At 72.2% G+C, this 57,460-nt stretch carries 46 protein-coding genes and 9 tRNA genes (2 of these 55 running past the window's edge); 29 read left to right on the top strand and 26 right to left on the bottom strand.

Translation table 11 applies throughout. The features are described from left to right. The 4 genes from purD to WN71_RS15360 form a co-directional block, all read left to right on the top strand. Positions 1-231: the final stretch of a phosphoribosylamine--glycine ligase gene (gene purD / locus WN71_RS15375; protein ID WP_046581889.1), read on the top strand. 1,041 nt of this gene lie to the left of the window's left edge; the window shows 231 of its 1,272 coding nt (coding positions 1,042-1,272); its start codon lies off the left edge, out of view; it ends in the stop codon at positions 229-231. Between the two features lie 371 nt (positions 232-602). Beyond that, positions 603-3,155, top strand: coding sequence for a hypothetical protein (locus tag WN71_RS15370; RefSeq protein ID WP_079177879.1), 2,553 nt, complete (start codon positions 603-605; stop codon positions 3,153-3,155). A gap of 462 nt (positions 3,156-3,617) precedes the next feature. Then, complete coding sequence (locus WN71_RS15365; RefSeq protein ID WP_046581882.1) at positions 3,618-5,108, top strand: N,N-dimethylformamidase beta subunit family domain-containing protein; 1,491 nt, start codon at positions 3,618-3,620, stop codon at positions 5,106-5,108. Between the two features lie 84 nt (positions 5,109-5,192). Beyond that, positions 5,193-6,092, top strand: a complete 900-nt coding sequence (locus tag WN71_RS15360) for a phosphoribosylaminoimidazolesuccinocarboxamide synthase (protein ID WP_046581880.1) — start codon at positions 5,193-5,195, stop codon at positions 6,090-6,092. 131 nt (positions 6,093-6,223) lie between these two features. On the opposite strand, the gene WN71_RS15355 is transcribed toward WN71_RS15360, so the two are convergent. The 4 genes from WN71_RS15355 to WN71_RS15340 form a co-directional block, all read right to left on the bottom strand. Beyond that, positions 6,224-6,299, bottom strand: a tRNA-Gly gene (locus WN71_RS15355). A 136-nt stretch (positions 6,300-6,435) separates the two neighbouring features. Then, positions 6,436-6,511: transfer RNA gene (locus WN71_RS15350), tRNA-Gly, on the bottom strand. 80 nt (positions 6,512-6,591) lie between these two features. Beyond that, positions 6,592-6,663: transfer RNA gene (locus WN71_RS15345), tRNA-Gly, on the bottom strand. 318 nt (positions 6,664-6,981) lie between these two features. Further along, positions 6,982-7,299, bottom strand: coding sequence for a histone-like nucleoid-structuring protein Lsr2 (locus WN71_RS15340; RefSeq protein ID WP_046581878.1), 318 nt, complete (start codon positions 7,297-7,299; stop codon positions 6,982-6,984). Positions 7,300-7,680: 381 nt separating this feature from the next. Between WN71_RS15340 and purS the strand changes: the two genes are divergently transcribed. From purS to purL, 3 genes are read left to right on the top strand one after another with little or no spacing between them, the layout of a single operon-like run. After that, positions 7,681-7,947, top strand: a complete 267-nt coding sequence (gene purS, locus WN71_RS15335; protein ID WP_046581876.1) for a phosphoribosylformylglycinamidine synthase subunit PurS — start codon at positions 7,681-7,683, stop codon at positions 7,945-7,947. Further along, positions 7,944-8,624 (top strand): phosphoribosylformylglycinamidine synthase subunit PurQ, encoded by a 681-nt coding sequence (gene purQ / locus WN71_RS15330; RefSeq protein WP_046581874.1) that lies wholly within the window; start codon positions 7,944-7,946, stop codon positions 8,622-8,624. The genes purS and purQ overlap by 4 nt, the downstream gene beginning before the upstream one ends. Further along, positions 8,621-10,879, top strand: a complete 2,259-nt coding sequence (gene purL, locus WN71_RS15325; protein WP_046581872.1) for a phosphoribosylformylglycinamidine synthase subunit PurL — start codon at positions 8,621-8,623, stop codon at positions 10,877-10,879. Before purQ ends, purL begins: the two co-directional genes overlap by 4 nt. Before the next feature lie 65 nt (positions 10,880-10,944). Here the strand turns inward: purL and WN71_RS15320 are convergent, their stop codons facing one another. Next, positions 10,945-12,387, bottom strand: coding sequence for an MFS transporter (locus tag WN71_RS15320; RefSeq protein WP_046581869.1), 1,443 nt, complete (start codon positions 12,385-12,387; stop codon positions 10,945-10,947). Between the two features lie 146 nt (positions 12,388-12,533). Between WN71_RS15320 and WN71_RS15315 the strand changes: the two genes are divergently transcribed. From WN71_RS15315 to purM, 4 genes are all read left to right on the top strand, one after another. Then, a complete protein-coding gene (locus WN71_RS15315) occupies positions 12,534-13,172 on the top strand; it encodes a TetR/AcrR family transcriptional regulator (protein ID WP_046581867.1) in 639 nt (212 codons plus the stop codon). Positions 13,173-13,321: 149 nt separating this feature from the next. Then, complete coding sequence (locus WN71_RS15310) at positions 13,322-14,119, top strand: maleylpyruvate isomerase family mycothiol-dependent enzyme (RefSeq protein WP_046581866.1); 798 nt, start codon at positions 13,322-13,324, stop codon at positions 14,117-14,119. Positions 14,120-14,349: 230 nt separating this feature from the next. Beyond that, positions 14,350-15,879, top strand: a complete 1,530-nt coding sequence (purF, locus tag WN71_RS15305) for an amidophosphoribosyltransferase (RefSeq protein WP_046581864.1) — start codon at positions 14,350-14,352, stop codon at positions 15,877-15,879. A 33-nt stretch (positions 15,880-15,912) separates the two neighbouring features. After that, on the top strand, positions 15,913-16,977 hold the full coding sequence (gene purM / locus WN71_RS15300) for a phosphoribosylformylglycinamidine cyclo-ligase (protein WP_046581860.1): 1,065 nt from the start codon (positions 15,913-15,915) through the stop codon (positions 16,975-16,977). A gap of 135 nt (positions 16,978-17,112) precedes the next feature. Here the strand turns inward: purM and WN71_RS15295 are convergent, their stop codons facing one another. Both WN71_RS15295 and WN71_RS15290 read right to left on the bottom strand, forming a co-directional pair. After that, the gene (locus WN71_RS15295) at positions 17,113-17,367 is read right to left on the bottom strand and encodes a DUF3073 domain-containing protein (RefSeq protein WP_046581858.1); all 255 of its coding nucleotides are present in this window, start codon (positions 17,365-17,367) and stop codon (positions 17,113-17,115) included. 292 nt (positions 17,368-17,659) lie between these two features. After that, the gene (locus tag WN71_RS15290) at positions 17,660-18,754 is read right to left on the bottom strand and encodes a Leu/Phe/Val dehydrogenase (RefSeq protein ID WP_046581857.1); all 1,095 of its coding nucleotides are present in this window, start codon (positions 18,752-18,754) and stop codon (positions 17,660-17,662) included. A 264-nt stretch (positions 18,755-19,018) separates the two neighbouring features. Here WN71_RS15290 and WN71_RS15285 point away from each other — a divergent pair, with 264 nt between their 5' ends. Both WN71_RS15285 and bldC read left to right on the top strand, forming a co-directional pair. Further along, positions 19,019-19,861 (top strand): DUF8083 family protein, encoded by an 843-nt coding sequence (locus tag WN71_RS15285; RefSeq protein WP_046581855.1) that lies wholly within the window; start codon positions 19,019-19,021, stop codon positions 19,859-19,861. Between the two features lie 637 nt (positions 19,862-20,498). After that, positions 20,499-20,705: a developmental transcriptional regulator BldC gene (gene bldC / locus WN71_RS15280; RefSeq protein ID WP_003949541.1), complete on the top strand. Its 207-nt coding sequence runs from the start codon at positions 20,499-20,501 to the stop codon at positions 20,703-20,705. 515 nt (positions 20,706-21,220) lie between these two features. On the opposite strand, the gene WN71_RS15275 is transcribed toward bldC, so the two are convergent. From WN71_RS15275 to WN71_RS15240, 8 genes are all read right to left on the bottom strand, one after another. Next, positions 21,221-21,415, bottom strand: a complete 195-nt coding sequence (locus tag WN71_RS15275) for a DUF6274 family protein (RefSeq protein WP_046581851.1) — start codon at positions 21,413-21,415, stop codon at positions 21,221-21,223. A 239-nt stretch (positions 21,416-21,654) separates the two neighbouring features. Then, a tRNA-Asp gene (locus WN71_RS15270) sits at positions 21,655-21,729 on the bottom strand. Positions 21,730-21,822: 93 nt separating this feature from the next. Continuing rightward, positions 21,823-25,863 carry an ATP-dependent RNA helicase HrpA gene (gene hrpA, locus WN71_RS15265; RefSeq protein ID WP_046581849.1) on the bottom strand — a complete coding sequence of 1,347 codons (4,041 nt, stop codon included), beginning with the start codon at positions 25,861-25,863 and terminating at the stop codon, positions 21,823-21,825. 59 nt (positions 25,864-25,922) lie between these two features. After that, positions 25,923-26,321 (bottom strand): hypothetical protein, encoded by a 399-nt coding sequence (locus WN71_RS43455; RefSeq protein WP_240529665.1) that lies wholly within the window; start codon positions 26,319-26,321, stop codon positions 25,923-25,925. A gap of 176 nt (positions 26,322-26,497) precedes the next feature. Beyond that, positions 26,498-26,574 (bottom strand) — tRNA-Phe (locus WN71_RS15255). Between the two features lie 24 nt (positions 26,575-26,598). Then, a tRNA-Asp gene (locus WN71_RS15250) sits at positions 26,599-26,673 on the bottom strand. A 38-nt stretch (positions 26,674-26,711) separates the two neighbouring features. Beyond that, positions 26,712-26,784: transfer RNA gene (locus tag WN71_RS15245), tRNA-Glu, on the bottom strand. An 80-nt stretch (positions 26,785-26,864) separates the two neighbouring features. Beyond that, positions 26,865-28,472 (bottom strand): metallophosphoesterase family protein, encoded by a 1,608-nt coding sequence (locus tag WN71_RS15240; protein ID WP_046581847.1) that lies wholly within the window; start codon positions 28,470-28,472, stop codon positions 26,865-26,867. 105 nt (positions 28,473-28,577) lie between these two features. Between WN71_RS15240 and WN71_RS15235 the strand changes: the two genes are divergently transcribed. The 4 genes from WN71_RS15235 (at position 28,578) to WN71_RS15220 (ending at position 34,449) form a co-directional block, all read left to right on the top strand. Next, positions 28,578-28,928, top strand: a complete 351-nt coding sequence (locus WN71_RS15235; protein WP_046581845.1) for a metallopeptidase family protein — start codon at positions 28,578-28,580, stop codon at positions 28,926-28,928. A 233-nt stretch (positions 28,929-29,161) separates the two neighbouring features. Further along, positions 29,162-29,677, top strand: a complete 516-nt coding sequence (locus WN71_RS40915; protein WP_046581839.1) for a hypothetical protein — start codon at positions 29,162-29,164, stop codon at positions 29,675-29,677. Between the two features lie 609 nt (positions 29,678-30,286). Then, on the top strand, positions 30,287-32,563 hold the full coding sequence (locus tag WN71_RS15225; RefSeq protein WP_046581838.1) for a DEAD/DEAH box helicase: 2,277 nt from the start codon (positions 30,287-30,289) through the stop codon (positions 32,561-32,563). 341 nt (positions 32,564-32,904) lie between these two features. After that, a complete protein-coding gene (locus WN71_RS15220; protein WP_046581835.1) occupies positions 32,905-34,449 on the top strand; it encodes an amino acid permease in 1,545 nt (514 codons plus the stop codon). A 92-nt stretch (positions 34,450-34,541) separates the two neighbouring features. On the opposite strand, the gene WN71_RS15215 is transcribed toward WN71_RS15220, so the two are convergent. Then, a tRNA-Lys gene (locus WN71_RS15215) sits at positions 34,542-34,614 on the bottom strand. A gap of 113 nt (positions 34,615-34,727) precedes the next feature. Continuing rightward, positions 34,728-38,924, bottom strand: a complete 4,197-nt coding sequence (locus WN71_RS15210) for a S53 family peptidase (RefSeq protein ID WP_143074837.1) — start codon at positions 38,922-38,924, stop codon at positions 34,728-34,730. Positions 38,925-39,118: 194 nt separating this feature from the next. Here WN71_RS15210 and WN71_RS15205 point away from each other — a divergent pair, with 194 nt between their 5' ends. Then, entirely contained in the window at positions 39,119-40,096 is a 978-nt protein-coding gene (locus WN71_RS15205) for a helix-turn-helix domain-containing protein (protein WP_071369847.1), read from the top strand. Positions 40,097-40,154: 58 nt separating this feature from the next. Here the strand turns inward: WN71_RS15205 and WN71_RS15200 are convergent, their stop codons facing one another. Next, positions 40,155-40,787 carry a GTP cyclohydrolase II gene (locus WN71_RS15200; protein ID WP_046593000.1) on the bottom strand — a complete coding sequence of 211 codons (633 nt, stop codon included), beginning with the start codon at positions 40,785-40,787 and terminating at the stop codon, positions 40,155-40,157. Positions 40,788-40,975: 188 nt separating this feature from the next. Further along, positions 40,976-41,515 carry a MarR family winged helix-turn-helix transcriptional regulator gene (locus WN71_RS15195; protein ID WP_071369846.1) on the bottom strand — a complete coding sequence of 180 codons (540 nt, stop codon included), beginning with the start codon at positions 41,513-41,515 and terminating at the stop codon, positions 40,976-40,978. Between the two features lie 86 nt (positions 41,516-41,601). On the opposite strand from WN71_RS15195, the gene WN71_RS15190 reads away from it, so the two are divergent. Both WN71_RS15190 and WN71_RS15185 read left to right on the top strand, forming a co-directional pair. Further along, positions 41,602-42,732, top strand: coding sequence for a dihydrofolate reductase family protein (locus WN71_RS15190; protein WP_071369845.1), 1,131 nt, complete (start codon positions 41,602-41,604; stop codon positions 42,730-42,732). A gap of 80 nt (positions 42,733-42,812) precedes the next feature. Beyond that, positions 42,813-42,886, top strand: a tRNA-Met gene (locus tag WN71_RS15185). 91 nt (positions 42,887-42,977) lie between these two features. On the opposite strand, the gene WN71_RS15180 is transcribed toward WN71_RS15185, so the two are convergent. The 3 genes from WN71_RS15180 to hisN all read right to left on the bottom strand — a co-directional run bounded on the left by WN71_RS15180 (position 42,978) and on the right by hisN (position 44,884). Next, positions 42,978-43,397 (bottom strand): Fur family transcriptional regulator, encoded by a 420-nt coding sequence (locus WN71_RS15180; RefSeq protein WP_046586687.1) that lies wholly within the window; start codon positions 43,395-43,397, stop codon positions 42,978-42,980. A gap of 93 nt (positions 43,398-43,490) precedes the next feature. Beyond that, complete coding sequence (locus WN71_RS15175; protein ID WP_046586686.1) at positions 43,491-43,889, bottom strand: CBS domain-containing protein; 399 nt, start codon at positions 43,887-43,889, stop codon at positions 43,491-43,493. A 194-nt stretch (positions 43,890-44,083) separates the two neighbouring features. Continuing rightward, positions 44,084-44,884: a histidinol-phosphatase gene (hisN, locus tag WN71_RS15170; RefSeq protein ID WP_046586685.1), complete on the bottom strand. Its 801-nt coding sequence runs from the start codon at positions 44,882-44,884 to the stop codon at positions 44,084-44,086. A gap of 245 nt (positions 44,885-45,129) precedes the next feature. Between hisN and WN71_RS15165 the strand changes: the two genes are divergently transcribed. Then, positions 45,130-45,741 carry a TetR/AcrR family transcriptional regulator gene (locus WN71_RS15165; protein ID WP_046586684.1) on the top strand — a complete coding sequence of 204 codons (612 nt, stop codon included), beginning with the start codon at positions 45,130-45,132 and terminating at the stop codon, positions 45,739-45,741. A gap of 104 nt (positions 45,742-45,845) precedes the next feature. On the opposite strand, the gene WN71_RS15160 is transcribed toward WN71_RS15165, so the two are convergent. From WN71_RS15160 to WN71_RS15145, 4 genes are all read right to left on the bottom strand, one after another. Continuing rightward, the gene (locus tag WN71_RS15160) at positions 45,846-46,169 is read right to left on the bottom strand and encodes a DMT family transporter (RefSeq protein WP_046586682.1); all 324 of its coding nucleotides are present in this window, start codon (positions 46,167-46,169) and stop codon (positions 45,846-45,848) included. Positions 46,170-46,245: 76 nt separating this feature from the next. Then, positions 46,246-47,256 carry a ribosome small subunit-dependent GTPase A gene (rsgA, locus tag WN71_RS15155; RefSeq protein WP_046586681.1) on the bottom strand — a complete coding sequence of 337 codons (1,011 nt, stop codon included), beginning with the start codon at positions 47,254-47,256 and terminating at the stop codon, positions 46,246-46,248. A 10-nt stretch (positions 47,257-47,266) separates the two neighbouring features. Further along, the gene (gene aroA, locus WN71_RS15150; RefSeq protein WP_046586680.1) at positions 47,267-48,607 is read right to left on the bottom strand and encodes a 3-phosphoshikimate 1-carboxyvinyltransferase; all 1,341 of its coding nucleotides are present in this window, start codon (positions 48,605-48,607) and stop codon (positions 47,267-47,269) included. A gap of 331 nt (positions 48,608-48,938) precedes the next feature. Further along, on the bottom strand, positions 48,939-49,661 hold the full coding sequence (locus tag WN71_RS15145) for a M50 family metallopeptidase (RefSeq protein WP_046586678.1): 723 nt from the start codon (positions 49,659-49,661) through the stop codon (positions 48,939-48,941). Between the two features lie 107 nt (positions 49,662-49,768). Between WN71_RS15145 and WN71_RS15140 the strand changes: the two genes are divergently transcribed. The 8 genes from WN71_RS15140 to def all read left to right on the top strand — a co-directional run. Continuing rightward, positions 49,769-50,593 (top strand): SOS response-associated peptidase, encoded by an 825-nt coding sequence (locus WN71_RS15140; RefSeq protein WP_046586676.1) that lies wholly within the window; start codon positions 49,769-49,771, stop codon positions 50,591-50,593. Positions 50,594-50,603: 10 nt separating this feature from the next. Then, complete coding sequence (locus WN71_RS15135; RefSeq protein ID WP_046586699.1) at positions 50,604-51,278, top strand: alpha/beta hydrolase family protein; 675 nt, start codon at positions 50,604-50,606, stop codon at positions 51,276-51,278. A gap of 256 nt (positions 51,279-51,534) precedes the next feature. Beyond that, positions 51,535-52,218 carry an RNA polymerase sigma factor SigR gene (gene sigR / locus WN71_RS15130; RefSeq protein WP_046586674.1) on the top strand — a complete coding sequence of 228 codons (684 nt, stop codon included), beginning with the start codon at positions 51,535-51,537 and terminating at the stop codon, positions 52,216-52,218. Next, positions 52,215-52,550, top strand: a complete 336-nt coding sequence (gene rsrA / locus WN71_RS15125) for a mycothiol system anti-sigma-R factor (RefSeq protein WP_046586671.1) — start codon at positions 52,215-52,217, stop codon at positions 52,548-52,550. Before sigR ends, rsrA begins: the two co-directional genes overlap by 4 nt. A gap of 200 nt (positions 52,551-52,750) precedes the next feature. Further along, positions 52,751-54,058 (top strand): HD-GYP domain-containing protein, encoded by a 1,308-nt coding sequence (locus tag WN71_RS15120; protein WP_046586669.1) that lies wholly within the window; start codon positions 52,751-52,753, stop codon positions 54,056-54,058. Between the two features lie 356 nt (positions 54,059-54,414). Continuing rightward, positions 54,415-55,596: an HD-GYP domain-containing protein gene (locus tag WN71_RS15115; RefSeq protein ID WP_420856502.1), complete on the top strand. Its 1,182-nt coding sequence runs from the start codon at positions 54,415-54,417 to the stop codon at positions 55,594-55,596. Between the two features lie 111 nt (positions 55,597-55,707). After that, positions 55,708-56,688, top strand: a complete 981-nt coding sequence (locus WN71_RS15110) for a tetratricopeptide repeat protein (RefSeq protein ID WP_046586667.1) — start codon at positions 55,708-55,710, stop codon at positions 56,686-56,688. A 126-nt stretch (positions 56,689-56,814) separates the two neighbouring features. Then, a protein-coding gene (def, locus tag WN71_RS15105; RefSeq protein WP_046586665.1) for a peptide deformylase crosses the window boundary here: on the top strand, positions 56,815-57,460 show its 5' portion. 5 nt of this gene lie beyond the right edge of the window; the window shows 646 of its 651 coding nt (coding positions 1-646); its start codon is at positions 56,815-56,817; its stop codon lies off the right edge, out of view.

Genomic DNA, 57,460 nt, shown 5'->3' with positions numbered 1-57,460 from the left:
CACGACGGTCCCGACACCTACGTCCTGCACGCCGGGACCCGGCACGACGGCGGCTCCGTCGTCAGCGCGGGCGGCCGGGTGCTGTCCGTCACGGCCACCGGCTCGGACCTCACCGAGGCCCGGGAGCGCGCCTACACGGCCCTGGCCCGCATCGAGCTCGACGGCTCCCAGCACCGTACGGACATCGCGGCCCGGGCGGCCGCGGACGCCCGGGCGGCCGACGGCCGGTAGGCGCGCGGTCGCGTACGCCGGTCCGGCAACCGGTCCCGTTGGCCCATCCGGCAGCCGGTCCCGTACGCCGGTCCGGCAGGCGGTCCCGTAGGCCGGTCCGTACGGACGTTTTCCAGGCCCCGGTCCCTCGTGGAACCGGGGCCTGATCATTGCTTTCCGTCCCCCACCTCTGACCAAAGCCATTCCATCGAGTGACCGATGCCCCATACGGCTGACGAGCGCCGGGGCCCCAACTATGGTGCCGCGCAAGCATTCCGGCACTTGGCCCACCGGCATTGCGATGTCGGTGGGCGGTGCCACAGTGGGGGAGTGGGCAACACCGAGACAGCGGTCCGGACAGCAGGGAGGGGGGTCGTCCAGAGGTGACCGGTATGGGTGGTGTGGAGGCAGGCGCGAACGCCGCGCGTTCCCGGGCTCTTGCCGTGCTGCGGGTCCGCAGCCGGGCGCTGGCCGTCGCCCTGCTGCCCGCCGCGCTGGCCGTGATCCTGCTGGCCGGCGGTTCGAGCGGGCACCTCATGGGCGCGGGTTGGGACCTGGCCCGCTGGATCACGTCCGTGACGGGCGTCGTCGTGCTGCTGATCGCCACCGGGATCGCCCTGGTCGTGGCCCGCGCCCGGCCCGCCCTGAGTCCGACGGTGCCGATCGCCGAGCAGTCCGCGCCGGATCTCTACCGCATGGTGCGCGACCTGGCCGAGCGCCTCGACGTGCCGGCCCCCTCCGCGATAGCGCTCACCCCGGACTGCGACAGCTGGCTGGAGGACCGCACCCACCCGGCCCACGGCCCGCCGCCGCGCGCGCACCACGACGAGCTGGCGGGCGCCCGCGGCCCCGCCGCCGGGGGGCGCCGCGCGCCCGCGGCACCCGTGCTGGTCATCGGCTCGCCGTTCCTGTGGTGGATGCGCGTGGGCGAACTGCGCGCCGTCCTCGCCCCGGTCGTCGCCGGTACGGGGCCCTCCGCGCACCCCGACATAGCCGCGGCCCGGCGCTTCGTACGCGGGCTCGACGCCGCGGTGGCCGTGGCCGCCGCGCCCGGCCGCGGGCCCCTGACCCGCGCGGCGCTCGCGGGCGTCGGCTGGGTCGCCCGCTTCCTGCTGCGCGGCTGCCGGGACCACGCGGCCGAGATGGAGCGAGGCGTCGCGGCGGCCGCCGCCGAGCGCGCCCAGAGCGTGGACTACGGCCTGCGGATCGTCGCCCAGGAACAGGTGGGGCTGGCGTACGCGGGCTGGGACCGGCTGCTGACCCGGGTGGCGCTGCCCGCCTGGCGGATGGGCCGCTGGCCCTCCCGGCTGGACGCGGGTGTGGTCGCGGCGCTGACCGAGCTGTCCCGCCGCGACCGGCTGGCCGAGGGGTTCGCCTCCCGGCTGGGCGAGCGGCCCGCGTGCGATCTGCTGGAGGAGCCCGGAGTGGTCGACGAGGCCACCTCGCTGCTCGCCGCCCGGCTCTTCCACGGCGGCCCCGCGGAGCCCGGTCCGGGCTGGGCGCCGGTGGACTGGCAGGAGTACCCGGACGAGGTCGTCGACCGCAAGTGGCGCACCGACGCGGCCCGGTTGCACCGGGTCCTGGACGCGCTGGGCATCCACCGTCACCCCGCCGCGACCCCGGACCCGGAAGGCCCCACCCTGGCCCGCGTCCTGGACCACCTGTCGACCACCCCGCCCCCGGACGACGACACGGCCCCGGACGCCGGCACAGCCGCGGAGAACGGCACGGCCCCGGCCGACTACACGGCCCCGGCCGACTACACGGCCCCGGCCGACGGCACGGCGGCGGAGGACGGCACGGCCCCCGAGCCGGCGCCCCCGCACAGCTTCGCCCCGCCGACCGAACCATCCGATCTCGCGACCCCGCCCGGTCTCCCGCCCGAGCCCGCCGTCTCGGCCGCCATCGGCGACACCACCGGTACCGCTGGCTCCAGTGGCCGTAGCGCGGGCGCCGATCCGGCGGTCTCGGCCGGCCCGGCCGCTCCCGGCGATGCCACCGGCCCCGGTCCCGGGCGCGTCGAGCGCCCCGGTCCGCCGACGGCCGACCGCACGCCGAGCCGCGCCTCGGCCGCCATCGGCGACACCACCGGTGCCGACGGTTCCAGTGGCCGTAGTGCGGGCGCCGATCCGGCGGTCTCGGCCGACCCGGCCACCGGCGTCGGTTCCGCCGAGCCGTCCGGCCCCGGGAGCCCGGCCGACCCCGCCGCTGTCGTCGGCCCCGCCGACGCGTCGGACCCCGGCGACCCGGCCGCTCCCGCTGTGGGCGTGACCGCCGAGCCGTCCGACCCGGCCGACCTCACGGTCGAATCCGTCGGCCCCACCGACTCCTCGGCATCCGACGCCGCATCGGACGCCGCATCCGCGGCCGCCCGTGAAGCCGAACCGGGTCACTCCGAAGCCGACCCCGAGGGCCTCCACGAAGACCTTGAAGCGGACCCGGGTCACTCGGAAGCCGACCCCGACGGCCTCCACGAAGACCCCGAAGCCGACCCCGACGGCCTGCACGAAGATCCCGACTACGAACCCGCCGGTACCGAGCGCAGTGCCGCGCTTGCCGCCGGGCTCAGCGCCGAGTTGGCGCGGGAGGAGGCCGCCGCCCCCGTCGCGGGGGCGCAGCCGGCCGGGTCCGCCGGTGCGGCCCCCGACATCGCCCTCTGGGACGACCGTGCGCTGCCCCTCTTCCCGCTCCAGCCCCCGCGCAGCGGGCGGGAACTGGTCACCGACCACGTCACCGCGATGGTGTGCTGCGCCGCGGTCGACACGGCGGGCGCGGCCCCCGGCCTGGACTGGCTCGACGGTCCCTCCCTGCTGGTCGGCGGTGAGCGGGCGGCGGACCTCGGTTCCCGGGTCCGCATCCTCGTCGACGAGGGCGACGCGGCCCCGTTGCGCGCGTGGCTGACGGCCCTCGGCATACGCCCGGAGAAGCCGGTCCGGCTGGTCTGATCCCGGTCCGGCCCCCGGTCCGGCCCCGGTCTGACCAGGGGCCCGACCCCGCCCACACCTAGGCCGCACCCGCGCCCGCACCCCGCCCGTCCCACCGGCACAGCCGCCCGGCCGGATTCCCTTCTTCCACTTCCGGCCAATTCGCAACGAACAGTGACAACATGCGTGCGTGATGTGATGTGCTGGAAGCGGTCACGCCGATGGCAAGAGCGTGCGACATAAGACATTCGGCAGGCACGCGGCGGACCTGCGGCGGACTCGGGACGGGACGTCCGTCGGAGCCTGCCCGAGCGCGAGCAGCCTGCCCGCCGCGAGCCAGCCGCACACCGCGCCGCCCGGCACCACGCAAGCCCGCACACCGCAAGCAGCCCGCACACCGCAAGCACAGCGCAGCGCCACCCGCACAGCGCAGCGCCTACGCACCCGCAGACAAGCGCACAGGGGAACGAGGGAGGGGACGCCATGGGGTCGGAGCAGATCCGCCGCTGGGAGTCGGGAGCGCTCGCGCACGCGGTGACGGACCCCTTCGGCCAGGGCCCGGTGCCCTGGCTGCGCGGCAGCGAGACGTACTTCGACGACACCGGGCACGTGGTGCCCTGGTACGTCGACCCGGCCCCGGCGGGCGGCGACACCCGCCGCGTCCCCGCCCCGCGCACCGCCACCGTCGGCCCCCGCTCCGCCGACGACGTCCGCCGCCAGATCAAGGGCTTCACCTCGACCGGGGCCGTGGCGCCCGGCGAGGCGCTGGACTTCCGCGTCACCGTCGACCCCCCGCAGGAGTTCGCGGTCGACATCTACCGCATCGGGCACTACGGCGGCGACGGCGCCGCCAAGATCACCACCAGCCCCCGGCTCTCCGGCATCGTGCAGCCCCCGCCGCTGGCCGCCGACCGCACCGTCTCCTGCCACCACTGGTGGCTGTCCTGGCGGTTGCAGGTCCCGTCGTACTGGAGCCTCGGCGCGTATGTCGCCGTGCTCACCACCGCCGACGGCTACCGCTCCCACGTGCCGTTCACCGTCCGCGACGACCACCCGGCCGACCTGCTGCTCCTGCTGCCGGACATCACCTGGCAGGCGTACAACCTGTATCCGGAGGACGGCCGGACCGGCGCCAGCCTCTACCACGCGTGGGACGAGCGGGGCCGGCTGCTCGGCGAGGCCGACGCGGCGACCACCGTCTCCTTCGACCGCCCCTACGCGGGCGCGGGCCTGCCGCTGCACGTCGGGCACGCCTACGACTTCATCCGCTGGGCAGAGCGCTACGGCTACGACCTCGCCTACGCCGACGCCCGCGACCTGCACGCGGGCCGGGTCGACCCCACCCGCTACCGCGGCCTCGTCTTCCCCGGACACGACGAGTACTGGTCGACCGGAATGCGCCGCACGGTCGAACTCGCCCGCGAGCACGGCACCTCGCTGGTCTTCCTGTCCGCCAACACCATGTACTGGCAGGTGGAGCTGGGCCCCTCCCCGTCCGGCGCCGCGGACCGCCTGCTGACCTGCCGCAAACGCAAGGGCCCGGGAAAGCCGGTGCTCTGGCGCGAGATCGACCGCGCCGAGCAGCAGCTCGTCGGCATCCAGTACGCGGGCCGGGTCCCCGAGCCGCACCCGCTCATCGTGCGCAACGCCGACCACTGGCTGTGGGACGCGACCGGCGCCGAGGAGGGCGACGGCATCGAGGGCCTGGTCGCGGGCGAGGCCGACCGGTACTTCCCGCGCACCCCGCTGCCCGAGCACGAGGCGCGGGTGTTGCTCGCCCACTCCCCGTACACCGACGGCGACGGCGTGCCGCGTCATCAGGAGACGTCGTTGTACCGCGCACCGTCCGGAGCGCTCGTCTTCGCATCCGGAACGTTCGCCTGGTCCCCCGCCCTGGACCGCCCGGAGCACGTCGACCCGCGGATCCAGCGCGCGACCGCGAACCTCCTGGACCGCATCTGCAAACGCGATTGAGCGCGCCTTCCCGAGACCGCTGTCCCTGACCAATTCCGCATACGGGAGAATCGAGTCACTTGGACAGAACCACGGGGAGGAACCGTGTCCGGATTCGTCGAAAAGCCCGAGCCGATCCAGGTTCCGGGCCTGGTGCATCTGCACACCGGCAAGGTGCGCGAGCTGTACCAGAACGAGGCGGGCGACCTCGTGATGGTCGCCAGCGACCGTATGTCCGCTTATGACTGGGTACTGCCGACCGAGATCCCGGACAAGGGCCGGATTCTCACGCAGCTGTCCCTCTGGTGGTTCGACCGGCTGGCCGATCTGGTGCCGAATCACGTCCTGAGCACCGAGCTGCCCGAGGGCGCCCCCGCCGACTGGGCCGGCCGCACGCTGATCTGCAAGTCGCTGCGGATGGTCCCGGTGGAGTGCGTGGCTCGCGGCTATCTCACCGGCTCGGGTCTCGCCGAGTACCAGGAGTCCCGTACGGTCTGCGGACTCGCCCTGCCCGAGGGGCTCGTGGACGGCTCGGAGCTGCCCGGCCCGATCTTCACCCCGGCCACCAAGGCGGAGGTCGGCGAGCACGACGAGAACGTCTCCTACGAGGAGGTCGCCCGGCAGGTCGGCGCGGAGACCGCGGCGCATCTGCGCCAGGCGACGCTGGCGGTCTATTCCCGCGCCCGCAACATCGCCCACGGCCGTGGCATCGTCCTCGCGGACACGAAGTTCGAGTTCGGCTTCGAGGGCGACACGCTGGTCCTCGCGGACGAGGTGCTCACCCCGGACTCGTCCCGCTTCTGGCCGGCCGACCAGTGGCAGCCGGGGCGCGCGCAGCCGTCGTACGACAAGCAGTTCGTGCGGGACTGGCTGACCGGCCCGGAGTCGGGCTGGGACCGCCGGAGCGAGCAGCCTCCGCCGCCGCTGCCCGAGCACGTGGTGGAGGCGACCCGGGCGAAGTACGTGGAGGCGTACGAGCGCCTGACGGGCGGCGCCTGGCACTAGGGGGTCGTGAGGGCCGCGGCGAGGCCGCGGCCCGGCCGTCACGGGTACGGCGAAAGCCCGTCACGGGTGCGCCGAAAGCCCCGGCACGGATACGACGAAGGCCCCGGTCGGATCGACCGGGGCCTTCGGTGTGGAGCGGACGACGAGGCTCGAACTCGCGACCTCAACCTTGGCAAGGTTGCGCTCTACCAACTGAGCTACGTCCGCACTGCGCCGTGGCGCGAGAGCAACTATACCCAACCCCGGTGGCTACCGGGACACACCCGCGGCAAGCGCGCCAACTCAGCGAAAAAACCCCGGTCTCAACGAAAAACCCCCGGTCCAGGAGACCGGGGGTTCTTTCTGGAGCGGACGACGAGGCTCGAACTCGCGACCTCAACCTTGGCAAGGTTGCGCTCTACCAACTGAGCTACGTCCGCATTGCCTCCGACCGGCTTTCACCGATCGGCGCGAGCACCAGCCTACCTGATCCAGAAGGATGCTCGAGACCGTGCTGCAGAGCGGGTGACAGGAATCGCACACTGCGCCTTCCCCCTGGAAGGGGGATGTTCTGCTACTGAACTACACCCGCATGTACTCCGTGGGCCGGACCTTTCGGCCTCGCCCCTCGGCGTGTCCCAGACATTAGCTGATCAGCGGGGGGGTTGCGCAAGTCGGTTCCGTCCGGGCTCCGGGACGGAACCTTCCGCGGCCCGTTCCCCGGCCCGTTCCCCGACCCCCTCCGCGGTCCGCCGACATCCGCCGGCCGTCCGCGGCCACCGCCTGCCCGGCCGCCCAAGTCCCGCGTCCTCAGGGCCCCCTGACGAGCCCTGAGGACGCGGCGCGCGGTCGGCGGGCCCCGGTCGGTGCCGGAGGCCGGCCCCGCGCCGGGTGAGGCCGCCGCGTGGCGCTACTGGGCCTCGGTGAACGCCTCGTAGACCTTCTTCGGGATGCGCCCGCGGGCCGGCACGTCCATCTTGTTGGCCTGCGCCCAGGCCCGGACGGCCGCCGGGTCGGGGGCGACCTCGGTCTGCCGGTACGTCTTGCCCGACTTCGACCGCTTCCGGCCTGCCTCCACGTACGGCGCGAGCGCCTCACGGAGTTTCTCGGCGTTGGCTTCATTCAGGTCGATCTCGTACGACTTGCCGTCGAGTCCGAAGGCGATCGTTTCCGCCGCTTCCGAGCCGTCGATGTCGTCAAAGAGCGTGACCACGACCTTCTGCGCCACGAATATCGGTCCCTTCGTGCGACACCTCGGCACCGGCGGTATGACGGATGACGTGCCTGAACCGTCGCGGAGATGTCGGCTGTCCGCCTGTTATTGGGCAAAGTATCGGCTATTGCCAATTCATTTGTACAGTGCCCGGCATTGGAAAGGGAAGCCCTCCTAAATCCCTCCGCGTGTCCCCAGGCAATAGGTATGTGCGCGCGGTATGTCCGCAGGTATGTCGGGTGGCTGCGGGAACTTTCCCAGATCTTTTCGTGTACGCCGCCTTCCGATGCAGGATCGTGATGCCGGTCACGTACTTTCCTACAACTCTACTCGCGTAGAAATTTTGTGCGGGTAGTCTGAAGACACCTGCTCAGCACCACACCACCGGGAGTGCCAGTGGCACGCGTCGTAGTCGACGTCATGCTCAAGCCGGAGATCCTCGACCCCCAGGGCCAGGCGGTCCAGCGTGCGCTGCCGCGTCTGGGTTTCGAGGGGATCTCGGACGTACGTCAGGGAAAGCGTTTCGAACTGGAGGTTGACGGGCCGGTCGACGAGGCCGCGCTCGCCCGCATCCACGATCTCGCGGAATCCTTCCTCGCCAACACCGTGATCGAGGACTTCACCGTCAAGGTGGAGGAAGCCGCCGCGGAGGCCGCCAAGTGACCGCTCGTATTGGCGTCGTCACTTTTCCCGGCAGCCTCGACGACCGCGACACCCAGCGCGCGATCCGTCTCGCGGGCGCCGAGCCGGTGGCCCTGTGGCACAAGGACAAGGACCTGCATCAGGTCGACGCCGTGGTGCTGCCCGGCGGTTTCTCCTACGGCGACTATCTGCGGGCCGGTGCCATCTCCCGCTTCTCGCCCGTGATGGAGACCGTCATCGAGCAGGCGAAGGCCGGTCTGCCGGTCCTCGGCATCTGCAACGGCTTCCAGATCCTCACGGAGGCCCACCTGCTGCCGGGCGGCATGCTCGGCAACGACCACCTGCACTTCGTCTGCCGCGAGCAGAAGCTGCGGGTGGAGAACGCGGACACCGCCTGGACCGCCGACTACGAGGCCGGCCAGGAGATCCACATTCCGCTGAAGAACATGGACGGCCGGTACGTCGCCGACGCGTACACGCTGGACAAGCTGGAGGCGGAGGGCCGGGTCGCGTTCCGCTACCTGGACGTCAACCCGAACGGGTCGCTGCGCGACATCGCCGGCATCACCAACGAGGCCGGGAACGTCGTCGGCCTGATGCCGCACCCGGAGCACGCCGTCGAGCCGCTCATCGGCACCGGCCGCACCGACGGTCTGCCGTTCTTCACCTCGATCCTCAAGAAGCTGGTCAACGCATGAGCCGGACGCCTCTGGACACGGTCGAGCACGCGGCCGAGACCCCCGACGTCGAGCTGCCCTGGGCCGAACTCGGCCTGAAGAAGGACGAGTACGAGCGGGTCGTGGAGATCCTCGGCCGCCGCCCGACCGGCGCCGAGCTCGCCATGTACTCGGTCATGTGGTCCGAGCACTGCTCCTACAAGTCCTCCAAGGTGCACCTGCGCCAGTTCGGCGAGAAGGCCCCGCAGTCCGACGCGCTGCTCGTCGGCATCGGCGAGAACGCCGGCGTCGTCGACGTCGGCCAGGGCTACGCGGTCACCTTCAAGGTCGAGTCGCACAACCACCCCTCGTACGTCGAGCCCTACCAGGGCGCGGCGACGGGCGTCGGCGGCATCGTGCGCGACATCATCGCGATGGGCGCCCGCCCGGTCGCGGTCGTCGACCCGCTGCGCTTCGGCGCGGCCGACCACCCCGACACCAAGCGCGTGCTGCCCGGCGTCGTCGCCGGCATCGGCGGCTACGGGAACTGCCTGGGCCTGCCCAACATCGGCGGCGAGGTCGTCTTCGACGCCTGCTACCAGGGCAACCCGCTGGTCAACGCCGGTGCCATCGGCGTCATGCGGCACGAGGACATCCACCTCGCGAAGGCGTCCGGCGCGGGCAACAAGGTCATCCTGTACGGGGCCCGCACGGGCGGCGACGGCATCGGCGGCGCCTCCATCCTGGCCTCGGAGACCTTCGACGACGCGAAGCCCTCGAAGCGCCCGGCCGTCCAGGTCGGCGACCCCTTCCAGGAGAAGCTCCTCATCGAGTGCACCCTGGAGGCCTTCAAGGAGAAGCTGGTCGTCGGCATCCAGGACCTCGGCGCGGCCGGTCTGTCCTGTGCCACCTCCGAGCTCGCCTCCAACGGCTCCGGCGGCATGCGCGTCACCCTGGACGACGTACCGCTGCGCGACTCCACGCTCTCGCCCGAGGAGATCCTCATGAGCGAGTCGCAGGAACGCATGTGCGCGGTCGTCGAGCCGGCGAAGGTCGACCGCTTCCTGGAGATCTGCGAGAAGTGGGACGTCATCGCCACCGTCATCGGTGAGGTGACCGACGGCGACCGGCTGGAGATCTTCTGGCACGGCGGCAAGATCGTCGACGTCGACCCGCGCACGGTCGCGCACGACGGCCCGGTCTACGAGCGGCCGTACGCGCGCCCCGAGTGGCAGGACGCGCTCCAGGCGGACGACGCGAACAAGCTGCCCCGCCCGGCCACGGCCGAGGAGCTGAAGGCCCAGGTCCTGAAGCTGGTCGCGTCGCCCAACCAGGCGTCGAAGAAGTGGATCACCTCGCAGTACGACCACTTCGTGCAGGGCAACACCGTCCTCGCCCAGCCCGAGGACTCCGGCATGATCCGCATCGACGAGGAGACCGGGCTCGGCGTCGCCATCGCGACCGACGGCAACGGCCGTTACGCGAAGCTCGACCCGTACACGGGTGCGCAGCTGGCCCTCGCCGAGGCCTACCGCAATGTCGCGACGACCGGTGCCAAGCCGCTCGCCGTCTCCGACTGCCTGAACTTCGGCTCGCCCGAGGACCCAGCCGTCATGTGGCAGTTCGCGGAGGCCATCCGCGGCCTCGCGGACGGTTGCCTCCAGCTCGGCACCCCGGTGACCGGCGGCAACGTCTCGCTGTACAACCAGACCGGTGAGGCGGCCATCCACCCGACCCCGGTCGTGGCCGTGCTGGGCGTCATCGACGACGTCGCCCGCCGCACCCCGGTCGCCTTCCAGGAAGAGGGCCAGCTCCTCTACCTGCTCGGTGACACCCGCGAGGAGTTCGGCGGTTCGGCCTGGTCCCAGGTCGTCCACGACCACCTCGGCGGTCTGCCGCCCAAGGTCGACCTGGAGCGCGAGCGGCTGCTCGGCGAGATCCTGATCTCCGCCTCCCGCGACGGCATGATCGACTCCGCGCACGACCTGTCCGACGGCGGTCTGATCCAGGCGGTCGTGGAGTCGGCGCTGCTCGGCGGCAAGGGCGCGCGGCTGGTCGTTCCGGACGGGCTCGACGCGTTCACCCTTCTCTTCTCGGAGTCGGCGGGCCGCGCGGTCGTCGCGGTGCCGCGTTCCGAGGAGGTCCGCTTCAACGACATGTGCGGTGCGCGGGGCCTTCCGGTCACCCGTATCGGTGTCGTCGACGGCGACTCGGTGGACGTGCAGGGCGAGTTCGCGCTCTCCCTGGCCGAGCTGCGCGAGGCCCACGAGGCGACGATCCCGGCGCTGCTGGCGTAGTCGCCCCCGGCACACGACGAAGGCCCCGCCCGGAGCACCGGGCGGGGCCTTCGCCGTTCGGGCTCTCACACCGCGACCGGCTCGGGCGCGCGCGGCGGGGGCGCGGTGTCGTCCGCGGGGGCGGTGCGGGGCAGCCGCAGGGCCAGCAGGGCCGCCGCCGCCATCACGCCCGCCCCGCACCAGAACACCACCCGCAGCGCGGACACGAAGTGCGGCCCGCCGTCGGCGAGGTCGCTCCCGGCCAGCCGGGTCAGCACGGTGCCGAAGACGGCCGTGCCCAGCGCGTTGCCGAGGGTCTGGAAGAAGCGCACGGAGGTCGTGGCCACGCCGAGCTGCGGGCGCGGCGCGGACCGCTGCACCAGCACGATCAGCTGCCCGATCTGGAGCCCGAACCCGGCGCCCACGAGCAGCAGTTCGCCGCGGATCAGCCAGAGCGAGGTGGCGGCCCCGGTGGTGGCGGCGAGCAGGGCGAAGGCGACGGCGGCGACGAGGGTGCCGGTGACGGTGAAGGTGCGGGCGGACCAGCCGCGCGCCGTGAGCGGCCCGGTGAGCAGTCCGGTCAGGGACAGGCCGATCGCCAGGGGCACCAGATACAGGCCGGCGGAGGAGCTGGCGATGCCGCGGGCGACCTGGAGATAGACCAGCACGTAGTAGATCGCGCACATCATCGAGGCGCCGAGCAGGCCCTGTACGGCGAAGCCGAGGCGCAGCTCGCGGATGCGGAACAGGGAGAGCGGCAGCACCGGTTCGGGGGCCCGCCGCTGGCGCCACAGGAACAGCGCGAGCGCGGCGGCCGCGGCGAGGGCGAGCGCGAGCAGGGTGGGGGAGGTCCAGGCGTAGCGCTTGCCGCCCCACTCGGTGACGAGCAGCAGCGCGCTGGAGAAGGCGGCGGCGAGCGCGGCGCCCGGGTAGTCGACGGGGCGGCGCACGGGCCGGACCGGGAGCCGCAGGAAGAGCGCGGAGGCGGCGAGGACGGCGAGGCCGACGGGCAGGTTGACGTAGAAGATCCAGCGCCAGTCGGCGTGGTCGGCGAGGAGGCCGCCGATCCACGGGCCGATCGCCATCGCGCCGCCGGCCACCAGCCCGCCCGCGTTGCCGCCCTTACCGGTGTCCGTGTCGTCGGGGCCCTTCAGGTGGGCGATCACCACCATGGTGACGCTCATCAGGCCGCCGCCGCCGAGTCCTTGGACCGCGCGGGCCGCGATCAGCCAGTCCAGCGACGGTGCCGCCCCGCACAGCGCGGACCCGGCCAGGAAGACCGCGATGGCCGCGGTGAAGACACGCTGGGGGCCGAGGACGTCGCAGAGCTTGCCGTACAGCGGCAGCATCGCGGCGGAGGCCAGGGCGTAGGCGCTGACCAGCCAGGGGATCCGGTCGATGCCGTGCGCGGGGTCGAGGTCGCGGACGATCGGGACGGTGGCGGCGGACACGATCTGGAGGTCGAGCAGGGCAAGGACGATCGTCACGAGGCAGATGAGGAAGCCGACTTTGCGCTGGGTCTCGGTCATGGCACCACCATGCCCGAGTGTTGTGTACCCGGTCAATGTTTCGCATCGGTCTATTCTCGGGCTCGGCACATCTTTCATTCACAAACAAGATTCATCCACGAACAAGATTCATCCCGGATCAAGATTCATCCTGGTATATTGATGTCATGGCTGAGGCGATGGGGCTGCGCGAACGCAAGAAGATCCAGACCGCGCGGCGGATCTACAAGGAAGCCGTGGCGCTCTTCGCCGAGCGGGGCTTCGACGCCGTCTCCGTGCAGGAGATCGCCGACGCCGCCGAGGTGTCGAAGATGACCGTCTTCAACTACTTCGGCTCCAAGGAGGACCTGGTCTTCCGGCCGATGGAGGAGCACTTCTCCGACGCCGCGCAGGCCGTCCGCGAGCGGGCGCCGGGCGAGTCCGCGGTGGACGCCGTACGCCGCCAGTTCCTCACCATGGTCGAAGCCCGGGACCCCTCCGTCGGACTGAATCCCGAGCCCTTCGGCCGGCAGGTGCGCCGGATCGTCACCGAGACCCCGGTCCTCATGGAACGCGCGTTCCTGGCCGCGCAGAAGGGCACCCGCGCCCTCGCCGCGCTGCTCGCCGAGGAGACCGGCGACCCCATGCTCGCCACGGTCGTCGCCGCCACCCTCAGCGCCGCCCGCAACGCCCTGATCGAGGAGCACCACGCCCGCATCGAGGCCGGCGAGTCGCCGGACACCGTCGCCGCGGACGCCGCCGAGCGGGCCCGGCGCGCCTTCGGCCTGATCGAGAACGGGCTGACGGGCTACGCGACCAGGGCCTGACCCTCCGACCGCCGGCGTCCCGGCCGCCCGCCCCGCGACGGACGGACGGGCGACGGCGGGGAGGCGACGACAGGCCCTGGGGCGCGTCCGCAGGGCTTCGCCTTCGGGCGAACGACGAGACCTTGCGGACACGCCCTAGGCTCACCGCCATGCCCCCCGCGAAGAAGCGCGCCCGCGCCTACGACCACGCCAGGACCCGCGCCGCGGTGCTCGCCCAGTCCGGGCACCTGCGGGCGGCCGTCCGCACCCTGACGCCCCGGCAGCTCGCGCTGCCCACCCGGCTCGGCGCCTGGAGCGTGCGGGACCTGGTGGCGCACACCGGCATGGCGCTCGGCGCCGTCGCCCGGTTCGCCGCGCTGCCCGCCCCCGCCCGCGCGGAGGCCACCCTCCTCGACTGGCCCTTCGCCACCGCCGCGGGCGCCGCCGGCATCGACGACACGAGCCGCCGGCTCGCCGCGGACCACCCCGACCTCGGCGCCTGGCTCGCCGACGCCGAGGCGCGCTGCGCCGACGTGCTCGACCGCGAACCGCCCGGCCGGCTGCTCGCCACCGGCACCGGCGCGATGCCGCTCGGCGACTACCTGGTCACCCGAGCCGTCGAACTGGTCGTGCACACCGACGACCTGAACGACGCCGTGCCCGGCCTCGACGTGCCCCTCGACCGCCAGGCGCTCGCCGCCTGCACCCGGCTGCTCGCCGACGCCCTCGCCGTGCGGGCGCCCGGCGGCTCCACCGAGGTGCGGGTGCCGCCGTACGCCGTCGTGCAGTGCGTCGAGGGCCCGCGGCACACCCGCGGCACCCCGCCGAACGTCGTCGAGACCGACCCGCTGACCTGGCTGCGGCTCGCCACCGGGCGGCTGACCTGGAAGGACGCACTCGCCGAGGCCAAGGTCAGCGCGAGCGGCGAACGCGCCGACCTGTCGGGTCTGCTGCCGCTGATGTCGTAGGACCGCGGTGGTTCACCGTGCGGGCACGGGCGGTGACGGCGTACGATCATCGGCGCCCCGGAGAGGTCCCAACGTGTGCGACGTCTCACCCAAGTCGGTCGAAACCGGGCCACCCTGCCCTGTCCCGTACGGCGTCGGTGCAGGTCAGCGCGGGGTTCACGGCGAGTGACGCCGCGATGCCGGGTATCCCCAATTCGGACCAGTGGTCGACCTCGCCTACACTCGGTGCCGTGCCACGTGGTGACGGTCGACTCAGTCATGATCTGCTCCCCGGTGAGAAAGGCCCCCAGGACGCTTGCGGCGTCTTCGGTGTCTGGGCTCCCGGCGAAGAGGTCGCCAAGCTCACTTACTTCGGGCTCTACGCCCTCCAGCATCGGGGTCAGGAATCCGCGGGAATCGCGGTCAGCAACGGCTCCCAGATCCTCGTCTTCAAGGACATGGGACTCGTCTCCCAGGTCTTCGACGAGACCTCCCTCGGTTCGCTCCAAGGTCATATCGCGGTCGGACACGCCCGCTACTCGACCACCGGCGCTTCCGTGTGGGAGAACGCCCAGCCGACGTTCCGCGCCACCGCGCACGGTTCCATCGCCCTCGGCCACAACGGCAACCTGGTGAACACGGCGCAGCTCGCCGAGATGGTCGCCGCGCTGCCGAAGGACACCAACGGGCGCTCCACCCGGGTCGCGGCCACCAACGACACCGACCTGCTGACCGCGCTGCTCGCGGCCCAGGTCGACGAGGACGGCAAGCCGCTGACCATCGAGGAGGGCGCGCACGCGGTCCTCCCCAAGGTGCGCGGTGCCTTCTCGCTCGTCTTCATGGACGAGCACACCCTCTACGCCGCCCGCGACCCGCAGGGCATCCGCCCGCTGGTCCTCGGCCGCCTCGAGCGCGGCTGGGTCGTCGCCTCCGAGTCCGCCGCCCTCGACATCTGCGGCGCGAGCTTCGTCCGCGAGATCGAGCCCGGCGAGTTCGTCGCGATCGACGAGAACGGTCTGCGCACCTCCCGCTTCGCGGATGCGAAGCCCAAGGGATGCGTCTTCGAGTACGTCTACCTGGCCCGCCCCGACACCGACATCGCCGGGCGGAACGTCTACCTCTCCCGGGTCGAGATGGGCCGCCGCCTCGCCAAGGAGGCCCCGGTCGAGGCCGATCTGGTCATAGCGACGCCGGAGTCCGGAACCCCCGCGGCCATCGGCTACGCGGAGGCGTCCGGCATCCCGTTCGGCAACGGCCTGGTGAAGAACGCCTATGTGGGCCGGACCTTCATCCAGCCCTCGCAGACCATCCGCCAGCTCGGCATCCGTCTGAAGCTGAATCCGCTCAAGGAAGTCATCAAGGGCAAGCGCCTGGTCGTCGTCGACGACTCGATCGTGCGCGGCAACACCCAGCGGGCGCTCGTGCGGATGCTGCGCGAGGCCGGGGCCGCCGAGGTCCACATCCGGATCTCCTCCCCGCCGGTGAAGTGGCCCTGCTTCTTCGGCATCGACTTCGCCACCCGCGCGGAGCTCATCGCCAACGGCATGACGATCGAGGAGATCGGCACCTCGCTCGGCGCCGACTCCCTCTCCTACATCTCCATCGACGGCATGATCGAGGCGACCACGATCGCCAAGCCGAACCTGTGCCGCGCCTGCTTCGACGGCGAGTACCCGATGGAGCTCCCGGACCCCGAGCTGCTCGGCAAGCAGCTCCTGGAGACCGAGCTGGCGGCCGGCACGGCCGCGCCGGCCGCGGTCGACGCGATCCGTCGCCCGTGACACCTGCCGTACGACACGAAAGTTCTCACCGTCATGTCTGAGACAACTGGTGCCAGCTACGCAGCCGCGGGCGTCGACATCGAAGCGGGAGACCGCGCCGTCGAGCTGATGAAGGAGTGGGTGAAGAAGACGCGCCGCCCCGAGGTCCTCGGCGGCATCGGCGGCTTCGCCGGCCTCTTCGACGCCTCGGCGCTCAAGCGCTACGAGCGCCCGCTGCTCGCCTCCGCCACAGACGGCGTGGGCACCAAGGTCGACATCGCCCGCCGGGTCGGCGTGTACGACACCATCGGCCACGACCTGGTCGCGATGGTCATGGACGACATCGTGGTCTGCGGCGCCGAGCCGCTGTTCATGACCGACTACATCTGCGTCGGCAAGGTGCACCCCGAGCGGGTCGCCGCCATCGTCAAGGGCATCGCCGAGGGCTGTGTGCTGGCCGGCTGCGCCCTGGTGGGCGGCGAGACGGCCGAACACCCCGGGCTGCTGGGCGAGGACGACTTCGACGTCGCCGGCGCCGGTACGGGCGTCGTGGAGGCCGACCGGCTGCTGGGCGCGGATCGTATCCGTAAGGGTGACACCGTGATCGCGATGGCGGCCTCCGGTCTTCACTCGAACGGGTACTCCCTGGTCCGGCACGTCCTGTTCGAGCAGGGCGGCCTGTCGCTGGACGCGCGGATCGAGGAGTTCGGCCGCACCCTCGGCGAGGAGCTGCTGGAGCCCACCAAGATCTACTCGCTGGACTGCCTGGCCCTCACCCGCACCACCGATGTGCACGCGTTCAGCCACATCACCGGGGGCGGCCTGGCGGCCAACCTGGCCCGGGTGATCCCGGACGGGCTGCACGCCGTGGTCGACCGCTCCACCTGGACCCCGGCGCCGGTCTTCGAACTGGTCGGCCGGACCGGTCGGGTCGAGCGCCTGGAGCTGGAGAAGACGCTGAACATGGGCGTCGGCATGATCGCGATCGTGCCCGAGGAGTTCACCGACGCGGCGCTCACCACCCTGGCCGACCGCGGTGTGGAGTCCTGGGTCGCGGGCGAGATCACGGACCGGGGCGAGAAGACCACGGGCGCGGAGCTCGTCGGCGACTACGCCTGAGAGGTGCCGGGCGGCCGGGCGCGCGAGCACCCGGCCGGATCGGAACCCGCCACGACGCCAGCACGAAACCCGGTCCGGCGCTCAAGGCCCCGGACCGGGTGAGGTGCAGTCGCTGCAACTGCGAAACGCGCTAGTTCAAGCGCCGCGACGATGCGACGCGGGACCGGACTCGTCGTCCTCGTCGTCCTCGTCGTCGTTGTAGAGATCCGCGTACTGGGCGTACGGGTCGTCTTCCTCGTCGTCGTCCTCGAACGGCTCGCCGTTAGGCGGCTGGTTCGAAGTCGAAGCGCCCAGCTCGTTGGCCAGACGCGACAGGTCAGTCCCGCCGCTGTTGTACTTCAGCTGGCGGGCGACCTTCGTCTGCTTGGCCTTGGCCCGGCCGCGCCCCATGGCTCGACCCCCTCGGTGACGGGGCTCGACGGCCCCAGAGTCTTGACACGCGTTCATGATCCGGAACGGGCTCTCCTCGGAGATACCCGGTCCGTAGGGCTTCCACGGTACCTGAGGCTGCGCCCATACGGTACGTCGCCCGCAGGACGTGCCTCTGTCCGTGACCTGCGGGGCGCCCCGTCCCTGCTGGTCAACCGCGATTTTAACCACTTCTCGGCGGCCGACCCGCCGACGGACGTGAGAGTTCTCTCGAAGTGCCCGCCGACGGGTACCGGCCGGATCAAACGGAAGGTCAGCGTCCGCGCCCTGCGGCGGCCGCCTCGTGCATCCGCTGCTCGGCGATCCGGTCGGCCGCGACGGCCGGCGGAATGCCGTCCTCCTTTGCGCGCGCGAAGATCGCCAGCGTGGTGTCGAAGATCTTCGCGGCCTTGGCCCGGCACCGCTCGAAGTCGAAGCCGTGCAGCTCGTCGGCGACCTGGATGACGCCGCCGGCGTTGACCACGTAGTCCGGCGCGTAGAGGATCCCGCGGTCGGCGAGGTCCTTCTCCACACCCGGGTGGGCGAGCTGGTTGTTGGCCGCGCCGCACACGATCCGGGCGGTCAGCGCCGGCACCGTCTCGTCGTCGAGCGCCCCGCCGAGCGCGCAGGGCGCGTAGATGTCGAGCCCCTCCACCCGGATCAGCGCGTCGGTGCCCTCGACCGCGGTCACCTCGGGGTGCCGCTCGGTGATCCGCCGTACGGCGTCCTCGCGCACGTCCGTGATGACGACCTCGGCGTTCTCCGCCAGCAGGTGCTCGACCAGGTGGTGGCCGACCTTGCCGACGCCCGCGATGCCGATCCTGCGGCCGCGCAGCGACGGGTCGCCCCACAGGTGCTGGGCCGAGGCCCGCATCCCCTGGTAGACACCGAAGGCGGTGAGCACGGAGGAGTCGCCCGCGCCGCCGTTCTCCGGGGAGCGCCCGGTGGTCCAGCGGCACTCGCGCGCGACCACGTCCATGTCGGCCACGTAGGTGCCGACGTCGCACGCCGTCACGTACCGCCCGCCGAGCGAGGCGACCATGCGCCCGTAGGCGAGCAGCAGGTCCTCGGTCTTGTCGCGCTCCGGATCGCCGATGATCACGGCCTTGCCGCCGCCGTGGTCCAGCCCGGCCATGGCGTTCTTGTACGACATCCCGCGCGCGAGGTTGAGGGCGTCGGCGACGGCCTCCTCCTCGGTCGCGTACGGGTAGAAGCGGGTGCCGCCCAGGGCGGGGCCCAGCGCGGTGGAGTGGATGGCGATGACGGCTTTGAGACCGCTGGCGCGGTCCTGGCAGAGCACGACCTGCTCGTGGCCGCCCTGGTCCGAGTGGAACAGGGTGTGCAGGACGCCGTCGGTTACGTCGGTCACGGTGGTGACTCCCGGTTAAGTAGCGGCGATCGGAGACACAGCTCCCTGAGGGTGCCCCCGCGCTTTTGGCAGTGGGGCAGGCTGGCGGATGCTGTGGCACGAGCGTAGAGCCTGGCCCGATCCGTCATCCGTGCAGTGTTCAGGATCACCCTCCCGCGGCGTGCGCGCACGCATGACCATGGCACGATTTGCAGTGTTTTCCCGCTCGTCTTCGGTGCCGCCTCGCCAGGGTTGCGCGCCCGGTCCGATGGGGAAGGAGCAGGCGTGCCCAAGGTGTCCTCGGTGAGCGTCCCGTACGCGACGTATCTGCGCGTCTACGAACCGCTGGGCGCCTTTCCCGAGCCGGAGCGCACCCACTGGGCCCGCTACGCCCGCCGCCCCGACCGCCCCTCCTACCAGGACGAGCTGCACCGCTCGCTGGCCGGACTGCTGCCCACGCCGCCCATCGCGGTGCCGGTGCACGAGAGCAGCGACGCCTTCGTGCTGGAGGTGGACGGCGTGATCTGCGTCTGCCCCTGGCGCACGCGGCTGCGCGGCTGGCAGGCCCTGGACGAGCTCACCGAGGAGTTGCCGGCGCCGGTCCTGGACGCGGTGCTGCCCCCGGTCGTACGGCGTCAGGTCGCGCAGGACTACGAGCGCTGGCTGGCGCGCAACCCCGACGCCCGGCCCTGGATCCGCACGGCGACCTGGCAGGTGCCGCTGAACTGGTTCGTGCTGGTCTCCGACGAGGAGCGGCGCTACGAGAAGGGCACCCACGAGGTGCCGCCGATGCTGCGCTACCGCACCCCGATGGTGCAGGCGCGGCGCCGGGTGGCGCGGGGGCTGCGGGCGCTGAAGGACGCCGTCGACGAGGGGCCGCTGATCGACGGGCTGGTGGACGTCGGCCGCTGGCTGGAGGAGTTCCATCCGCGCTCGCTGGTGGAGCTGGACTACGGCGGGCTGGTGCACATCCTCCCGGCCGGCGCCCTGGAGGACGACCATTCGGCGGCGGACGTGGCCGAGGGCATCGAGGCGCTGCGGCACGGGGACGGCGCGACGGCGGGCGAGGCGTACGGCCGGCTCGTGGAGCGCTGGCGCTCGGTCCGCGACCTGCGCTCGGCCAACTGAGCCCGCGGGACACGGAAGGACCGGCGCACCGCGCGCGTCCCGGCCGGCCCGGCGGCCCGGTCGTGGCCCGATTCCGTCCGTGACGCTGTGAGCTGACTGAGAACCAATCGCCCCTGAAGTGACGCACGTCACGGCTGTCACGCCCGTATCCGCGTACGGTCTAGGTCACTTCGGGAAACTGACGTGATGTTGTCCCCTATCCGGCCTTTTGTGTCAAGGGTGATGGACAGCACGTACACGACCCTTGCGCCGCTTGCCCACCCTCATGCCAAAATAGGACAAGGAGTCCGGGGAGGACTCCCTCCGTCCCGTTGTGCTCCACAGTGGTCGGATTCTCCGCATTGCACGCTTTGGGGGGTCTGGTGACTCCTGAACGCCGCTGTGACTGATCGTCACAGCGGTGTGACTGTCCGCTATGGCATGGTCCATCGGCTTCCGTCGCCGTTGGACACCTGGGAGGGCAATTCCATCGGTTTGGCCGACGCGGCTGGACAGATGGTGTAGTTGTAGTGCCGAGGACAAGCCGTTCGTCCTATAACCGACTCGACCCGCGTCCGCCATTTCGGGCAACGCGGGTCAAGGTGCAGAATTTAGAGGAAAGAACCGAGAAGGTTCGGTTCTCCCGAGGAGGCCGCTCATGACCGCTCGCACCCCTGATGCCGAGCCGCTGCTGACCCCGGCTGAGGTCGCCACGATGTTCCGCGTCGACCCGAAGACGGTCACGCGGTGGGCGAAGGCCGGCAAGCTCACGTCCATCCGCACGCTCGGTGGACACCGTCGCTACCGCGAGGCTGAGGTCCGCGCCCTGCTGGCGGGCATTCCGCAGCAGCGCAGCGAGGCCTGACAGCCACATATCGGGCGAAATGGCTGGTCCCCCAACCGGCCGGGAAGCCCGAGACCCACAGCTACAAGCGACGCGGGTCCTGCCCCAACAGGCCCCACGCCCAAGGCATCTAGAACTCTCTAGGCAAGCGACAGGGTGCGTCGTCGATCGCGCTGGACTCCGCCGGGTCCAGCGCGATCTTTTTTTGTGCCGGTCCGTGCGACCGTGAGTGACCGGCGGGTAGCTCTGTGGGCGTCCTTGTCGGAGTCTGGGGAGGCCTGTCGGAACCCCTGTGCCGAGCCCCTCCCGACCCTCTGGTCAACCTCTGAACGAGCTCTGAGGAGTACCTCGGAGGGGGTGCAATTGCACATATTAAATTGACCTGTTGTAGGACGTGGGTAAATACCGTGGTTTCAAAAACTCATGCGGTGACACCCGTCACACACCGCGCGCCTTGTTGCCGCCCGTTCCGGTGCGCTATTGGAACCGCCTGTTCCACCTCGCCCTGGACACAAGGTCGTTGACGCCGACAACGGTCACGCGCCCGCCGGTTCCTCGTCCCGTCCGCCCTCCTCGTCGGCCCCGGCGGCCGGCTGTGGCCCCGAATCCATCTCCAGCCGCAGCAGCTGACGGCAGATCGGACAGTGCCGGGTCCGGTGGCGGTACGACGACGCGGCCGACAGATGCGCGCGCAGCAGTGCCCGCGTCTCGTGCCTGACCGTTGCCGCCATGTGCCACCTCCGGGGAACGGGGCCCTGGTAACTGGGTACTGGCGGAATGTGACGGCGTCAAGACGCTTTGTGTTTCCACCTGTTCACGCCTGACGTGGACGGACCGGATGGGCCGGTTTTTTTGCTGTGTCGTCGGCGGCTTCGCCGCGGGCGCGGCCGCCGGCGGACGGGAGGCGGCGGACGGCAGGCGGGAAAGGCGAAAGCCCGCCCCTCGATGAGGGACGGGCTTTCGCTCTCTGCGGTCCTGACGGGATTTGAACCCGCGGCCTCCACCTTGACAGGGTGGCGAGCACTCCAAACTGCTCCACAGGACCAGGTTTCGCAGTGCGATTGGTGCGTTGCGCTGCGAGAAGAGACTCTACAGGAGGGATGCCGCCTGGTCGAACTCACTTAACGTGCGGGGCCCGTCACGGCACCTGGGCGTCGATCGCCTTCACGATCCGCTTGTCCGAGACGGGATAGGCCGTGCCCAGGGCGTGCGCGAAGTAGCTCACCCGCAGCTCCTCGATCATCCAGCGGATGTCCCGGACGGACGACGGCACCGGGTGGCCCGGCGGAAGCTGCTCCAGGAGCCAGGCGTACTCGTCCTGCATCTCCTTGACCTTGTCCATCCGCGTGGTGTCCCGCTGCGCGTTCGCCGCCATCTGCTGCACCCGCCGGTCCGCGGCGATCAGATAGCGCATCAGATCGGGCAGCCGGCGTATCCCCGCCTCCGTCACGAACCCGGGCCGTACGAGGGCGTCCAGCTGAGCCCGTACGTCCGCCAGGTTCGCCAGCAGCGCGGGGCTGCGTACGGCCTTCAGGCGCCGCTCGCAGGCCTGCCAGGCGGCCAGCACCTGCTGCACCTGGCCGACCGCGCGGACGGTCGTGTCGACGATCTCGGCGCGCACCTTGTCGTACAGCTTCCGGTACGACTCCTCGTCCCACGCCGGGCCGCCGAAGTCGCCGATCAGCTTGTCCGCCGCCGCCGTCGCGCAGTCGTCGAACAGCGCCTGCACCGAGCCGTGCGGATTGGCCGACAGCGCCAGCTTCTGGGCGTTCGTCAGCTTGTCCGAGGCGAACTTCGCCGGGTTGACCGGGATGTTGCGCAGGATCAGCCGCCGGGTGCCCCGCCACATGGCCTCGGCCTGCTCCGCCTCGGTGTCGAAGAGCCGTACGGAGACCGTGTCGCCGTCGTCCACCAGCGCCGGGTACGCCTTCACCGGCTGCCCGGCCCGCCGGGTCTCGAAGAGCCGCGACAGGGTGCCGATCGTCCAGTCCGTCAGCCCGCCGCGCTCCACCGACGCGCCGCCCTGGCGCTCCGCGGTGGCCGCGGCCGCCTGCGACAGCGCCTGGCGCGCCTTCGGCCGCAGCCGCAGCTTCAGCGCCTCCAGGTCCTTGTCCTCGGCCACCTTGCGGCGCCGCTCGTCGACGATCCGGAAAGTGATCTTCAAGTGGTCGGGGACCTTCGACCAGTCGAAGTCCTCGGCCCCGAAGGGGACTCCGACCATGCGCTTGAGGTCGCGGGCCATCGCGGCCGTCAGCGGCTCCTGCGGCGCCCCGCCGTCGGCGGCGGGTGCCGCGATCGCGGGCGGCACCGCCTGCGCAAGGAAGCGCTGGGCGAAGTTGGGCGCCGGCACGTAGTTGCGGCGGATCGGCTTCGGCAGGGAGCGGATCAGCTCCGTGACGACCTCCTCGCGCAGCCCGGGGATCTGCCAGTCGAAGCCGTCGTCCGTGACCTGGTTGAGGACCTGGAGCGGGATGTGGACCGTCACACCGTCCGCGTCCGCGCCCGGCTCGAACTGGTAGGTCACCCGGAACTTCAGCGGTCCCTGGCGCCAGGAGTCCGGATAGTCGGCCTTGGTGACCGCCTCCGCCGACTCCCGGATCAGCATCTCCCGCTCGAAGTCCAGGAAGTCGGGCTGCTCCTGCCGCTTGTGCTTCCACCACGAGTCGAAGTGCGCCCCGGACACCACGTGCTCGGGCACCCGCTGGTCGTAGAAGTCGTAGAGCGTGTCGTCGTCGACCACGATGTCCCGGCGCCGGGCCCGGTGCTCCAGCTCCGCCACCTCGCCGAGCAGGCGACGGTTGTCGGCGAAGAACTTGTGGTGGGTGCGCCAGTCGCCCTCCACCAGCGCGTTGCGCACGAACAGCTCGCGGGCGGCCTCCGGGTCGATCCGGCCGTAGTTCACCTTCCGCTGGGCGACGATCGGCACGCCGTACAGCGTGACCTTCTCGTACGCCATCACGGCCGCCATGTCCTTCTCCCAGTGCGGCTCGCTGTACGTCCGCTTCACCAGGTGCCCGGCGAGCGGCTCGACCCACTCCGGCTCGATCCGGGCGTTGACCCGCGCCCACAGCCGGGAGGTCTCCACCAGCTCCGCCGACATCACGAACCGCGGCGGCTTCTTGAACAGCGCGGAGCCCGGGAAGATGGCGAACTTCGCGCTGCGGGCGCCGAGGTACTCGTTCCGGCCGCCGTCCCTGCGCTGGCCCGCGGGCGGCTCCTTGGACTCCTTCACGTCCTTCATGCCGACGTGCGACAACAGGCCCGCCAGCAGCGAGACATGGATGCGGTCGGCGTCGGCGTCGCGCTCGTCGAGATGGATGCCCATCTGTTTGGCGACCGTGCGCAACTGCGTGTAGATGTCCTGCCATTCGCGGATGCGCAGGAAGTTCAGGTACTCCTGCTTGCACATCCGGCGGAACGACGACGAGCCGCGCTCGCGCTGCTGCTCGCGCACGTACCGCCACAGGTTCAGATAGGCGAGGAAGTCGCTCGTCTCGTCGCGGAACCGGGCGTGCTGCTGGTCCGCCTGGGTCTGCTTGTCGGCGGGCCGCTCGCGCGGGTCCTGGATGGACAGCGCGGCGGCGATCACCATGACCTCGCGCACGCAGTCGTTGCGGTCGGCCTCCAGGACCATCCGCGCGAGCCGCGGGTCGACGGGCAGCTGCGCCAGCTTGCGGCCGGTCTGGGTGAGCTGCTTGCGCGGGTCCTTCTGCGCCGGGTCGAGCGCGCCCAGCTCCTGGAGCAGCTGCACGCCGTCGCGGATGTTGCGGTGGTCCGGCGGGTCGATGAAGGGGAACTTCTCGATCTCGCCGAGCCCGGCGGCGGTCATCTGGAGGATGACGGAGGCCAGGTTGGTGCGCAGGATCTCCGCGTCGGTGAACTCCGGGCGGGTGAGGAAGTCGTCCTCGGAGTACAGCCGGATGCAGATGCCGTCGGACGTACGGCCGCAGCGGCCCTTGCGCTGGTTGGCGCTGGCCTGCGAGACCGGCTCGATCGGCAGCCGCTGCACCTTGGTGCGGTGGCTGTAGCGGCTGATCCGGGCGAACCCGGGGTCGATGACGTACTTGATGCCCGGCACGGTCAGCGAGGTCTCGGCCACGTTCGTCGCCAGAACGATCCTGCGCCCGGTGTGCGACTGGAACACGCGGTGCTGCTCGGCGTGCGAGAGGCGCGCGTACAGCGGCAGCACCTCGGTGCGCTGCCACTCGACGCCCGCGCCGCGCGGCGCGTTCTTCTTCTTCTCGAGCGCGTCCGCGGTGTCGCGGATCTCCCGCTCGCCGGAGAGGAAGACCAGCACGTCGCCGGGGCCCTCCGCCATCAGCTCCTCGACGGCGTCGGTGATGGCGGTGATCTGGTCGCGGTCGGCGTCCTCGGAGTCCTCCTCGAGGAGCGGCCGGTAGCGCACCTCGACCGGGTAGGTCCGGCCGCTCACCTCGACGATCGGGGCGTCGCCGAAGTGCCGCGAGAAGCGTTCCGGGTCGATGGTCGCGGAGGTGATGACGACCTTGAGGTCGGGCCGTCTCGGCAGCAGCTGGGCGAGGTAGCCCAGCAGGAAGTCGATGTTCAGCGACCGCTCGTGCGCCTCGTCGATGATGATCGTGTCGTAGGCGCGCAGCTCGCGGTCGGTCTGGATCTCGGCGAGCAGGATGCCGTCGGTCATCAGCTTGATGAAGGTGGCGTCCTGGTCGACCTGGTCGGTGAACCGGACCTTCCAGCCCACGGCCTCGCCGAGCGGGGTGTCCAGCTCCTCGGCGACCCGCTCGGCGACCGTGCGGGCGGCGATACGGCGGGGCTGGGTGTGCCCGATCATGCCCCGCACGCCCCGGCCGAGCTCGACGCAGATCTTGGGGATCTGCGTGGTCTTGCCGGAGCCCGTCTCACCGGCGACGATCACGACCTGGTGGTCGCGTATGGCCTCGGCGATCTCGTTCTTCTTCTGGCTGACCGGGAGCTGCTCGGGGTAGCTGACCGCGGGGACACGCGCGCGGCGCTCGGCCATGCGGGCCTCGGCCCTGGCCGCCTCGCCCTCGATCTCGGCGAGGACGGCGGCGCGGGCCTCCGGCTTACGGATCTTGCGCGCGCCTTCCAGCCGCCGCCCGAGCCGGTGCGCGTCGCGCAGCGACAGCTCGGTCAGACGGGAGGCGAGGGCGCCGAGGGCGGGGGCGGGATGCGTAGACATACGCGATCCAGGATCTCACCTCGGGGAATTTCCGGGCGAACGATTTGTGTGCGGCCTGTTCACGGGGTGCGTGGCGCGACGACCTCGGGGCTCACCGCCGGCTCGTCGGGTGTCGTGGGTGCGGGTGCGGGTGCGGGTGCGGGTGCCGGTGTCGCTGGCGCTGTCGGTGCGGGCGTGGGCGTGGGCGTCGGTGTCGCTGTGGGTGCCGGCGTGGGCCGGGTGCCGGCGTCGGCCATCGACTTCGCCGTGTTCGACACCGCCTTGATGCCCAGATACGCCGTGGTCGTGCTGCTCACCGCGGTGAACGCCGCCGTCAGCACCCCCACGATCACCGAACGGTCACCGCCGAGCCGCCACACCCCGAAGGCCGCCACTCCGGCGATGGCCAGATTGCTGACCACCACGGCCAGCAGCCCGTACCGCGCCCGGTCCTTCTCCAGTCCCAGATCCGAGACCACGCGTCCCACCGTCCCCTTCCCGTCCCAGCGCACCCACAGGAGCGCCCGCATCCTACGGACCGGGCGGGGGCCGGGTGGGGCTTTCCGGACATGCCGGGGCGGGGAAGGCCTTGGGGCATCCGGGGGAGGCGGCCGGACACACGACAAAGGCCCCGATCCGAAGATCGGGGCCTCGATGGTGGCTGGGGCCGGGGTCGAACCGGCGACCTATCGCTTTTCAGGCGATCGCTCGTACCAACTGAGCTACCCAGCCACGAGATTTCCGGGGAAATCTCAGCGGTCCTGACGGGATTTGAACCCGCGGCCTCCACCTTGACAGGGTGGCGAGCACTCCAAACTGCTCCACAGGACCAAGCTGTTGCGTACGACATTGTCGCACACGGTGTTGCGTGCCCCCAACGGGATTCGAACCCGTGCTACCGCCTTGAAAGGGCGGCGTCCTAGGCCGCTAGACGATGAGGGCTATCGGCCCGCCTGGGCGCTTCGCAGCGCCTCGGGGACGTGAGAAGCATATGGGATGGCGGCGGGGATCGCCAAAACGGTTTACGGCCCCGACGGCGAGGCGACGGTGCTCGGGGTCGGCGTGGATGTCGGAGTGGGTGTCGGAGTGGGTGTCGGCGTGGGTGTGGGTGAGGCCCCGGGCTGGTTCTCCTTCGGCAGGTGGCGGGTGACCTCGGCCGTCGTCAGACCGAGCCCGCCGAGCTTGATCTCGTCCCAGGCCTGGAGACGCCGGCTGTCCTTGTCGAAGTAGAGGATGGACGCCTCGATCGGGTCGGGGTAGCTGCCCTCCACCGCGCGCAGCCCGCTCCCGCCGGTCGAGCCCTCGACGCGCAGCCGGGTGCCGTACTTCATGACCTCGGTCTCCTCGTGGTGCAGATGCCCCGAGAGCACCAGCGGCACCGCGCCGTCGGTGAGCCGGGCCGCCGACGGCTCGTGCACCACGGCGACGTCGACGGGCGTGCCGATCACCTTCTGGTGGTTCATGGCCGAGGCCAGCTCGCCGCCCGCCATCACCTCGGCGTCGTTCCCGCCGGGCGTGACGGCGCGGTCCGGGGTGAACTGCGGGTCGCCGATGCCCGCGAAGCGCAGCCCGGCGACCGTCTCGGCCTTGCCGTCGTCGAGCACGTGGACGTTCTTCATGTGTTCCAGATAGCGCTGGGTGACCTGCGAGTCGTGGTTGCCGCGCACCCAGACGTACGGCACGCCCAGGTCGGCGATCGGGTCGAGGAAGGCGTTCTCGGCCGCCGTGCCGTGGTCCATCGTGTCGCCGGAGTCGACGACGACGTCGACCTTGTACTCCTCCACCAGCGACGCGATGATCTTCCAGCTCGCCGGGTTGAGGTGGATGTCGGACACGTGCAGCACGCGGATCGTGGACGGGTCCGGCTGGTAGGCGGGCAGGGTGGACGTGACGTCGTACAGCTTCGTCACGTTCGTCACCAGGCGCGCCAGTTCCTTCTGGTAGACGTCGAAGTCGGTGACGATGCTGCGCGCGTTGCCGACCAGCGAGGGCGCCGAGGACAGCAGCCCGGTGAACTTCGGCTCCAGCACCGACTCCGGGTTCCAGGTCGCGTACGCCGTCGCGCCCGAGGCCGCCAGCAGGCCGAACGCGAGCCCGCCGGCCGCCAGCGCGCGCCGGGGGCGCCGGTAGACGGCGAGGCCCAGCGCGGTCGCGCCCGCCACCACGGCCACGCCGGAGCGCACCGCCAGGTCGAGCGTGCCGTGCTCCACGTCGTGGGCCACCTCGTCCTGGAGGCCCGAGAGCCGCTCCGGGTGGTCGACCAGCGCCTGGGAGCGCTCCGGGTCCAGCTGATCGACGTTCACGTCGAGGCGGACCGGGGCGACATGGCTGTTCAGGCTCAGCGTGCCGAGCGGCGAGATGTTGATCTTCGTGCCGCCGGTGAGGGACGGGCGCAGGGTCATCGTGGTGTTCATCGGGCCGACCTTGGCCCGCACGTCGCCGACGACCAGCAGTCCCAGCCAGGCGCCCAGCAGCACCACGGCGACCATGCCCAGGGCGCGCGGCCAGGGGTGCGGCTGCGCGACCAGTTCGAGCCGCGGCGGCGGCCTGCGGTCGCGGTACCGGCGGGCGAGGGTGCGGCAGCGGCGGGGGAGGGTGCGGACTGCGACGGGGACTCGTACGCGGACCATTCGTCCCGTATGCCCAAGCCGGGGCGTGGATATGCGGGCCACCGCCGCACACCGCGCCGCGCGGGCTCCGGCCCGGGGCGGGCCCTCGTGCCGGACAATGGCCCTGTGCTGGAGATGACGCGCGAGGAGTTCGAGGAACTGGTCGCCGAGTCGCTGGACCGGATTCCGCCGGAGCTGACACGGCTGATGGACAACGTCGCGGTGTTCGTCGAGGACGAACCGCCCGCCGGCGATCCCGAGCTGCTCGGGTTGTACGAGGGGACTCCGCTCACCGACCGCGGCGAGTGGTACGCGGGCGTGCTGCCGGACCGGATCACGGTCTACCGCGGGCCGACGCTGCGGATGTGCGACAGCCGGGCGGACGTGGTGGCGGAGGTCGAGGTGACCGTGGTCCACGAGATCGCCCACCACTTCGGCATCGACGACGCGCGGTTGCATGCGCTCGGCTATGGATGACCACGGCGGTTCGGCACCGTTTCGTCTGCCGGTGAGCGGGGGCTGATCGCGCCGTTCCCCGCGCCCCTGACGGGGCTCGGCCATGCCCACCCAGGGGCGCGGGGAACTGCGCGACCAGCCGCCCACGGACCCGCGGACGACATGGTGCCCACCCCGCCGGAGGCGCCCGCGTGTCCTCATGCGGGCGACGGGAGTTGAAGAGGTTGACTCCTTCCCCCACCGGAGGTGGCCCCGTGCGCCCCTTGCCCCTACCCGTCCGTACGGCCGCCGCGGCCCTGGCCGTCGCCGCAGCCGCCACCGGCTGCGTCAGCGTGGGCGACGACGCGGGGCACCGGGCCGGCCCCTCGCACTCCGCGGGCCGGCACGACGACGCGGCGCCCGCGGACGGCCGGGTGGGCTCCGGCGGCGGCCTGGGCGGCGGCGGCTCGGCGGGTGACGGCAAGCGCGGCCACGGGGGGCGGGCGAAGCCGGGGAAGTCGGCGTCCGCCTCGGCCTCGGCGTCCCGCCCCGGCGCGTCCGCCTCGGCCCCCGGCCCGGACCCCGGCAGGACCCCGGACCAGGGGCCGGCCTCCCCGACCCCGTCCGCACCGGCCACGACGCTCGCTCCGACGCTGTCCCCGCCGCCCGTCATCGACTCGGCGCCGGCGGACCCGTCTCCGGCGGAGCCGTCGTCGTCGGCGCACGAGGACGGCTCCGCGCCGCAGCTGATCCACCACCTGCCGGCTCCCGCTGCGGGGTCCCCCGCCTAGGCGGACCTCGGCGATCTGCGCACCTGCGGGCCGGTGGGACCCCCTTCGCGCAGTTCCCCGCGCCCCTGGGTGGGCATGACCGAGCCCCGCCAGGGGCGCGGGGAACGGCGCGCCCAAGCCCCACCGGCCCGCAGGCTGACAGATCGCCGGTCCCGCCCCAGGGGCGCGGGGAACGGCGCGCCCAAGCCCCACCGGCCCGCAGCGGTGAAGCAAGGGGCGCGGGGAACTGCGCGATCAAGCCCCACCGGCCCGCAGCGGTGAAGCAAGGGGCGCGGGGAACTGCGCGATCAAGCGCCACGCACCCGCAGCGGTGAACAAGGGGCGCGGGGAACTGCGCGATCGGCCCCCACGGACCCGCAGCCCCGTTCACAGCCGAGCCCCCCGCAGGGGCCCGCGTGACGAGCGTCTCCCCACATCGGTTTGCCACCGGGGGTGCAGGGTGCGTATGGTGGTAGATCGTTTGATCCCATTTGCCCGGCGCCACCGCAGAGCGCGCCGTGTGGCGCGTACTCTCCCTTGCCGTGGCTGACCGCATTGAGGCGGTCGTATTGCGAATTCACGGAGTTGACGGGCGCGTGCCGACGAGACTCCGGAAGGTTTCGCATACGCATGTCCATTTCCAGTACTGATCACGCCGTCGTGCCCGAGAACGTCGAGAACGTCGAGCACGAGACCCCCGTGATCGAGGCCCCCGAGGCCATCGACGCCGTCGAGGAGACCACCGAGGTCGCCGACGCCGCCGACGAGACCCCCGAGGTCACCTTCGCCGAGCTGGGCCTGCCCGAGGGCGTCGTCCGCAAGCTCGCGCAGAACGGCGTGACGGTCCCCTTCCCGATCCAGGCCGCGACCATCCCGGACGCCCTGGCCGGCAAGGACATCCTCGGCCGTGGCCGCACCGGCTCCGGCAAGACCCTCTCCTTCGGTCTGCCGACCCTGGCCACGCTGGCCGGCGGTCGCACCGAGAAGCACAAGCCGCGCGCCGTCATCCTCACCCCGACCCGTGAGCTCGCGATGCAGGTCGCCGACGCGCTCCAGCCCTACGGCGACGTCCTCGGCCTGAAGATGAAGGTCGTCTGCGGCGGTACGTCCATGGGCAACCAGATCTACGCCCTCGAGCGCGGCGTCGACGTCCTCGTCGCCACCCCGGGCCGACTGCGCGACCTCATCAACCGCGGCGCCTGCTCCCTGGAGAACACCCAGATCACCGTCCTCGACGAGGCCGACCAGATGTCGGACCTGGGCTTCCTGCCCGAGGTCACCGAGCTGCTCGACCAGGTCCCGGCCGGCGGTCAGCGGATGCTCTTCTCCGCCACCATGGAGAACGAGATCAAGACCCTCGTCGACCGGTACCTCAACAACCCGGTCTCGCACGAGGTCGACGCCGCCCAGGGCGCCGTCACCACGATGTCGCACCACATCCTGATCGTGAAGCCCAAGGACAAGGCGCCGGTCACCGCGGCCATCGCCTCCCGCAAGGGCCGCACCATCATCTTCGTCCGCACCCAGCTCGGCGCCGACCGTGTCGCGGAGCAGCTGCGCGAGGCCGGTGCCAAGGCCGACGCGCTGCACGGCGGCATGACCCAGGGCGCGCGGACCCGCACCCTGGCCGACTTCAAGGACGGCTACGTCAACGTCCTGGTCGCCACCGACGTCGCCGCCCGCGGCATCCACGTCGACGGCATCGACCTGGTGCTGAACGTCGACCCGGCCGGCGACCACAAGGACTACCTGCACCGCGCGGGCCGCACCGCCCGGGCCGGCCGCACCGGCACGGTCGTCTCCCTGTCGCTGCCGCACCAGCGCCGTCAGATCTTCCGCCTGATGGAGGACGCGGGCGTCGACGCCTCGCGCCACATCATCCAGGGCGGCGCGGCCTTCGACCCGGAGGTCGCCGAGATCACCGGCGCCCGCTCCATGACCGAGGTCCAGGCCGAGTCCGCGGGCAACGCGGCGCACCAGGCCGAGCGCGAGGTCTCGCACCTCACCAAGCAGCTGGAGCGGGCCACCCGCCGCGCCACCGAGCTGCGCGAGGAGGCCGACCGCCTCGTCGCGCGGGTCGCCCGCGAGCGCGGCGAGGACCCGGAGGCCGCGGTGGCCGAGGCCCAGGCCGAGGCCGCCGAGGCGCTGACCGAGGCGTCCGTCCCGGAGCAGCCGGCCGCGCAGGACGTGGACCGCGCGGAGCGCACGGCGTCGGCGCCGTACGAGCGCCGTGAGCGCCGTGAGGACCGCGGCTTCAACCGCGACGACCGCGGTGACCGTGGCGGCTTCCGCCGTGACGACCGCGGTGGCGACCGGGGCGGCTTCCGCCGTGACGACCGTGGTGGCCGTTCCTTCAACCGTGACGACCGCGGTGGCGACCGTGGTGGTTTCCAGCGTCGTGACGACCGCGGTGAGCGCACGTTCAACCGTGACGACCGTGGCGGCCGTTCCTTCAACCGTGACGACCGCGGTGGCGACCGTGGTGGTTTCCAGCGTCGTGACGACCGCGGTGAGCGCACGTTCAACCGTGACGACCGTGGCGGCCGTTCCTTCAACCGCGACGACCGCGGCGGCGACCGTGGCGGCTTCAACCGTGACGACCGCGGTGGCCGCTCCTTCAACCGTGACGACCGTGGCGGCTTCCAGCGCCGTGACGACCGGGGCGAGCGCACCTTCAACCGTGACGACCGTGGCGGCTTCCGCCGTGACGACCGTCCGGCCGGCCACCGTGGCAGCGACCGTCCGTTCAACCGTGACCGCCGCGACGACCGTCCCGGCTTCCGCGCGGGCGGCCACGACCGTCCCTTCGGGCGCCGTGACGACCACCGCGGTTCCGGCTCCGGTTCCTCCGGCTCCGGCTCGTTCGGCCGCCGTGACGACAAGCCGCGCTGGAAGCGCAACGGCTGACGCGACCACCGTCGCGACGGCTGACGCCGAGTGACCCGTTCGAGGGCCCGTACGACACCTGTCGTACGGGCCCTCGGCCGTTCCGCCACGCCGCCCGCAAAGGTCTGCGGCGGCCGGGGAACGCCGTAGGGCCCGGTGGCACCGCGGGCCCGCTCCGCCGGGACCGGGAGGAACCCCTGGCAGTCCGGCCCGCGGCAGGGGAATCCCGGCCGAACGGGCCCAGCGGGCAATGGTTCCTCCGCGGCGACCCCGGTGATCCGCCCCAACTGCCGTCTTTACAAGCTGGTTTCCGGCCAGGGAGTGACGCATGTCACGCGCTCGCCGAGGGAATCGCTGGGGGCATGACAGATGACGCCATAACGAAGGGCCCCCAGGGCCTGTCGGACGAGGAGCGGCTCGCCCAGCTCGGCTACACCCAGGTCCTCGCCCGCCGTATGTCGGCGTTCTCCAACTACGCCGTCTCCTTCACGATCATCTCGGTCCTCTCGGGATGCCTGACCCTCTATCTCTTCGGCATGAACACCGGCGGCCCGGCGGTGATCACCTGGGGCTGGGTCGCGGTCGGCCTGATGACCCTCTTCGTCGGCCTGTCGATGGCCGAGATCTGTTCCGCCTACCCGACCTCCGCGGGCCTGTACTTCTGGGCCCACCGCCTCGCGCCGCCGCGCTCGGCGGCCGCCTGGGCGTGGTTCACCGGCTGGTTCAACGTGCTCGGCCAGGTCGCGGTGACCGCGGGCATCGACTTCGGCGCCGCGTCCTTCCTGGGCGCGTACCTGAACCTCCAGTTCGACTTCGAGGTCACGCCGGGCCGCACGGTGCTGCTGTTCGCGGGCATCCTGGTGCTGCACGGGCTGCTGAACACCTTCGGCGTGCGGATCGTCGCGTTCCTCAACAGCGTCAGCGTGTGGTGGCACGTGCTGGGGGTCGGGGTGATCGTGGGCGCCCTGGCCTTCGTACCGGACAAGCACCAGTCGACGTCCTTCGTCTTCACGCAGTTCGTCAACAACACCGGCTGGGGCAGCGGGGTGTACGTGGTCCTGATCGGTCTGCTGATGGCGCAGTACACCTTCACCGGATACGACGCCTCCGCGCACATGACCGAGGAGACCCACGACGCGTCCACGGCCGGACCCAAGGGGATCGTCCGCTCCATCTGGACGTCGTGGATCGCCGGCTTCGTCCTGCTGCTCGGCTTCACCTACGCGATCCAGTCGTACGACAAGGAACTCGCGTCGCCGACCGGCGCGCCGCCCGCGCAGATCCTGCTGGACGCCCTCGGCGCCACCTCGGGCAAGCTGCTGCTGCTCGTCGTGATCGGCGCGCAGCTGTTCTGCGGGATGGCCTCGGTGACCGCCAACAGCCGCATGATCTACGCCTTCTCGCGCGACGGCGCCCTGCCGTTCTCGCACGTCTGGCACACCGTCAGCCCGCGCACCCGCACCCCGGTCGCGGCGGTCTGGCTGGCCGCGGCGGGCGCCCTGGTGCTCGGTCTGCCGTACCTCATCAACTACGCGGCCTACGCGGCCGTCACCTCGATCGCGGTGATCGGCCTCTACATCGCCTACGTCGTCCCGACGCTGCTGCGGGTCCGCAAGGGCGACGCCTTCGAACGCGGCCCCTGGCACCTGGGCCGCTGGTCACGGTTGATCGGAATCGTCTCGGTGACGTGGGTCGGCGCGATCACGGTCCTGTTCATGCTGCCGCAGGTCTCCCCCGTCACCTGGGAGACCTTCAACTACGCCCCGATCGCGGTCCTCGCGGTGCTCGGCTTCGCCGCCCTGTGGTGGGTGCTGTCGGCCCGTCACTGGTTCCTGAACCCCACCCACCGGCGCACGCTCGCCCGCGAGGCGGCCCGGGCCGGAGCGCCGGAACCGGTCGACCCGTAATCCCGCCGCCCGGCCCGCCGGGCCGGCCCCGGACGCCACGACGCCCGCACCGGATCGATCCGGTGCGGGCGTCGTGGGGCGGCTGCCTTCGGTAGGCCCTGTGGGACTCGAACCCACAACCAATGGATTAAAAGTCCACTGCTCTGCCAATTGAGCTAAGGGCCCAGGCGATGTTGCCTCCCTGAGCATAGCCGGACGCGGCCGGGTCTCCGATCGGGTATCGGGACTCGGCCGCGTCGCGGGGTCCGGGCCCGGCGGCGGGGCCGCCGGGCGCGGGCTCACTTCATTTCCGACAGGGCCTTGTCCACTCCCGCGAGCGGGGAGCCGAGGCCGGTGACGGTGTCGTAGCCGGTCCCCGCGGTGCACTCGGTGCCGCAGGCGCCGTTGCTGCCGGAGGTGACGTCGTACAGGTGGTCGCCCAGGGCGTAGACGTCCTTGTGGGCGGTGTCGCCGGCGGTGCCCGCGGAGGCGAGCGGCGCCTTGCCGGCGGCCGACCGGAGCTGGTCCGTGGCGGCCAGGATGCCCGCCCAGGACGGCGCCGAGAGGCTGGTGCCGCCGACCTGGAGCCAGATGCCCGCGTTGCTGGTGGCGGTGGTGTACACGGCGACTCCGGTGGTCGGGTCGGCGACGAAGCTGACGTCGGGGGTGGCCCGGTACGCCGACGACTGGACGCCGTCCTGGTACGCGGGGCGCTTCTCGAAGTAGCTCAGGCCGCCGCCGGTCGAGGCCCAGGCGGTCTCCGACTGGGTGGCGCCCGAGGCGTCGAGCGTCAGCTTGGTGCCGCCGACGGCCAGCGCGTACGGGTTGGTGCTGGAGTAGCCGGCCGGGTAGCCGTCGTCACCGGTGGACTGGGTGCACACCGAGTCGGCGAGCTTGCAGTGGCTGTCGTAGTACGACTCCTCGGAGAACTCCGACATGCCCCAGCTGTTGCTGACGGCCGCCGGGTGCAGCGCCGCCGCCACGTCGACGGCCTGGTAGAGGGCCTCGGCGGACGCGTCGGCCGCCTCGACCAGGACGATCTTGGCGTGCGGGGCGACCGCGTGCACCCACTCGATGTCGAGGGCTTCCTCCTCCTCCCAGCTGGAGTTCGCGTCCGGCGTGGTGCCCGCCGCGTGGACCTGGGAGAAGTCGAAGCAGTCGGTGCCCTTCTCGACGCTGTCGCAGGTCTGCGGCAGGCCGAAGTGGGCGGCGAAGTGGTTCAGGTCGGACGCGGCGTTCGGGTAGTCGTAGGCGTCGACGATCGCGACCGTCTGGCCGGTGCCGTCACCCGTGAGCCCGAGCCGGGCCTGGATCTGCTGCGGGGTGTAGCCCTTGGTGGTCTCGTTGACGTCCGTGGTGCCGGAGGCGGTCACGGTGTCGGGGTCGGTGACCTTGGTCGAGGACTTGATCTGGAGGGGGAGCGAGGCCGTGCCCTTGGGCAGGCCGGGGTCCTTCAGCGGGGCGGCCGCCTGGATGTCGGCGGTGGTGCCGAACGCGGCGTCGTCCTTGGTGTCCGCCGTGCTGCTCGGGACGGCGGAGGTGGTGCTCGCGCCGCTGCCGCCGGTCACCGAGTAGACGGTGATGCCGTGCTGGTAGTAGTCGGACGAGTAGTAGTCGAAGCCGCCGGTCTGCAGGGAGATGGCGAAGGCCCGCTGGTCCTGCGTGGTGGCGATCAGGTCGTCCGCCGACGAGGACGTGACGTGGGCGGCGACCAGGGTGCCGGCGAAGAGACCGAAGTCCTCGGCGGCCGGGTCCGGGTAGCTGTCGTCGGGGTCGAGCGGCAGGCCGTAGCCGTAGATGCCGTTGATCGCGGCGATCAGGTGGTCGGTGCCGGAGCCGTCCCCGTCGACGACGGCGGAGAAGGGCATGACGCCCAGGCTGACGTTGTAGGGGTCGCCGCCGTCGGCCGGGAAGACGGTGACGCCGTTGTAGCGCAGCTCGATCAGGCCGTCGGCCTTGGACGCGACGAATCCGATGTGGGTGTTGACGCCGGTGGTGTGGTGCGTGAGCACGACCGAGCCGTCGGCGGTGTCGAGGATCTGGGTGAGGTGGGTGATGCCGAGGCCGGCCGGCTTGTCGCCGCCGAAGGAGAAGGCGACACCCCGCCCGTTCGCGCCGGGGATGGCGGAGCTGACGTAGACGCCCTGGTCCTGGACGACCCAGTCGGCGTCCTTGGCATCGTTCGGCAGCGCGCTCCAGCGGGCCTTGCCGGTCGCGGACAGGCTCAGCTCGGTGGGGGCCGGGTCGGAGACCCCGGTGCCGTAGGCGGACCGGTGACCGCCGTACTCCAGATAGAGGTTGCCGTCGGCGTCGGCGGCGACGTTCGAGAAGACCAGCGTCTTCCCGGTGGTGCCGGACGGGGTGTACGTCCACAGGGCCTTGCCGGCGCCGTCGTACGCCGCGACGGAGTGGCTGCCCGCGGCGACGACCTCGCTGCCGCCGTGGCCGTCGCCGGTCACGGTGACGGTCGGCACGAAGCCGCCGCCGAGGTCCTTGTCAGCGCGTACGGCACCCGTGGCGGTGGTCAGCACGGCGAAGCCGGAGGTGGTGGCCGCGACCAGGGAGGCCGTCCTGCGGCCCTTGGCGTCGGTCAGGGTCGCCGTCTGGAGCTGGCGGACGGGTCCGCCGACGGTGGCGTGCCACAGCTGCCGCGGCACGGCGTCGTCGAGGGTGCGGCCGTCGAGGGCGAACACGCCTCGGCTCTGGCCGCCGACCACGAGGTCCTTGACGCCGTCGCCGTTCACGTCCGCCGCGACGGCCGTGTAGGCGTCGCCGAGCTGCGGCAGGGTGGTGGTGGCGGTGCCCTTGCGCGGGTCGGTCACGTAGGCGGTGTCGTCGTAGCCGAACGTCAGCAGAGCGCCGCGGTAGTCGGTGATCCGGTCGCCGACGACGGCGCCGTCCTGAGCCCAGTCGACGCCGCCGCGGCGGCCGTCGAGTGCGGTGAGCTGCGTGTGCTCGGGGCCGTCGGGCCGGTCGGAGCTCCACTCGACCGGGTCGGAGATCGCGGCGACCACGTCGGCGCCGTCGTTCTCCCACTTCAGGTCGGTGGTGGGGGCGTTGGCGCCGCCCACGGTGGAGGCGGTGGTACGCGTCCACAGGGTCTTGCCGTGGGAGTCCCAGCCGGAGATCGTGCTCTGGCCGTCCGACAGGTCCGCGTTGATGCCGAGTTCGGCCACCGCGTACGCGGCCTGGCCGCCGTGCGCGTCGGTGTTGACCTCGAAGTCCTCGGGGATGGTGCCCTCGCGGGAGGCGAGGACGGTGCGCTTGCCCGAGTGGGCGTCCACGCCGGTCAGGTCCCAGCGGACGGCGTCGTAGGGGTCGTTCTGCTCGACGACCAGGACCCGGTCCGAGTCCGGGTCGGCGGCCAGCATCCGCGGGTAGCCGGCGGTCTTGGTGTCGACCGTGGCCTTGCCGCTGGAGCCGCTGAGGACGAGCACGTGCCCGGCGGCGGGCCGCGGGTTGCCGAGGCCCATCGGGGTGTCGGTCCAGGACGCGGCGATCCGGCCGCCGGACAGCGTGGTCAGATCGCCCCAGTAGGCCCAGGGCGCACCGGTGGAGTACGTCCAGGAGACGTGCCCGGTGAGCTTGCCCTTGCCGCCGGAGGTGAAGGAGTACGCGGTGAGGTTCGAGCGGCTGTCGCCCTGCTCGGCGACCGGGTTGTTGGACCAGTCCGGGCCGGTGCGGTCGGCGACGACCAGCTTGCCGTCCTGCACCAGCATCGAACCGACGTATCCCGGCAGCAGCTTGCTGTAGAGGGTGGAGCCGGTCCGGCCGTCGAGGACGGTGAGGAAGGTGCCGGTCTGGAGGTCGGAGCCGGGGGAGGTGAACTCACGGACCGGGTTGCTGCCGACGTTGTAGGCGACCGCGAGATCGGCGACGCCGTCGTGGTTGAAGTCGCCGGTGGCGTAGGGGCTCTTGCCGGTGCTGGAGGGCTGGTAGGGGTTGTAGCCCTCGTACAGCTCCGGGACGTACTCCTCGGCCTGGAGCGAACTGGTCGGCTTCACTCCCCAGTCCGTCATCAGTGAGTGGCTGGTGCGCGTCCACACCGGGTCACCCTTGGCGTCCGTGCGGGTCACGGTGCCGGAGCTGTAGATGCCGAGCCAGTCGCCGGTGCCGCCGAGCGTCGTGGTCGAGGCGACGCCGCGGGCGGTCTCCCACTGGCCGTCCTGCTTCAGTCCGAAGGCGCTGCCGCCCGTGCTGCCCGAGTCGTCCGTGCCGGAACCCGAACCCGTGCTCGTGGAGCCGGAGTCGGAGCCGGTGTCCGAGGCCGTGCCGTCGCCGCCGACCGAGGCCACCTGGCCGGGGGTGCCGTCGGCGCGGGTCTTGTAACGGGCGCTCAGTTTCTTCAGGGCCGACGGGGTCAGCTTGATGACGCTCTTGTCGTGGTCGGCCGCCTGGGCGGCGGGGGCGCCGACCACTCCGGTCGCGCCGAGCGCGGCGGCGGCCAGCATCGCGGGGGCGAGCCGGCGTATTCGTCTGCTGCGGGACAACAGCACACTTCCTCCTCTTCGTTCGCCGGACCGGTCGGGGTGTCACCGGCCCGGCACCTGCGTACCTTCGCAGTCGCGGCCGGTCCGGAGGGAGAGGTTCCGGTGGCCGATACCGGCCAGGTGAGGGAATCGGCCAGCGCCTAGACTCGGGCCGTCGCCATCCTTGACAGCGATGTCAACACCGAAGGGAACGTGGGCCGTTGCTGGAAGCACTGGGCATCGACGGGCACACCGAGCGGGTCTACGGCCTGCTGATACGCGACTCGCCCCGCGCGGCGTCCGAAGTCGCCGCGGAACTGGGCTGTTCCGTCGACCGGGCCCGCCGGGCTCTGGAGATCCTGGTGGAGGCCGGGCTGGTCACGACGGAGGGCGGGCGCCCGGTCCGCCATCGCGCGGTCGACCCCCGCCTCGGCCTCGCCGCCCTGCACCGGACCCGGTTGCACGAGGTGGAGCGGGCGGCGCGCGACGTGGACTCCTATGTCGCCGAGTACCACGAGCGGATGCTGCGTTCCGACACCCGGCGGCTGGTGGAGGTGGTGGAGGGACCGCGCGCCATCTCCGCCCGTATCGCGGAACTGCTCGCCGGGGCCGAGCACGAGGTGCTCGCGTTCGACGCCCCGCCCTATGTGAACGGGAACGGCGCCACGGCCGCCGAGGAGGAGGTGCTGCGCCGGGGCGTCGCCGTCCGCGCCATCTACCAGACCGAGGTGCTCGAACTGCCCGACCACGCGGCCAGCCTGCGGCGGATCACCGCGCTCGGCGAGCAGGCCCGGGTGGTCCCGCGGGTCCCGATCAAGATGGTGATGGTGGACGGCCGCGACGCGGTGGTGCCGCTGACCGCCAGCGACGAGGGGACGCGGAGCACCATCGCCCAGGTCCGCCGTTCCCGGCTGTGCGACGCGCTGCGCGAACTCTTCGAGGCGTACTGGGCCCAGGCGACCCCCGTCTTCGCCGCGGCGCCGGCCGCCCCCGCCGCGGGTGGCCACCCGGACCTCTCCGAGCAGGACCAGGCGCTGCTCGGCCTGCTCAACGCGGGCCTCAAGGACGAGGCGGTGCAGCGTCAACTCGGCATCAGCGAGCGGACGCTGCGGCGGCGCACGGCCGAGCTGACCGACCGGCTGGGCGCCACCAGCCGCTTCCAGGCGGGGGCGCAGGCGGTGCGGCGGGGGTGGATCTGAGGGCGGTCGGACCGGGGCGGGTGGCCGCGAGGCGGGCGGGGCCCGGCCCTGCGGGGGCTCAGCCCACGTGCAGTTCCGCCAGGGGCAGGGTGTGCTGGGTCTGCAGGACCTTGGCGCGCAGGTAGCGGACGTTGTGGTCGGTGGTGAAGACGCCGGTGGGGACGCGGTCCCGGACGTCCATGCCCAGGGTGCGCAACTGCTCCGCCTTGTCGGGGTTGTTGGAGAGCAGGTCGAGCCGGTCCACGCCGAGCGCGCGCAGCATCTGGGCCGCCGCGGTGTAGTCGCGGGCGTCCTCGGGCAGGCCGAGCGCGGCGTTCGCCTCGTAGGTGTCCAGGCCCTGGTCCTGGAGGGCGTAGGCGTCGAGCTTGTTGTAGAGGCCGATGCCGCGGCCCTCCTGGCGCAGGTAGAGCAGGACGCCGCCGCGTTCGGCGATGCGCTCGACCGCCTCGCGCAGCTGCGGACCGCAGTCGCAGCGGGCCGAGCCGAAGACGTCCCCGGTCAGGCACTCGGAGTGCAGGCGGACCAGGGGGGTGGTGCCGGGGGCCGGGTCGCCGAGGACGACGGCCACGTGCTCCTGGCCGTCGGTCAGGCCGTGGAAGGTGACGAGTTCGGCGTCGACGCTGTAGCCGTCCTGGAAGCGCAGCGGCACCCGGACGCGGGCGCGGGGCGTGGCGGCGGGGATGTCGGGCATGCGGGTTCTCCGTCTTCCGTGAACTCGCTGCTTCAGATTTGAAGCAGAAGGTCGAGGTCGAACCTACCTCATGCTTTAAAGTTGAAGCAACGCCCTTTCCGGAGGCCGGGGGCGAGTTCACCCGCGGGCCGCGGGGAACTGCGCGAACGAGCCCCACCGGCCCGCGGATGCCCCGCGAGGGATGCGGCTCAGGAGCAGGGCGGGTCCGGGGCGGAGCCCGGGGTCGGGGCCGAGCGCCGCAGCCACGGCACGTCGCCCGACGGGCAGCCCGGGTCCTCCCCCTGAAGCCCGCGCGCGACCCCCGTGAAGATCTCCTCCAGCTGCGCCACCTGCTCCGGGCTGAGCCGGTCGAACAGCAGGCCGCGGACGGTCTCGACATGGCCGGGGGCCGTCCGCTCCAGCACGGCCATGCCCTCGTCGGTCAGCGCCGCCACGCTGCCCCGCTTGTCCCAGCGGCAGTCCTCGCGGCGCACCAGGCCGTCCTTCTCCAGCCGGGCCACCGCGTAGGTCAGCCGGCTGCGGGTGATCTTCGACCGCTCCGCGAGGTCGGTCATCCGCAGCCGCCGCTCCGGCGATTCGGAGAGGTTGGCGAGGATGGAGTAGTAGAGATGAGGCATACCGGCGTCCTGCTGGAGCTGCCGGTCGATCGCGTCCTCCAGGAGGTGCGTCGCGGCGAGGTACGCGCGCCAGGCGCGCTGCTCCTCCGGGGTGAGCCAGCGGGTCGTCATGGCTCCAGTGTAGTTTTGTTTCAAACTTGAACCAAGTCGTCCGTCCGGCTTTCTCGTTCCGTCCAGCCCGCCAGGGAGCGCGCCCGATGCCGTATCCGTACGTCCTGCTGTCCGCCGCCGTCTCCCTCGACGGCTTCCTGGACGACACCGGTCCCGAGCGCCTGCTGCTCTCCAGCCGGGCCGACTTCGACCGGGTCGACGAGGTGCGGGCGTCCGTCGACGCGATCCTCGTCGGGGCCGGCACCATCCGCGCCGACAACCCGCGGCTGCTGGTGAACTCGCCCGAGCGGCGGGCCGTCCGGATCGCCGAGGGGCGGAGCGCGTATCCGCTCAAGGTCACCGTCAGCGGCTCCGGCGAACTCGACCCCGCCGCCCACTTCTGGCACACCGGCGGCGACAAGGCCGTCTACACCACGGACAAGGGCGCCGCGCGCGCCCGCGGCCTCGGCCTCGCGGCCGACGTCGTCGCCCTCGGCCCCGACCTCGACTGGCGCGCGCTGCTGGAGCATCTGCACGACGTGCGCGGGGTGCGCCGGCTGATGGTCGAGGGCGGCGGCACCGTCCACACCCAGCTGCTCCGGCAGGGCCTCGCCGACGAGCTCCAGCTCGTCCTCGCCCCGCTCTTCGTCGGCGACCCCGACGCCCCCCGCCTCTTCGGGCCCGGCGGCTACCAGGGCGGGCGGCTGCGGCTGCTGGAGACCCGCGCCGTCGGGGACGTCGTCCTCATGCGCTACGAGCCCACCGCGCCCGGCACCGGCCGGCTCCCGTCCGCCGCCGACCGGCACTGGCTGTGGCTCGCCTGCCAGCTGGCCGCGCTCTGCCCGCCCTCGCGGACCGCGTTCAGCGTGGGCGCGGTGGTGGTCGCCGCCGACGGCACCGAGCTGGCCCGCGGCCACTCGCGGGAGGGCGGCGACCCGGTCGTGCACGCCGAGGAGGCGGCCCTCGCCAAGCTGGACCCGGCCGATCCGCGGCTGCCCGGCGCCACGGTCTACAGCAGCCTGGAGCCCTGTGCCCGGCGGGCGTCCCGCCCGGCCCCCTGTGCCCGGCTGATCCTGGACGCGGGGGTGCGGCGGGTGGTGACCGCCTGGCGCGAGCCGGACACGTTCGTCACGGGCGCCGACGGCACCGGGCTGCTGGCGGCGAACGGCGTCGACGTGGTCGTACTGGCGGAGCACGAGAAGGCCGCGCAGGCCCCCAACCGGCACCTCCTCGGCTAGCCCGCCGGGGCCCGGCCGCCGCCCCGCCCGCCGACCGGTTCGCTTCCAGCCCCGCGGATGGCGTACAGTGGAGTCAACGACGCGGGGTGGAGCAGCTCGGTAGCTCGCTGGGCTCATAACCCAGAGGTCGCAGGTTCAAATCCTGTCCCCGCTACTGATGGCCGAGGGCCGGAATCCTTAAGGGTTCCGGCCCTCGGTTTTTGCGTCCGCGAAAGTTCGCGAAGTCCGCGACGGCGCGGCCCGCCTCAGGCCGTCGTCGCGCAGGTCGGGCAGAGGCCGCGGTAGGTGACCTCCACGTCCGACACCTTGAAGCCGAAGCGCTCCGAGTCGGGCAGGTCGGCCAGCGGGTCGCCCGACGGGTGGACGTCCCGGATCTGGCCGCACCCGGCGCACACCAGATGGTGGTGCGGGCGGTGCGCGTTGGGGTCGTAGCGCTTGGCGCGCCGGTCGGTGGTGACCTCCAGGACCTCACCGAGGGTGACGAGCTCGCCCAGCGTGTTGTAGACGGTCGCGCGGGAGATCTCGGGCAGCTTGACCACGGCCCTCATGTGGACCTCGTCGGCCGTCAGATGGACGTGCTCGCCGTCCAGGACCTCGGCCACGACACGGCGCTGGGCGGTCATCCGCCAGCCGCGTCCTCGCAGCCGTTCCAGAAGGTCACTCATGGCCACCACCTTAACAGCCACGAGACCACTTTCCGAATAGGTGTGACTTTGGAGAGTTGATTGACTTAGACAGAGTCTAAGCTCTGGTCGAGGTCAGGCCGGGGCGTGTTCGCGTCGGCGGGCCGGGACCCAGCAGCGGATGATGTCGCGGACCGAGACGACCCCCACGGGCTCGCCGCCGTCCAGGACGATGAGGTGCCTGAAGCCGCCGTGGGCCATGGCGGAGGCCGCCTCCTCCAGGCTCCAGGCCGGGGTGGCGAACACGACGTCGGTGGTGGTGTGGGCGTGGACGGGCTCGGTGTCCGGGCTCTGGCCGAGCCCCACCGAGTTCAGGATGTCGCGCTCGGTCAGGATGCCGATCCCGCCGGCGTCGGGGTCCAGGACCACCGCGGCGCCGATGCGGCGCGCGGACATCAGCGCGGCGGCCTGGCGGAGCGTGTGTGCGGGGCCGATGGTGAGGATCGTCGTGCTCATGGCTTCGTGGACGAGCATGTGTGGAGCCACCTCCTCGGGGATCGGTGCGGGGTCCCCGGGCGGGCGCGGCCGCTGGTGCGGGTACGCCGGACCGGCTGGTGCACCGATTCACAAATGCACAAGTGGGGGAGCTCTCAGAGTGACAGGTAAAGCAGGGGTCAACAAGAGGGCGTGCGCGGCCACTTGAGGGCGCGCACGCTCATCTGTGCTTCTCAGTACCGCTGGTTGAGATACCCCAGCAGCTCGTCGTGGAGAAGGCCGTTGGACGCCGCCGCGTTGCCGCTGTGCGGGCCGGGGCGGCCGTCGAGGCCGGTGAAGGTACCGCCGGCCTCCGTGACGACGATCGCGGTCGCCGCCATGTCCCAGAGCGACAGCTCCGGTTCGGCGCACAGGTCCACCGAGCCCTCGGCGACCATCATGTACGGCCAGAAGTCGCCGTACGCGCGCGTGCGCCAGACCTCGCGGGTGAGGTCGAGGAAGCCGTTCAGCCGGCCCTGCTCCTCCCAGCCGCTCAGCGACGAGTAGGCGAAGGACGCGTCCGTCAGCTTGGAGACCTGGGAGACGCGCAGCCGGGACGCGGAGGACAGGCTGCGGCCCGTGAACGCGCCGTGGCCCTTCGAGGCCCACCAGCGGCGGCCGAGCGCGGGGGCGGAGACCAGGCCGGCCACCGGCTGGTAGCCGCCCTCGCCCGCCTCCATCAGGGCGATCAGGGTGGCCCAGACCGGCACGCCGCGGACGTAGTTCTTGGTGCCGTCGATCGGGTCGATCACCCAGCGGCGGGGGCCGGTGCCCTCGATGCCGTACTCCTCGCCGAGGACCGCGTCGCGCGGCCGGGCGCGCTGGAGGTGACCGCGGATGAGTTCCTCGGCGGCCCGGTCGGCCTCGCTCACCGGCGTCATGTCCGGCTTGGTCTCGACCTTGAGGTCGAGCGCCTTGAACCGGGCCATGGTGGCGGCGTCCGCGGCGTCCGCGAGGACGTGGGCGAGGCGCAGGTCGTCCAGGTAGTCGGGCATGGGACGAACCGTATCCGCCGAGGTCGGTGCGGGGCCACACGGGGGGCGAGAGGGAAGGGGCGCCCGGCTTTCGCGCGGGTGTGTGGAAACAGCCGTATGGAGGGGGCGTTGGGGGGCCTTTGCGCCGGCTGCCGGTCTCCGGGACTCCGCGGCTCCGGTGCCGGGGAACGGCCTCGCGGACCCTTGACAGTGGTTCCGTGCGCGTCAAATCTGGGCGCAGTGCCGCTCGCCCCCAGGAGGCGATCATGCCAGCTGCACGGGAATCCCTGCTCGACGCCGCCGTCAGGGCGCTCGACCGGCGCTCGTGGTCCGCCGTGCGGATGGTCGACGTGGCCGCGGCCGCGGGGGTGTCCCGGCAGACGCTGTACAACGAGTTCGGCAGCAAGGAAGGTCTCGCGCGGGCCCTGGTGCGCAGGGAGGCGGACGGCTATCTCGCCGGGGTGGAGCGGGCGCTCGCGGTCCCCGCGGACCCGCGCGAGCGGCTCACCGCCGCCGCCGAGTGGACCACGGCGGCGGCCCGGGACAACGCGCTGGTACGGGCCATGCTGACCGGATGCTGGAGCGACCGGCTGCCCTCGCCGACGCTGTCCGCGGTGGCGTCCTCCTCGGCGGTCCCGGCGCAGCGGCGCGCGGACGGGCCGCTGCCGTCGCCCGGGGACTTCGTCGTGATCGTCCGCGATCGGGCGGTGGCGGTGCTGGCGAGTGCGGCGGCGTCTCCGGCGGAGGCCTCCGAGCTGGTCCGCTGTTGCGAACTGGCGGTGCGGCTGGCTCTGTCGTGCGTGGCGGCTCCGCCGGGGGTGGGTGGGGTCGGCGACCTGGTTCGGGGGGTGTTCGCGCACCCGCACGCGGTTCGCTGAGTCGTGCCTTCCGCTGGGCCGCGGGGGAATGCGGGGCGGTGTTCGGCTGCGGGTGTGTTGTGGCTGGTCGCGCGGTTCCTCGCGCCCCTGAGGGGGCTGGGGGACTAGTGGGCCGAGCCCGATAGTTGGAGGCCGATCACTCCCACGATGACCAGGCTGATCGAGACCAGCTTCAGGACGGAGACCAGGTCGCCCAGGAAGACCATTCCGTAGATCGCCGTGCCGGCCGCGCCGATGCCGGTCCACACCGCGTACGCGGGACCCACGTCCAGCTTGCGCAGCGCGAGGGTCAGCAGGCCGAAGCTGCCCAGGGCGAACGCGGAGAAGGCCACCGTCGGCCAGAACCGCGTGAAGCCGTGGGAGAGCTTGAGGCACACCGCGAAACCGGTCTCCAGCATTCCGGCCACCACGACCAGCAGCCACGCCATGCGCAGTCCTCCCGTATGTCCGGCTCGGTGCGAGTATGCACTTACCGGCCTCAGGGGATCACAAACAACACCGTGGTCAGTCGCCTTCCCGGCGCTCACGCGTCGCGAGCAGACGCCGCAGCGAGTACAGCCGGGCCGGGTCCGCGTGGCCCTCGGCCACCCAGGCGTCCAGCGCGCAGTCCGGCTCGTCGTGGCTGCACGCGCGCGGGCAGCCCTCGGTGCCCGGCTCCAGGTCCGGGAACGCGTGGATGACCCGGGACGGATCGATGTGCGCGAGCCCGAACGACCGGACGCCCGGCGTGTCGACGACCCAGCCCTCCGCGTCCGCGAGCGGCAGCGCCAGCGCGGACGTGGTGGTGTGCCGGCCGCGGCCGGTCACCGCGTTCACATGCCCGGTCGAACGCCGCCGGTCCACCGGCACCAGCGAGTTCACCAGCGTCGTCTTGCCCACGCCGGAGTGGCCCACGAACGCCGTGACCCGGCCGTCGAGATGGGCGCGCACCCGGTCCGCCGCGTCGCCGTTCTCCAACTCGTCGCGGCTGGTGACGACATAGGGGATGTCGAGGTCGCCGTAGAGCTCGAGGAGCTTGTCGGCCGGGGCGAGATCCGACTTGGTCAGCACCAGCAGCGGCTCCAGGCCGCCGTCGTAGGCGGCGACCAGGCAGCGGTCGATCAGCCGCGGGCGCGGTTCGGGGTCGGCGAGCGCGGTGACCACGGCGAGCTGGTCGGCGTTGGCGACGACGACCCGCTCGAAGGGGTCGTCGTCGTCCGCGGTGCGGCGCAGCACCGAGGCGCGTTCCTCGATCCGCACGATGCGCGCGAGGGTGTCCTTCGCGCCGGACAGGTCGCCGACCAGGGCCACCCGGTCGCCCACCACGGCCGCCTTGCGGCCCAGCTCGCGGGCCTTCATCGCGGTGATGGTGCGGTCGTCGACCAGACAGGTCAGCCGGCCCCGGTCCACGGTGAGGACCAGACCCTCGGCGGCGTCCTCGTGCTTGGGCCGGATGTTGGTCCGCGGCCGGTTGCCCTTGCGGTTGGGACGGCTGCGGATGTCGTCCTCGTCGGTGTGCTTGCCGTAGCGGCGCATGGCGTGTCCCCTACGCCCCGAGCATCCCGGTCCACAGGTCGGGGAAGTCCGGGAGGGTCTTCGCCGTGGTCGCCACGTTCTCGATCTGCACGCCCTCGACCAGCAGGCCGATGATCGCGCCGGCCGTCGCCATGCGGTGGTCCTCGTAGGTGTGGAAGACACCGCCGTGCAGCCGGCGCGGGCGGATGTGCAGCCCGTCGGAGGTCTCCGTCACGTCACCGCCGAGCTCGTTGATCTCCTTGGTGAGCGCGGCCAGCCGGTCCGTCTCGTGCAGCCGCAGGTGCGCCACGCCGCGCAGGGTCGAGGGGGAGTCCGCGAGGGCCGCGACGGCCGCGATGCCCGGGGTCAGCTCGCCGACCTCACCGAGGTCCACGTCGATCCCGTGGATGGCACCCGAACCGGTGAACTCCAGTCCGTACTCGGTGAGTTCGCAGGAGCCACCCATCTCGGTGAAGATCTCCCGCAGCCGGTCGCCCGGCTGGGTGGTGCGGGCCGGCCAGTCCGGGATGAGCACCTTGCCGCCGGTGACCAGGGCGGCCGCGAGGAAGGGCTGCGCGTTCGACAGGTCCGGCTCGATGGTCAGGTCCCGGCCCAGCAGCGCGCCCGGGGTGACCCGCCACACGTTGGGCTCGCCGCCCGACTCCGGCGTGTCCACCTGGGCGCCCACCGCGCGCAGCATGTCCACGGTCATCCGGATGTGCGGCAGGGACGGCAGCGAGGAGCCGACGTGCCGGACCTCGACGCCCTGGTTGTAGCGGGGGCCGGACAGCAGCAGGGCGCTGACGAACTGCGACGAGGACGAGGCGTCGATCGAGACCGGGCCACCGTCCAGGGCGCCGCCGCCGTGCACGGTCAGCGGCAGCGCGCCCCGGCCGTCGTCGTCGATCCGGGCGCCGAGCACGCGCAGCGCGTCGATCACACCGTTCAGGGGGCGCTCGTACGACCGCGGGTCGCCGTCGAAACGGATCGGGCCGTCGGCCAGCGCGGCGACGGGCGGCAGGAAGCGCATCACCGTGCCGGCGTTGCCGACGTCGACGGTGGCCGGGCCGTGCAGGCCGGTCGGCAGCACCCGCCAGGCCTCGCCCGCGCGGTCGGGGCCGGTCGCCGGGGAGGAGCTGGACGAGACCGTCTCCTCGATCTCGACGCCCATCGCGCGCAGCGCGCCGGCCATCAGCAGGGTGTCGCGGGAGCGCAGCGGGCGGCGCAGCCAGCCGGGCTCGGAGGCGAGGGCGGCCAGCACCAGCGCGCGGTTGGTGACCGACTTGGACCCGGGCACGTGGACCGTCGCGTCGACGGCTCCGCTCGCGTGCGGGGCGGGCCAGAGGGCGGTTTCTGCGGTGTTCGGGGCCATGGGTTCACTCTATAAGGAGGGGCGGAGGGCGGCCGTCGTCCGGAGGGGGGTGCGTGGTGGCTGCCCGTACCGGTCTCCGCGCCCCCCGGCGAGCCGGTCGCACCTCGTGCACCGGATGCACCTGACGCACTCCATGCACCTCCGGTCACACGGCCGTACGACCGGACCGCGCGGTCGTGCCCTCATGTCGTACGACCGGACCGCGCGGCCGTGCCGTGCCCACACGCCGCACTTCCGGACCGCGCGGCCGTCCCGTGCCTCGACGCCGTACGACCGGACCGCGCGCCCGTCCGTGCCTCGACGCCGTACGACCGGACCGCGCGGCCCGTCGTCACAGCGTCAGGAGCCAGCGGCCTCCGCCGATCAGTGAGCACAGCGACACCGCGTGGAAGAGGAACAGCCACAGGCCCGCCGGGACGTGCGTCAGCCGGGCCAGCTGGTCCGCGTCGGAGTCGCCCGCCCCGCCGCGCCTGCGCTTCGCCTGGAGCTCGAACGCCGGGCGCACCCCGCCGATCAGCAGGAACCACACCACCGCGTAGGCGAACGCGGCCTGCACCTGAGGACCCGCCAGCCACGACACGAGCAGGAAGGTGCCGCCGGTGACGATCACGGTCAGGGCGCCGTAGGCGTTGCGGATCATCACCAGCATGGCCACCAGCAGGGCCGTCGCCGCCCACAGCAGCAGCGTGATGCGGCCGGCCGCCAGCAGCGCCGCGCCGCCGAGGCCGAGCAGCGGGGGAGCGGTGTAGCCGGCGGCCGCCGTCAGGATCATGCCGACGCCGTACGGTTTGCCGCGGCTGACGGTCAGGCCGCTGGTGTCGGAGTGCAGGCGTATGCCGGTGAGGGTGCGTCCGGAGACCAGCGCGACCAGGCCGTGGCCGCCCTCGTGCGCGATGGTGATGGCGTTGCGGGAGACCCGCCACACCGTGTGCGGGACGACCGCGACGACCGCGGCGACCAGTGTGGCGAGCACCACCCACAGGTCGGGGTCGGTCTGCGTGCCGGAGAGACGGTCCCAGAGGTCGGGCAGCGCGGTGGCGGCGAGGCTGTCCATGTTCGGCGGTGGCTCCCTCGGGTGGATCGGAGACGGGGTCGGCGTGGGGCGCCGTACGGTCCGGGGCTGGTGGTCGGGTGACCGGTGGGCCTGGCAGTGTGGCACGTATGTGCGGACGGTATGCAGCGAGTCGCAGGCCCGAGGATCTCGCAGGAGTCTTTGAAATCGAGAAGCTCGAACCCTCACAGCCCTTGGAGTCCTGGGCGCCCGACTACAACGTGGCCCCGACCAAGGAGGTCCATGTCGTTCTCGACCGTCCTGTGAAGGACGCGGGCGACCCGCGGCCGGTTCGGCAGCTGCGCACGCTGAAGTGGGGTCTCGTGCCGTCCTGGGCCACGTCGCCCGAGGGTGCGGCCCGGATGATCAACGCGCGCGCCGAGACGGTCGCCGAGAAGCCGTCGTACCGCCGCGCGTTCTCCGCCCGGCGCTGCATCGTCCCCGCCGACGGCTACTACGAGTGGGTCACCGGCACGCAGGAGCGGGACCTCGAGGTCGAGGGGAGGCGGAAGCGGTCGCGCAAGCAGCCGTACTTCGTGCTCCCGGCGGACGGCTCGGTCTTCGCTATGGCCGGTCTGTACGAGTTCTGGCGCGACCGGACGCTCCCCGACGACCATCCGGGGGCCTGGTGGGTGACCTGCTCGGTGATCACCACGGAGGCCGAGACGACCCCGCTGGCCGTCGCGCCCGCCGAGGGGCCGCGCTCGCTCGCCGACATCCACCCGCGGATGCCGCTGATGCTCACACCGGACCGCTGGGACTCCTGGCTGGACCCCGCCCGCACCAACCCCGACGAGCTGGGCGAGCTGCTGACCCCGCCGCCCGCCGGGCTGATGCGCGCCTACCCCGTCTCCACGGCCGTCAGCAACGTCCGCAACAACGGCCCGGAGCTGCTGAAGGAGCTGGAGGGGCCCGAGGAGGGCACACTCTTCTGACGTGACGCACGTGACACATGAGAAGCCCGAGCCCCCCGAACGCCCCGATCCCGGCGCGACCACGCAGACCGTCGAGACCGACGCCGGCACCGCCCGCGTCACCTGGCACCGGGCGCCCCGGGCGCGGGCCGTCCTCGCGGTCTCCCACGGCGCGGGCGGCGGCATCGAGGCCCGGGACCTGCGGGCGCTGGCCGCGGTCCTGCCCGCGCACGGGCTGACCGTGGCCCTCGTCGAGCAGCCCTGGCGGGTCGCGGGCAAGAAGGTGGCGCCTGCGCCGAAGACCCTCGACGTCGGCTGGCGGGGCCTGTGGCCGGCGCTCGCGGCGGAAGGCCTGCCGGTGATCTCCGGCGGCCGCAGCGCCGGCGCCCGGGTCGCCTGCCGCACCGCCGCCGAACTGGGCGCCGCCGCCGTGCTGGCGCTGAGCTTCCCGCTGCACCCGCCGGGCAAGCCCGAGCGGTCCCGCGCGCCGGAGCTGCTCGGGGCCGGGGTGCCCACCCTCGTCGTGCAGGGCGCCAAGGACCCGTTCGGCAGGCCGGAGGAGTTCCCCGAGGGGACGTACGACCTCGTCGAAGTGCCGTACGGCGACCACGGGTTCGCCGTGCCGAAGCGGGCCGGCATCACCCAGGAGGCCGCGCTCGAACTGATCACCGACCGGGTGGTCCAGTGGGCAGGGTCACTGGTGTAGGGGGCGGGAATGTGGCGGGACGGAACTCTGTTGTGACGGACAGAAGTGCTCGATCAGCAGCACCGACGTCGTGGGAGAGGAAGTCCGCCGCATGGGTTCGACAATGTGCCCGAGCCGCAGCAGCCGCGCCGACCTGGACTGGACGGTGCTGCACGCGGCGAAGGCTGCCCCTATTCGAGCGGCGGCAGGTAGGGATCGTGTTCTATCCTCCGATTCGAGTGGGATCGGTTTTGGTCCTGCCCGGAACTTTGAGGAGGTGGGTCCGGTCACTGGGACCGACGCAGGGACCGATCACGGCCAGGCGGAGCAGCCCGAGGGCCAGGGCACGGGTGCGGAGTCGAACGCGGAGCGCACCGCGCGCTTCGAGCGGGACGCGCTCGAATTCCTCGACCAGATGTACTCCGCCGCGCTGCGCATGACGCGCAACCCGGCGGACGCCGAGGACCTCGTGCAGGAGACGTACGCCAAGGCGTACGCGTCCTTCCACCAGTTCCGCGAAGGCACCAACCTCAAGGCGTGGCTCTACCGGATCCTCACCAACACCTTCATCAACTCGTACCGCAAGAAGCAGCGCGAACCCCAGCGCAGTGCGGCCGAGGAGATCGAGGACTGGCAGCTGGCGCGCGCCGAGTCGCACATGTCCACCGGTCTGCGCTCCGCCGAGTCGCAGGCGCTGGACCACCTGCCGGACTCGGACGTGAAGGAAGCTCTCCAGGCCATCCCCGAGGAATTCCGCATCGCCGTGTATCTCGCCGACGTAGAGGGCTTTGCGTACAAGGAGATCGCGGACATCATGGGGACACCCATCGGTACGGTGATGTCCCGGCTGCACCGGGGCCGCCGTCAACTGCGCGGCATGCTCGAGGACTACGCCCGTGAACGCGGACTGGTCCCGGCCGGCGCCGGAGAGTCGAACGAAGCGAAAGGCTCGGGCTCATGAGCTGCGGAGAGCCGCACGAGACGGATTGCAGCGAGGTACTCGACCATCTCTACGAGTTCCTCGACAGCGAGATGCCGGCCGTGGATCGCGGCAAGTTCGAGCAGCACTTCAAGGAGTGCTCCCCCTGCCTCGAGAAGTACGGCCTCGAGGAAGCGGTGAAGAAGCTGGTCAAGCGGTGCTGCGGCCATGACGACGTGCCGACGGACCTGCGCGCCAAGGTCATGGGCCGCCTGGAGCTGATCCGCTCCGGCCAGCCCACGCCCGACCACGACGTGACGCAGACACCGAAGGACACGGCCACGGCCCCGACGAGGGCCGCGCAGGAGTCCTGACGCCCGTCGCCGCCCGGCGGGAGTCCTGAAGCCCATTGCCCCCTTGCGGGAATCATGACGTTCGGGTGATGAACCGCGTGAGCACGAACGCTCGCGCCGTTTATCACCCGAACGTGCTAATCCGCGGACTTCCGTCCCGCTCGCCCCTCCCTCCGCCCTAGGCTCCGGAGCCTGGACAGGCATGATCGGGGGAGGATGCGATGGAGGAGGTCCCGGCACGGGCCCGCGCGTACGTAGCCGGTGTCGCCCTCGTCGCCCTGGTCCTCGTACGGCCGCCGCACGGGTTGGGGACCGTCCCCTGGTGGGCCGTCGGTCTGCTCGCCGCGGTCTACGCCGGGAGCGAGCACCTCGCCCGGCGGCGCTTCGCCGGCACCTGTTACCCCGTGCTGCTCGCCGGGGCCTTCCTGCTCTCGCCGCCCGCCGCCGCGCTCGTCCCGCTGCCGGGCGCCCTGCTGTCCACCGGCGGACCGCGGCCCACCCCGCTGCGCCGCGTCTGGCGCGCGGCCGAACTCGCCCTCGCCGTCTGGGTGGCGGCGCAGGTGCACACGGCCCTGGGCGGCCACGGCGCCCTGAGAGCCACCGACTTCCCCTTCGCGCTGCTGCCCGCCCTCGCCGCGGTCGCCGCCTTCTGTCTCGTACTCGCCCTGCTCGACGGCGGCATCCTCGCGGCCGCCGAACACACGCCGCCGCGCCGGGCCTGGCGCGGGCTGTTCCTGCGCTCGGTCGCCCCGGTGGGGGTGCACGGGCTCGCCGGGCTGATGATGGCCGTGCTGTGGCGCAGCCCCTACGGCCCCCTGTCGGCGCTGCTCGTGCTGCTGCCGATGGGCGTGTCCTGGTGGGTGTTCGCCCAGTACCACCGGGAGCGCGCCGCCCATCAGGCCACCATCCGGGCGCTGGTGCAGGCCGTCGACATCAAGGACGGCTACACGCGCGGGCACAGCGAACGCGTCGGCCAGGCGTCCATGATGATCGCGCGCGAACTGGGCATGGACGAGGACCGCGTCGAGGTGCTGCGGTTCGCGGGGATCCTGCATGACGTCGGCAAACTCGGCGTCCCCACCCGCCTGTTGCGCAAGGACGGCCCGCTCACCCCCGAGGAGCGGCGGGTGATCGAGCTGCATCCCGAGTACGGCCACGAGATCGTGCGCGGGATCGGCTTCCTGGGCCAGGCCCGCGCGGCGATCCTGCACCACCACGAGCGGCTCGACGGCAGCGGCTACCCCTACGGCCTCAAGGGCGCGCAGATCCCCGAGTGCGCGCGGGTGGTGGCGGTCGCCGACGCCTTCGACGCGATGACGTCCACGCGCTCCTACCGCCGGGCCAGACCGGTCGCGGCCGCGCTCGACGAACTGGAGCGGTGCGCGGGCGCGCAGTTCGACCCGCTCATGGTGCGCGCGCTGGTGCGGGCGCTGGCCAGGGACGGCTGGCACCCCGTGGTCACCGCCGAGGAGGCTCCCCGCACCGCGTCCGGCGTGCCCGCCGCCGGTGCCCAGCAGGCCGGCCGGTGACCGCGCCCCGGCCCGGCCTCGGGGCGAGCGCGCGCCCCGCGCACGGCGCGCACCGGGTCCCGTCGGGCGCCGGTACCGCCCTCCGCGACGCGGCCTGGCGCACCGCCTTCTCGCTGGCCGGCCTGCTGCGGACGCGTACCGCCTCGACCGCCTCGACCGCCTCGGCCGCCTCGGCCGCCTCGGCCGCCTCGACCGGTTCGACCGCCTCGGCCGCCTCGACCGGTTCGGCTGCCTCGACCGGTACGGGCACCGGCACCGGCCGCCCCGGCATCGGCCGGACCCGTTCCGCCCGCACCCGCCCCGTCGCCGTCCCCGGCCCCCGCGTCACCGCCCCCCGTTCGATCCACACCGCCGCCCTGTTCGTCGCGTGTGCCGCGCTGGCCCACACCTTCTGGACCGGGCTCGACGGGCGCCACGCGGCGCTGGCCTTCGGCGTGCTGGTGGCCGTCGGCGAACTGAGCCGCTGGACCGGCGCCGCCGTGCGCGAGGCCGCGCCGCTCGGCACCGCGGCCGCGCTGTCGTACGCACTCCTCGGTGACGGCGCGGGCGGCGCGGGACAGGTCGTCGCGGTCGTCGCCGCGGCCTCGCTGCTCGGCTGCGTGCCGCACATCGCGCAGGGGCGCAGCCCGGTCCGCGACCACCTCGCGCGCCGCGTGCTGACCGTGGCGTTCGCCGCGCTGTGCTTCCAGTCCCTGTCCCGGCAGGGGGTGTTCCGGCAGTGGCACGGTCCGGGGCATGTGCTGCTCGTGCTCGCGGTGCTGGCGCTGACCGCCCTGTGCGACGCCGTACTGGCCGCCGCGCTCGCGCACGCCCGCAGCGGCTGGCCGTTCGGACCGCGGCTGCGCGAGGAGTTGCGGGCGCTGCCCGGCATCGGGTCCGCGGTCGGCGCGACGGGGGCGGTGATGGCGCTGGCCGTGACCGTGGTCGGGCTGTGGGCGCTGCCCGTGTTCTCGCTGCCCCTGCTCCTCACCCATCTCTCCTTCCAGAGGTACGCGGCGGTGCGCTCCACCTACCGGCAGACCATCGCGTCCCTCGCGCGGGCCACCGAGATCGCCGGGTACACCCCGGCCGGGCACGCCCACCGGGTCGCCGCGCTCAGCCGGGCGGTGGGCCGGGACCTCGGCCTGACCTGGGCGGAGCTGACCGTTCTGGAGTACGCGGCGCTGATGCACGACATCGGGCAGCTCAGCCTGGTGGACCCGGTGCCCGCGGGCGCCACGGCCGGGCTGCCGGCCGCCGAGCAGCGCCGCATCGCCCTGCTCGGCGGCGCCGTCGTACGGCAGACCGGGGTGGACGCGGCCGTCGCCGTGGTCGTCGAGCGGCAGGCCGACCCCTGTCCGGAGCAGCCGGTCGCGGCCCGGATCGTGCGGGCCGTGAACGCGTACGAGGAGATGGCGCGCGACGCCGGGCCCGGTGGACCGCTGCGCGCGCTGGAGGAACTTCGGCTGGGCACGGCCGGTGACTACGCCCCCGAGGTCGTGGAAGCCTTGGCCCGGGTACTCTCCCGGGACTGTCTGGCCACGGCCCCGGCTGGGTAACCCATGGGTAATGAGCGCCCCTCCAGGCGTACGTGGTTGGATGCGAGGGAGAGGGTGTCCGGGGGCACTGGCCAGCCCACTCCGAGGAACTGGAACTGGCAGGCGGGAATCGTGAGGATCTTCGGCAAGGGACGGCACCGGCCCTCCGCCTCCTGGCGGCAGGCCACCGATCGCGCCTTCACGCTGATCGGTGACGGCCGGTACGAGGACGCGGGAGCCCTGCTGACCCGCGCCGCCGATCTGGAGCCCTGGCTGTCGGAGTCCTGGTTCAACCTCGCGCTGCTGCACAAGTTCCGGCACGACTGGGAGCAGGCGCGCACCGCGGGCCTCAGGGCCGTGGCCCTGCTCGACCGCGAGACCGGGGCGCCCGACTGGTGGAACGTCGGCATCGCGGCCACCGCGCTCCAGGACTGGCCGCTGGCCCGCCGCGCCTGGCAGGCGTACGGCCTCCAGGTGCCCGGCGGCGCGACCGCCGCCGGGGAGCCCGTGGGCATGGACCTGGGCAGCGCCGCCGTACGGCTGTCGCCGGAGGGCGAGGCCGAGGTGGTGTGGGGGCGGCGCCTGGACCCGGCCCGGATAGAGGTGCTGTCGATCCCGCTGCCGTCGTCCGGGCGGCGCTGGGGCGAGGTCGTGCTGCACGACGGCGTCCCGCACGGCGAGCGCACCACGGCCGCGGGCCACTCCTACCCGGTCTTCGACGAGATCGAGCTGTGGGCGCCGTCCCCGGTGCCCACCTGGGTGGTGCTGCTGGAGGCCGCCTCGGAGGACGACCGGGACGCGCTGGAGCAGCTGGCCGCCGACGCCGGGTTCGCCGCGGAGGACTGGTCGTCCTCGGTGCGGCTGCTGTGCCGGATGTGCTCGGAGTCGCGGATGCCGTCCGACGAGGGCGACGGGGTGCATCTCGACCCGCACGACCACAGCGAGCCGGGGCATCCGGGGCCGCTCGGGCACCGGACGGACGGACAGCTGTGGGTGCCGGAGCGCGAGTGCGGGGTGGCTGCGCCGGCCTCGCTGGTTCGGGGGTTGCTGGACGGGTGGGTCGCCGACAGCCCCGATTCCCGGGATTGGCGGGATCTCGAAGAGGTCTGTTGAGGCCGGTGGGGCGCCGCGGGCCGTGCGCGGTCGCCCGCGCAGTTCCCCGCGCCCCTGGCAGGTGGATCCCCGTACCCTGTATCAGCAACATCACCCCTGTTTTACCTAGGAAGGCATACGTCGGTCATGGCGCAGCAGGACACCGATCAGCAGCACGCGGGCGTGCTTCCCGTGGACGACGAGGGCTTCGTCATCGACACCGAGGACACGGAGGAGCGCGAGAACGCCTGGCACGACCGCGGCACCTCGCGGCCCATCACCGTCGTCGGCAACCCGGTGCTGCACAAGGAGTGCAAGGACGTCACGGAGTTCGGCGACGAGCTGGACCAGCTGGTGGCGGACATGTTCGCCAGCCAGCGCACCGCCGAGGGCGTCGGCCTCGCCGCGAACCAGATCGGTGTCGACCTGAAGGTCTTCGTCTACGACTGCCAGGACGACGAGGGCAAGCGCCATGTCGGCGTGGTCTGCAACCCGAAGCTGGTCGAACTGCCCGCCGAGCAGCGCCGGCTCGACGACAGCAACGAGGGCTGCCTGTCCGTGCCGACCGCGTACGCGCCGCTGGCCCGCCCGGACTACGCCGAGGTGACCGGGCAGGACGAGCGGGGCAACCCGATCAAGGTCCGGGGCACCGGTTACTTCTCGCGCTGCCTCCAGCACGAGACCGACCACCTCTACGGCTACCTGTACATCGACCGGCTCTCCAAGCGGGAGCGCAAGGACGCGCTGCGGCAGATGGCCGAGAACGAGCCGCGCTACCCCGTGGTCGCCAACG

Origin of the sequence: Streptomyces mangrovisoli (assembly GCF_000974985.2) — a bacterium.
Taxonomy (GTDB): domain Bacteria; phylum Actinomycetota; class Actinomycetes; order Streptomycetales; family Streptomycetaceae; genus Streptomyces; species Streptomyces mangrovisoli.
The sequence above is the reverse complement of the archived record's forward strand: the minus strand, read 5'-3'. Positions and strand labels throughout refer to the sequence as shown.

What these genes read in the sequence shown, in the direction of transcription:
- WN71_RS15310 (WP_046581866.1), top strand. Translation starts at nt 13,322, where the DNA reads ATGCCCCCCGCGAAGAAGCGCGCCCGCGCCTACGACCACGCCAGGACC.
- WN71_RS15295 (WP_046581858.1), bottom strand. Translation starts at nt 17,367, where the DNA reads ATGGGGCGCGGCCGGGCCAAGGCCAAGCAGACGAAGGTCGCCCGCCAG.
- hisN (WP_046586685.1), bottom strand. Translation starts at nt 44,884, where the DNA reads ATGCCCGACTACCTGGACGACCTGCGCCTCGCCCACGTCCTCGCGGAC.
- hrpA (WP_046581849.1), bottom strand. Translation starts at nt 25,863, where the DNA reads ATGTCTACGCATCCCGCCCCCGCCCTCGGCGCCCTCGCCTCCCGTCTG.
- WN71_RS15240 (WP_046581847.1), bottom strand. Translation starts at nt 28,472, where the DNA reads ATGGTCCGCGTACGAGTCCCCGTCGCAGTCCGCACCCTCCCCCGCCGC.
- purM (WP_046581860.1), top strand. Translation starts at nt 15,913, where the DNA reads ATGTCTGAGACAACTGGTGCCAGCTACGCAGCCGCGGGCGTCGACATC.
- WN71_RS15275 (WP_046581851.1), bottom strand. Translation starts at nt 21,415, where the DNA reads ATGGCGGCAACGGTCAGGCACGAGACGCGGGCACTGCTGCGCGCGCAT.
- WN71_RS15220 (WP_046581835.1), top strand. Translation starts at nt 32,905, where the DNA reads ATGACAGATGACGCCATAACGAAGGGCCCCCAGGGCCTGTCGGACGAG.
- WN71_RS15200 (WP_046593000.1), bottom strand. Translation starts at nt 40,787, where the DNA reads ATGCCCGACATCCCCGCCGCCACGCCCCGCGCCCGCGTCCGGGTGCCG.
- WN71_RS15140 (WP_046586676.1), top strand. Translation starts at nt 49,769, where the DNA reads ATGTGCGGACGGTATGCAGCGAGTCGCAGGCCCGAGGATCTCGCAGGA.
- WN71_RS15225 (WP_046581838.1), top strand. Translation starts at nt 30,287, where the DNA reads ATGTCCATTTCCAGTACTGATCACGCCGTCGTGCCCGAGAACGTCGAG.
- WN71_RS15145 (WP_046586678.1), bottom strand. Translation starts at nt 49,661, where the DNA reads ATGGACAGCCTCGCCGCCACCGCGCTGCCCGACCTCTGGGACCGTCTC.
- aroA (WP_046586680.1), bottom strand. Translation starts at nt 48,607, where the DNA reads ATGGCCCCGAACACCGCAGAAACCGCCCTCTGGCCCGCCCCGCACGCG.
- WN71_RS15180 (WP_046586687.1), bottom strand. Translation starts at nt 43,397, where the DNA reads ATGAGTGACCTTCTGGAACGGCTGCGAGGACGCGGCTGGCGGATGACC.
- purL (WP_046581872.1), top strand. Translation starts at nt 8,621, where the DNA reads ATGAGCCGGACGCCTCTGGACACGGTCGAGCACGCGGCCGAGACCCCC.
- WN71_RS15120 (WP_046586669.1), top strand. Translation starts at nt 52,751, where the DNA reads ATGGAGGAGGTCCCGGCACGGGCCCGCGCGTACGTAGCCGGTGTCGCC.
- WN71_RS15365 (WP_046581882.1), top strand. Translation starts at nt 3,618, where the DNA reads ATGGGGTCGGAGCAGATCCGCCGCTGGGAGTCGGGAGCGCTCGCGCAC.
- bldC (WP_003949541.1), top strand. Translation starts at nt 20,499, where the DNA reads ATGACCGCTCGCACCCCTGATGCCGAGCCGCTGCTGACCCCGGCTGAG.
- WN71_RS15175 (WP_046586686.1), bottom strand. Translation starts at nt 43,889, where the DNA reads ATGCTCGTCCACGAAGCCATGAGCACGACGATCCTCACCATCGGCCCC.
- WN71_RS15190 (WP_071369845.1), top strand. Translation starts at nt 41,602, where the DNA reads ATGCCGTATCCGTACGTCCTGCTGTCCGCCGCCGTCTCCCTCGACGGC.
- rsrA (WP_046586671.1), top strand. Translation starts at nt 52,215, where the DNA reads ATGAGCTGCGGAGAGCCGCACGAGACGGATTGCAGCGAGGTACTCGAC.
- WN71_RS15195 (WP_071369846.1), bottom strand. Translation starts at nt 41,515, where the DNA reads ATGACGACCCGCTGGCTCACCCCGGAGGAGCAGCGCGCCTGGCGCGCG.
- WN71_RS15160 (WP_046586682.1), bottom strand. Translation starts at nt 46,169, where the DNA reads ATGGCGTGGCTGCTGGTCGTGGTGGCCGGAATGCTGGAGACCGGTTTC.
- WN71_RS15320 (WP_046581869.1), bottom strand. Translation starts at nt 12,387, where the DNA reads ATGACCGAGACCCAGCGCAAAGTCGGCTTCCTCATCTGCCTCGTGACG.
- WN71_RS15315 (WP_046581867.1), top strand. Translation starts at nt 12,534, where the DNA reads ATGGCTGAGGCGATGGGGCTGCGCGAACGCAAGAAGATCCAGACCGCG.
- rsgA (WP_046586681.1), bottom strand. Translation starts at nt 47,256, where the DNA reads ATGCGCCGCTACGGCAAGCACACCGACGAGGACGACATCCGCAGCCGT.
- WN71_RS15165 (WP_046586684.1), top strand. Translation starts at nt 45,130, where the DNA reads ATGCCAGCTGCACGGGAATCCCTGCTCGACGCCGCCGTCAGGGCGCTC.
- WN71_RS15370 (WP_079177879.1), top strand. Translation starts at nt 603, where the DNA reads ATGGGTGGTGTGGAGGCAGGCGCGAACGCCGCGCGTTCCCGGGCTCTT.